Annotated in this window: 52 protein-coding genes, 3 pseudogenes, 1 riboswitch and 2 other annotated features (1 of these 58 only partly in view); of the genes and pseudogenes, 49 read left to right on the plus strand and 6 right to left on the minus strand. The window is 38.1% G+C overall.

All coding sequences use genetic code 11. From position 1 onward, the window contains the following. The 3 genes from lonB to yihA form a co-directional block, all read left to right on the plus strand. Window positions 1–719: the 3' portion of an ATP-dependent protease LonB gene (gene lonB / locus FCI53_RS02370; protein ID WP_138415469.1), read on the plus strand. The gene continues 955 nt to the left of window position 1, outside the view; the window shows 719 of its 1,674 coding nt (coding positions 956–1,674); its start codon lies beyond the left edge, outside the window; it ends in the stop codon at window positions 717–719. Between the two features lie 119 nt (window positions 720–838). Next, window positions 839–3,172, plus strand: coding sequence for an endopeptidase La (gene lon / locus FCI53_RS02375; RefSeq protein WP_138415471.1), 2,334 nt, complete (start codon window positions 839–841; stop codon window positions 3,170–3,172). Continuing rightward, window positions 3,159–3,743 (plus strand): ribosome biogenesis GTP-binding protein YihA/YsxC, encoded by a 585-nt coding sequence (yihA, locus tag FCI53_RS02380; RefSeq protein WP_138415473.1) that lies wholly within the window; start codon window positions 3,159–3,161, stop codon window positions 3,741–3,743. Before lon ends, yihA begins: the two co-directional genes overlap by 14 nt. A 538-nt stretch (window positions 3,744–4,281) precedes the next feature. On the opposite strand, the gene FCI53_RS02385 is transcribed toward yihA, so the two are convergent. After that, window positions 4,282–4,764: a LiaI-LiaF-like domain-containing protein gene (locus FCI53_RS02385; RefSeq protein ID WP_138415475.1), complete on the minus strand. Its 483-nt coding sequence runs from the start codon at window positions 4,762–4,764 to the stop codon at window positions 4,282–4,284. A gap of 252 nt (window positions 4,765–5,016) precedes the next feature. On the opposite strand from FCI53_RS02385, the gene hemA reads away from it, so the two are divergent. The 8 genes from hemA (at window position 5,017) to FCI53_RS02425 (ending at window position 14,153) form a co-directional block, all read left to right on the plus strand. After that, window positions 5,017–6,384, plus strand: a complete 1,368-nt coding sequence (gene hemA, locus FCI53_RS02390) for a glutamyl-tRNA reductase (protein ID WP_138415477.1) — start codon at window positions 5,017–5,019, stop codon at window positions 6,382–6,384. Window positions 6,385–6,402: 18 nt separating this feature from the next. Then, window positions 6,403–7,224: a cytochrome C assembly family protein gene (locus FCI53_RS02395; RefSeq protein ID WP_138415479.1), complete on the plus strand. Its 822-nt coding sequence runs from the start codon at window positions 6,403–6,405 to the stop codon at window positions 7,222–7,224. Window positions 7,225–7,247: 23 nt separating this feature from the next. Further along, window positions 7,248–8,177: a hydroxymethylbilane synthase gene (gene hemC, locus FCI53_RS02400; protein ID WP_138415481.1), complete on the plus strand. Its 930-nt coding sequence runs from the start codon at window positions 7,248–7,250 to the stop codon at window positions 8,175–8,177. Next, window positions 8,177–8,977, plus strand: coding sequence for a uroporphyrinogen-III synthase (locus FCI53_RS02405; protein ID WP_138415483.1), 801 nt, complete (start codon window positions 8,177–8,179; stop codon window positions 8,975–8,977). The genes hemC and FCI53_RS02405 overlap by 1 nt, the downstream gene beginning before the upstream one ends. Beyond that, the gene (gene hemB, locus FCI53_RS02410) at window positions 8,974–9,951 is read left to right on the plus strand and encodes a porphobilinogen synthase (RefSeq protein ID WP_138415485.1); all 978 of its coding nucleotides are present in this window, start codon (window positions 8,974–8,976) and stop codon (window positions 9,949–9,951) included. The genes FCI53_RS02405 and hemB overlap by 4 nt, the downstream gene beginning before the upstream one ends. A 17-nt stretch (window positions 9,952–9,968) precedes the next feature. After that, window positions 9,969–11,255: a glutamate-1-semialdehyde 2,1-aminomutase gene (gene hemL / locus FCI53_RS02415; RefSeq protein ID WP_138415923.1), complete on the plus strand. Its 1,287-nt coding sequence runs from the start codon at window positions 9,969–9,971 to the stop codon at window positions 11,253–11,255. A gap of 638 nt (window positions 11,256–11,893) precedes the next feature. After that, window positions 11,894–13,048 (plus strand): stage VI sporulation protein D, encoded by a 1,155-nt coding sequence (spoVID, locus tag FCI53_RS02420; protein ID WP_138415487.1) that lies wholly within the window; start codon window positions 11,894–11,896, stop codon window positions 13,046–13,048. A gap of 73 nt (window positions 13,049–13,121) precedes the next feature. After that, window positions 13,122–14,153 (plus strand): phosphotransferase, encoded by a 1,032-nt coding sequence (locus FCI53_RS02425; protein WP_138415489.1) that lies wholly within the window; start codon window positions 13,122–13,124, stop codon window positions 14,151–14,153. On the opposite strand, the gene FCI53_RS02430 is transcribed toward FCI53_RS02425, so the two are convergent. Next, window positions 14,150–14,338, minus strand: a complete 189-nt coding sequence (locus tag FCI53_RS02430; protein WP_138415491.1) for a hypothetical protein — start codon at window positions 14,336–14,338, stop codon at window positions 14,150–14,152. The genes FCI53_RS02425 and FCI53_RS02430 overlap by 4 nt on opposite strands. Before the next feature lie 518 nt (window positions 14,339–14,856). Next, window positions 14,857–15,089, plus strand: a binding site (T-box leader). 103 nt (window positions 15,090–15,192) lie between these two features. Here FCI53_RS02430 and FCI53_RS02435 point away from each other — a divergent pair. Beyond that, window positions 15,193–17,844, plus strand: coding sequence for a valine--tRNA ligase (locus FCI53_RS02435; RefSeq protein WP_138415493.1), 2,652 nt, complete (start codon window positions 15,193–15,195; stop codon window positions 17,842–17,844). 343 nt (window positions 17,845–18,187) lie between these two features. Here the strand turns inward: FCI53_RS02435 and FCI53_RS02440 are convergent, their stop codons facing one another. Together FCI53_RS02440 and FCI53_RS02445 are read right to left on the minus strand one after the other, a co-directional pair. Further along, complete coding sequence (locus FCI53_RS02440) at window positions 18,188–19,048, minus strand: ATP-grasp domain-containing protein (protein ID WP_138415495.1); 861 nt, start codon at window positions 19,046–19,048, stop codon at window positions 18,188–18,190. Then, the gene (locus tag FCI53_RS02445) at window positions 19,045–19,938 is read right to left on the minus strand and encodes an ATP-grasp domain-containing protein (protein ID WP_138415497.1); all 894 of its coding nucleotides are present in this window, start codon (window positions 19,936–19,938) and stop codon (window positions 19,045–19,047) included. The genes FCI53_RS02440 and FCI53_RS02445 overlap by 4 nt, the downstream gene beginning before the upstream one ends. Window positions 19,939–20,046: 108 nt before the next feature. On the opposite strand from FCI53_RS02445, the gene FCI53_RS02450 reads away from it, so the two are divergent. Both FCI53_RS02450 and FCI53_RS02455 read left to right on the plus strand, forming a co-directional pair. Next, entirely contained in the window at window positions 20,047–21,345 is a 1,299-nt protein-coding gene (locus tag FCI53_RS02450) for a bifunctional folylpolyglutamate synthase/dihydrofolate synthase (RefSeq protein ID WP_138415499.1), read from the plus strand. 68 nt (window positions 21,346–21,413) lie between these two features. After that, window positions 21,414–23,144: a sensor domain-containing diguanylate cyclase gene (locus FCI53_RS02455; protein WP_138415501.1), complete on the plus strand. Its 1,731-nt coding sequence runs from the start codon at window positions 21,414–21,416 to the stop codon at window positions 23,142–23,144. 129 nt (window positions 23,145–23,273) lie between these two features. On the opposite strand, the gene FCI53_RS02460 is transcribed toward FCI53_RS02455, so the two are convergent. Then, window positions 23,274–24,437 carry a prepilin-type N-terminal cleavage/methylation domain-containing protein gene (locus FCI53_RS02460; RefSeq protein ID WP_138415503.1) on the minus strand — a complete coding sequence of 388 codons (1,164 nt, stop codon included), beginning with the start codon at window positions 24,435–24,437 and terminating at the stop codon, window positions 23,274–23,276. Window positions 24,438–24,502: 65 nt separating this feature from the next. Here FCI53_RS02460 and FCI53_RS02465 point away from each other — a divergent pair, with 65 nt between their 5' ends. The 31 genes and pseudogenes from FCI53_RS02465 to pheA all read left to right on the plus strand — a co-directional run bounded on the left by FCI53_RS02465 (window position 24,503) and on the right by pheA (window position 52,707). Continuing rightward, entirely contained in the window at window positions 24,503–24,931 is a 429-nt protein-coding gene (locus tag FCI53_RS02465; protein ID WP_138415505.1) for a type II secretion system protein, read from the plus strand. Then, on the plus strand, window positions 24,931–25,437 hold the full coding sequence (locus FCI53_RS02470) for a hypothetical protein (protein ID WP_138415507.1): 507 nt from the start codon (window positions 24,931–24,933) through the stop codon (window positions 25,435–25,437). Before FCI53_RS02465 ends, FCI53_RS02470 begins: the two co-directional genes overlap by 1 nt. Before the next feature lie 73 nt (window positions 25,438–25,510). Next, complete coding sequence (locus FCI53_RS02475; protein WP_138415509.1) at window positions 25,511–27,136, plus strand: GspE/PulE family protein; 1,626 nt, start codon at window positions 25,511–25,513, stop codon at window positions 27,134–27,136. A 10-nt stretch (window positions 27,137–27,146) separates the two neighbouring features. Next, entirely contained in the window at window positions 27,147–28,181 is a 1,035-nt protein-coding gene (locus FCI53_RS02480) for a type IV pilus twitching motility protein PilT (protein WP_138415511.1), read from the plus strand. Between the two features lie 429 nt (window positions 28,182–28,610). Further along, window positions 28,611–29,813 (plus strand): type II secretion system F family protein, encoded by a 1,203-nt coding sequence (locus tag FCI53_RS02485; RefSeq protein ID WP_138415513.1) that lies wholly within the window; start codon window positions 28,611–28,613, stop codon window positions 29,811–29,813. Between the two features lie 70 nt (window positions 29,814–29,883). Beyond that, a riboswitch (cyclic di-GMP riboswitch) is annotated at window positions 29,884–29,968 on the plus strand. Window positions 29,969–30,062: 94 nt separating this feature from the next. Then, window positions 30,063–30,488, plus strand: a complete 426-nt coding sequence (locus FCI53_RS02490; protein ID WP_138415515.1) for a prepilin-type N-terminal cleavage/methylation domain-containing protein — start codon at window positions 30,063–30,065, stop codon at window positions 30,486–30,488. A 32-nt stretch (window positions 30,489–30,520) separates the two neighbouring features. After that, window positions 30,521–30,961: a competence type IV pilus major pilin ComGC gene (locus tag FCI53_RS02495; protein ID WP_138415517.1), complete on the plus strand. Its 441-nt coding sequence runs from the start codon at window positions 30,521–30,523 to the stop codon at window positions 30,959–30,961. A gap of 62 nt (window positions 30,962–31,023) precedes the next feature. Then, a complete protein-coding gene (locus FCI53_RS02500) occupies window positions 31,024–31,779 on the plus strand; it encodes a prepilin peptidase (RefSeq protein ID WP_138415519.1) in 756 nt (251 codons plus the stop codon). A gap of 15 nt (window positions 31,780–31,794) precedes the next feature. Beyond that, on the plus strand, window positions 31,795–32,766 hold the full coding sequence (gene pilM, locus FCI53_RS02505; RefSeq protein ID WP_138415521.1) for a type IV pilus biogenesis protein PilM: 972 nt from the start codon (window positions 31,795–31,797) through the stop codon (window positions 32,764–32,766). Between the two features lie 12 nt (window positions 32,767–32,778). Then, the gene (locus tag FCI53_RS02510) at window positions 32,779–33,330 is read left to right on the plus strand and encodes a PilN domain-containing protein (protein ID WP_138415523.1); all 552 of its coding nucleotides are present in this window, start codon (window positions 32,779–32,781) and stop codon (window positions 33,328–33,330) included. Beyond that, the gene (gene pilO / locus FCI53_RS02515; RefSeq protein WP_138415525.1) at window positions 33,327–33,944 is read left to right on the plus strand and encodes a type 4a pilus biogenesis protein PilO; all 618 of its coding nucleotides are present in this window, start codon (window positions 33,327–33,329) and stop codon (window positions 33,942–33,944) included. The genes FCI53_RS02510 and pilO overlap by 4 nt, the downstream gene beginning before the upstream one ends. Window positions 33,945–34,158: 214 nt before the next feature. Beyond that, a complete protein-coding gene (locus tag FCI53_RS02520; protein WP_138415527.1) occupies window positions 34,159–35,121 on the plus strand; it encodes an SPOR domain-containing protein in 963 nt (320 codons plus the stop codon). 419 nt (window positions 35,122–35,540) lie between these two features. Further along, on the plus strand, window positions 35,541–36,110 hold the full coding sequence (locus FCI53_RS02525; RefSeq protein WP_138415529.1) for a Maf family protein: 570 nt from the start codon (window positions 35,541–35,543) through the stop codon (window positions 36,108–36,110). Between the two features lie 66 nt (window positions 36,111–36,176). Then, window positions 36,177–36,647: pseudogene (radC, locus tag FCI53_RS02530) on the plus strand (RadC family protein); the annotation flags it as partial. A gap of 561 nt (window positions 36,648–37,208) precedes the next feature. Beyond that, window positions 37,209–39,021, plus strand: a pseudogene (locus tag FCI53_RS02535) (reverse transcriptase/maturase family protein). 103 nt (window positions 39,022–39,124) lie between these two features. Beyond that, window positions 39,125–39,328: pseudogene (locus tag FCI53_RS02540) on the plus strand (JAB domain-containing protein); the annotation flags it as partial. Between the two features lie 244 nt (window positions 39,329–39,572). Beyond that, a complete protein-coding gene (locus tag FCI53_RS02545) occupies window positions 39,573–40,613 on the plus strand; it encodes a rod shape-determining protein (RefSeq protein WP_138415531.1) in 1,041 nt (346 codons plus the stop codon). Window positions 40,614–40,626: 13 nt separating this feature from the next. After that, window positions 40,627–41,511 carry a rod shape-determining protein MreC gene (gene mreC / locus FCI53_RS02550; protein WP_138415533.1) on the plus strand — a complete coding sequence of 295 codons (885 nt, stop codon included), beginning with the start codon at window positions 40,627–40,629 and terminating at the stop codon, window positions 41,509–41,511. Beyond that, a complete protein-coding gene (mreD, locus tag FCI53_RS02555) occupies window positions 41,511–42,047 on the plus strand; it encodes a rod shape-determining protein MreD (RefSeq protein WP_171038030.1) in 537 nt (178 codons plus the stop codon). Before mreC ends, mreD begins: the two co-directional genes overlap by 1 nt. Before the next feature lie 31 nt (window positions 42,048–42,078). Further along, window positions 42,079–42,765 carry a septum site-determining protein MinC gene (gene minC, locus FCI53_RS02560; protein ID WP_281279496.1) on the plus strand — a complete coding sequence of 229 codons (687 nt, stop codon included), beginning with the start codon at window positions 42,079–42,081 and terminating at the stop codon, window positions 42,763–42,765. After that, window positions 42,758–43,555 (plus strand): septum site-determining protein MinD, encoded by a 798-nt coding sequence (gene minD, locus FCI53_RS02565; protein ID WP_138415538.1) that lies wholly within the window; start codon window positions 42,758–42,760, stop codon window positions 43,553–43,555. Before minC ends, minD begins: the two co-directional genes overlap by 8 nt. A gap of 279 nt (window positions 43,556–43,834) precedes the next feature. Further along, complete coding sequence (locus FCI53_RS02570) at window positions 43,835–44,614, plus strand: peptidoglycan DD-metalloendopeptidase family protein (protein ID WP_171038031.1); 780 nt, start codon at window positions 43,835–43,837, stop codon at window positions 44,612–44,614. Beyond that, a complete protein-coding gene (locus FCI53_RS02575; protein WP_138415542.1) occupies window positions 44,601–45,473 on the plus strand; it encodes a M50 family metallopeptidase in 873 nt (290 codons plus the stop codon). The genes FCI53_RS02570 and FCI53_RS02575 overlap by 14 nt, the downstream gene beginning before the upstream one ends. Before the next feature lie 624 nt (window positions 45,474–46,097). Then, window positions 46,098–47,558, plus strand: a complete 1,461-nt coding sequence (locus FCI53_RS02580; RefSeq protein ID WP_138415544.1) for a ribonuclease E/G — start codon at window positions 46,098–46,100, stop codon at window positions 47,556–47,558. A gap of 36 nt (window positions 47,559–47,594) precedes the next feature. Further along, window positions 47,595–47,667, plus strand: a sequence feature (ribosomal protein L21 leader region). Between the two features lie 13 nt (window positions 47,668–47,680). Next, a complete protein-coding gene (gene rplU / locus FCI53_RS02585) occupies window positions 47,681–47,989 on the plus strand; it encodes a 50S ribosomal protein L21 (protein ID WP_138415546.1) in 309 nt (102 codons plus the stop codon). Between the two features lie 11 nt (window positions 47,990–48,000). Beyond that, window positions 48,001–48,330: a ribosomal-processing cysteine protease Prp gene (locus tag FCI53_RS02590; RefSeq protein ID WP_138415548.1), complete on the plus strand. Its 330-nt coding sequence runs from the start codon at window positions 48,001–48,003 to the stop codon at window positions 48,328–48,330. Between the two features lie 14 nt (window positions 48,331–48,344). Further along, window positions 48,345–48,635, plus strand: coding sequence for a 50S ribosomal protein L27 (rpmA, locus tag FCI53_RS02595; protein ID WP_077621370.1), 291 nt, complete (start codon window positions 48,345–48,347; stop codon window positions 48,633–48,635). Window positions 48,636–49,498: 863 nt separating this feature from the next. Beyond that, entirely contained in the window at window positions 49,499–50,032 is a 534-nt protein-coding gene (locus FCI53_RS02600) for a Spo0B domain-containing protein (protein ID WP_138415550.1), read from the plus strand. 16 nt (window positions 50,033–50,048) lie between these two features. After that, window positions 50,049–51,329, plus strand: coding sequence for a GTPase ObgE (obgE, locus tag FCI53_RS02605; RefSeq protein WP_138415552.1), 1,281 nt, complete (start codon window positions 50,049–50,051; stop codon window positions 51,327–51,329). Window positions 51,330–51,365: 36 nt separating this feature from the next. Further along, the gene (locus FCI53_RS02610) at window positions 51,366–51,815 is read left to right on the plus strand and encodes an ACT domain-containing protein (RefSeq protein ID WP_138415554.1); all 450 of its coding nucleotides are present in this window, start codon (window positions 51,366–51,368) and stop codon (window positions 51,813–51,815) included. Window positions 51,816–51,831: 16 nt separating this feature from the next. Continuing rightward, window positions 51,832–52,707: a prephenate dehydratase gene (gene pheA / locus FCI53_RS02615; RefSeq protein WP_138415556.1), complete on the plus strand. Its 876-nt coding sequence runs from the start codon at window positions 51,832–51,834 to the stop codon at window positions 52,705–52,707. A gap of 338 nt (window positions 52,708–53,045) precedes the next feature. Here the strand turns inward: pheA and FCI53_RS02620 are convergent, their stop codons facing one another. After that, a complete protein-coding gene (locus tag FCI53_RS02620) occupies window positions 53,046–53,585 on the minus strand; it encodes a transcription repressor NadR (protein WP_138415558.1) in 540 nt (179 codons plus the stop codon). 255 nt (window positions 53,586–53,840) lie between these two features. Here FCI53_RS02620 and safA point away from each other — a divergent pair, with 255 nt between their 5' ends. The 4 genes from safA (at window position 53,841) to FCI53_RS02640 (ending at window position 57,619) form a co-directional block, all read left to right on the plus strand. After that, window positions 53,841–55,241 carry a SafA/ExsA family spore coat assembly protein gene (gene safA / locus FCI53_RS22005; RefSeq protein WP_138415560.1) on the plus strand — a complete coding sequence of 467 codons (1,401 nt, stop codon included), beginning with the start codon at window positions 53,841–53,843 and terminating at the stop codon, window positions 55,239–55,241. After that, the gene (locus FCI53_RS02630) at window positions 55,228–56,199 is read left to right on the plus strand and encodes a phosphotransferase (protein ID WP_171038032.1); all 972 of its coding nucleotides are present in this window, start codon (window positions 55,228–55,230) and stop codon (window positions 56,197–56,199) included. The genes safA and FCI53_RS02630 overlap by 14 nt, the downstream gene beginning before the upstream one ends. A gap of 29 nt (window positions 56,200–56,228) precedes the next feature. Then, window positions 56,229–56,969: an NAD(+) synthase gene (nadE, locus tag FCI53_RS02635; protein ID WP_138415564.1), complete on the plus strand. Its 741-nt coding sequence runs from the start codon at window positions 56,229–56,231 to the stop codon at window positions 56,967–56,969. A 71-nt stretch (window positions 56,970–57,040) separates the two neighbouring features. Continuing rightward, a complete protein-coding gene (locus FCI53_RS02640) occupies window positions 57,041–57,619 on the plus strand; it encodes a YhcN/YlaJ family sporulation lipoprotein (protein ID WP_171038033.1) in 579 nt (192 codons plus the stop codon). Window positions 57,620–57,671 lie beyond the last annotated feature (52 nt).

Here is a 57,671-nt window from a genome sequence, read left to right on the forward strand (position 1 = left end):
AAAACCGACAGCAAATTACGCAAGCGGATATAGAGTGGGTGGTGGAATCAAGTCGTTTGACACCAAGAATGAAACCGTCCATTACCCCAATAAGTAAAGTCGGAAAGGTTAATGGACTTGCTGTGCAAGGTCCAAGTACTGGATTTTTATTAGAAATAGAGTTTATGATATTACCAAGCATCCATAATGGTGCTATTACGATTACAGGGATCGCAGAAGAAGAAACGATTGGTAGTCAATCAAAATCGATTAAGCGGAAAAGTATGGCGAAAGGATCGATTGAAAATGTAATTACTTTTCTTCGTTCCTACGGTGTTCCAGCACATGAATATGATATTCATGTTAACTTTCCTGGTGGTATTCCCGTTGATGGTCCGTCCGCTGGATTAGCAATGGCAGTTGGGATCTATTCAAGTATTCAAAAAATACCAATTCATTATGATGTCGCCATGACCGGGGAAATATCTTTGCATGGGGAAGTGAAGCCTGTAGGAGGAATCCTTACTAAAATAAAGGCTGCAAAACAAGCTGGAGCGAAACGAGTTATTATTCCAAAACAGAATTATCAAGCAACATGTGATAAAATTGAAGGAATTGAAATTATTGCCGTAACAACATTCAAAGAAGTATTGGGATATGTATTGGAAGAAAGGGAATCCACTTCTCGCACTGAAAGACGAACAGAATCACAACCAAATCCTTCTTCTAATACACTGTGATTGCGGGTAAGTTTACAAAGAAATAACTTTTCTTTAAACTTTATTACAAAGGACACATACCCTGATACGAATTTAAAAAGGTATGTGAATGTTTTACGTTTTAAATGGAGGTCTAAAAGATGGCAGAAACAAACAAAGTACAAGTCCCCCTTCTTCCATTAAGAGGATTACTTGTGTTCCCAACAATGGTATTGCACCTTGATGTAGGACGCGACAAATCTGTTAATGCTTTAGAAAAGGCGATGATGGATGATAACTATATCTTCTTATCTGCACAGAAAGAAAGTGCAGTAGATGAACCGGAAGTCACAGATATATACCGTGTAGGTACAATGGCAAAAGTAAAACAAATGTTGAAACTACCGAATGGTACAATACGTGTCCTTGTAGAAGGATTATATCGTGGACAAATTATTGAGTTCATTGAAGAAGAGGAACAATTTGAAGTTGAAATTGAAGAACTAAAAGAGGTCCATGGTAATAAAAATGAAGAAATTGCATTAATGCGGTCGTTACTGGATCAGTTTGAGCAATACATAAAAATGTCGAAAAAAATTAGTAAGGAAACGTTAGCAACTGTTTCTGATATTGATGAACCAGGCCGATTAGCTGATATTGTTACTTCACACTTATCTTTAAACATTAAAGATAAGCAAGAAATATTAGAAATTGAAGATGTGAAAAAACGGCTGCATCGACTAATAGCATTGATCAATAATGAAAGAGAAGTGCTAAACTTAGAAAAGAAAATCGGTAAACGTGTTAAAAAGTCAATGGAGCAAACTCAAAAAGAGTACTATTTACGTGAACAAATGAAAGCCATTCAAAAAGAATTAGGAGACAAGGACGGGAAGGCAGGCGAAGTTGCAAATCTCAGAGAAAAAGTTGAGAACTCAGATATGCCTGAACGAATTGTCAAAGTAGCGGTAAAAGAATTAGATCGTTATGAAAAGGTTCCACAAAGCTCTGCGGAAAGTAATGTGATTCGTAATTACATTGATTGGTTACTATCTTTGCCATGGACGAACGAAACAGAAGATAATTTGGATATTAATCATGCAGAAGATACATTAAATGAAGACCATTATGGGTTAGAAAAAGTAAAAGAACGTGTCTTAGAATATTTAGCTGTTCAACAATTAACCCAATCGATTAAAGGACCGATACTTTGTCTAGTCGGACCTCCTGGTGTAGGGAAAACTTCATTAGCGAAATCGATTGCTCGTTCATTGGATCGAAATTTCGTACGTATTTCCCTAGGTGGTGTTCGTGACGAAGCAGAAATCCGAGGACATCGAAGAACCTATGTCGGGGCAATGCCAGGAAGAATCATTCAAGGAATGAAAAAAGCAGAAACAATTAACCCTGTCTTCTTACTAGATGAAATCGATAAAATGGCCAGTGACTTCCGTGGGGATCCTTCTTCAGCAATGTTAGAAGTATTAGACCCTGAACAAAATAGTACATTTAGCGATCACTATATTGAAGAAATTTATGACTTATCAAAAGTGATGTTCGTTGCGACAGCGAACAACTTAGGCTCGATTCCAGGTCCACTACTTGACCGTATGGAAGTAATCTCGATTGCTGGTTACACGGAAGTGGAAAAGCTGCATATTGCAAAAGAGCATTTGTTAACCAAGCAAATAGAGGAAAATGGGCTATCAAAAGGTCAAATTCAAGTACGTGACGAGGCATTAATAAAATTAATTCGTAGATACACACGCGAAGCTGGTGTACGTGGGTTAGAAAGACAATTAGCTTCTATTTGCCGAAAAGCAGCCAAAATCATCGTTTCTGAAAATAAAAAACGCGTTGTCATAACGGAGAAACAGTTAGAGAACCTACTTGGAAAGCCATTATTCCGTTATGGCATGATGGAAGAGGAAGATCAAGTAGGTGCTGCAACAGGTTTAGCCTATACTGCTGCAGGTGGGGATACATTGTCGATTGAAGTTTCCTTGGCGCCAGGAAAAGGTAAATTAACTCTAACTGGTAAACTAGGTGATGTAATGAAAGAGTCTGCCCAAGCAGCCTTCAGTTACATTCGTTCAAGAGCTGAAGCCCTAAATATCGATCCTGATTTTCATGAAAACAATGATATTCATATTCACGTGCCAGAAGGGGCTACACCAAAAGATGGTCCATCCGCAGGGATCACGATGGCAACGGCACTTGTTTCCGCATTAACTGGTCGTCCAGTTAAAAAAGAAGTTGGGATGACAGGTGAAATTACTTTAAGAGGACGCGTATTACCAATCGGTGGTTTGAAAGAAAAGTCATTGAGTGCACATCGAGCAGGGCTAACCACAATTCTGATTCCTGCTGACAATGAAAAGGATTTAGAAGATATTCCTGACAGTGTCAAGGAAGATTTAACCTATATTAAAGTCAACCATTTAGATGAAGTATTAAAGCATGCATTAGCGGGGGAGAATCATGAAAGTAACTAACGCCGAAATCGTAATCAGTGCTGTATCACAAAAGCAATATCCGAATGATTTGTTACCTGAAATTGCTTTAGCAGGACGGTCAAATGTTGGGAAGTCATCATTTATTAATAAAATGATTAATAGAAAAAGCCTGGCTCGGACATCATCAAAACCGGGGAAAACGCAGACATTGAATTTTTATAAGATTAACGATGTTTTCTACTTTGTTGATGTACCAGGTTATGGTTATGCAAAAGTTTCCAAAAAAGAAAGAGAAAAATGGGGCAAAATGATGGAAGAATATTTTATAGAGCGCGAAAATCTTCGGGCTGCAGCATTAATTGTTGATATTCGCCATCAACCAACCGCAGATGATGTTACCATGTATGATTTTCTGAAACATTATGAGCTTCCTGTGATGGTGATTGCTACGAAATTGGATAAGATTCCTAAAGGAAAACGTGCAAAACATTTAAAACAAACAGCTCAAACATTAGAGCTTGAAGCAGAAGACATCATTATTCCATTTTCATCTGAAACAGGTGAGGGGAAAGAAGAAGCGTGGAGAGCAATGACTAAATTTATCAATTAGAAACAAAAACGCTCAGATTTTCTGAGCGTTTTTTAATGGGCTGTTTTCTAAGAGGTTGTTGTTTTGGCGCAATTACTATAAACTCCGACGTAATAGGTAAGGTGAAGGAAGACCTGGTGGTACCTCAAAATGGGTATTTTGCTAAATAACGGAATGAGGGCCCGCATTGGATGAACCAGTTTGTGTGAAGCTATTTCATGAAAAAAAGCTTAAATACAGGGGGAAGCGGTTCGTGATTCCGCTATCAGGCTCAAAAGTGGTGATAATCGTTATGGTAACGGCATATAGCGGAATGAGTGAAGCACCACAAAATGAGGAAATTTAACGAAATAGCGGAATGAGGATCCGCTAACATCCCATCGAGAAGAGTTACGTTGGATTTTCTATCAACTACGACACAAAAAGTAACAAACTTTATCAAAAGAGCCTTTTAATTAAATCTTAAGTATTTCCGTTCCGTGAACCCATTTTCTCCCCTCTCACAATACATAGCTGAGATAATCGCAATCCCTATTTTGTAGTGAAAAGAGGGGGCGCCTTATTTTTTCCGCACTAATAAATAAATCCCAACCAAAATTAAAACCGCCGGCCAGAAGTCTCCAATCCAGTAGGCCATTTGATCAATCCAACGAAACCAACCAGGTTTATTAGAAGAAAAAATAGCAAACAAAGATATAATGAGTAGAATCAATCCAGGCAACAAATCAGATTTTGTTTTTTGAAACCGAACAAAAAACGCGATCGAGATAATGAGGGGATACATTGCCCAGTGATCAATCCAAAAGGCGTAATGATTTAAGCCATGAAAATGAATACCTAAACCAAATAATAGGCTCCCAGGGAATAATTGTTTATAATCTTTGGAAATATAACTATAGAATAGGAATGAAATACCGAGAATAATTAATAAAGTTGGCCAGGAATAAAAGTCGGTTAAAATGGGAAAACGTAATTGTCTTAAAAGAAAATAGCCACCGATTCCAATTAAAATAATACCAACAAACAGGTTCTGTTTTTTCATTGTTTACCTCCGCGTGTACACTTTTTAGATTATAATAATTATTTTTTAATATTAGTTACTTGATTGAATTTTAGGAGTGTGATAAAGTACAAACATATTATAGGTAGTAAAATAATAATAAATGCTTTATGGAATATCATATCATATTGTAAGAATTCTGTTTAAATTTTTGGAGAAAAGAACGTAACTCGTGTTATAATAAATAAAGATTGTGGACAGGTTAGGTTTCAAAGAACTTTGGGGGTAGATATTGTGCACATATTAGTGGTGGGGATCAATTATAGGACCGCGCCTGTAGAGATAAGAGAAAAGCTTACTTTTGATGAAGAGCGGTTAGCAGAAGCGATGCAACAATTAAATGATCAAAAAAGTGTGCTAGAAAATGTGATAATATCCACTTGTAATCGAACAGAAATCTATGCAGTGGTAGATCAACTTCATACAGGACGGTATTATATTAAGCAATTTTTAGCAAGTTGGTTTGATATAGATAAAGAAGCCTTTTCCTCTCATTTAGCTATATATGAGAATGATGGTGCTGTAGAACATTTATTTAGAGTTACAACTGGTCTGGATTCAATGGTTGTTGGCGAGACACAAATCTTAGGGCAAATGAAACAGGCCTTCTTATTAGCGCAACAATCAGGAACAACAGGAACAATATATAATGAATTGTTTAAGCAAACTGTTACATTAGCCAAACGAGCACATAAAGAGACAGCTATTGGAGAAAACGCTGTTTCTGTTAGTTATGCAGCAGTTGAACTGGCAAAGAAAATTTTTGGTGACTTATCCAATAAACATGTTGTGATTTATGGAGCAGGTAAAATGGGTGAGCTAGCTGTCAAAAATCTGCAAGGTTCAGGCGTTAAAAAAATATCTGTTGTGAACCGAACGTTTACCAAGGCTCAGGCACTGGCTGCTAAATTTTCAGGTTCAGCTAAAACAACAGATGAATTGATGGATGCATTAAAGGATGCTGACATCTTAATCAGTTCAACTGGTGCAAGTGAGCATGTCTTGTCTAAACAAGCATTAGCTCCAATTGAAAAAAAACGCAGAGGAAAACCACTTTTCCTTGTCGATATCGCTGTGCCTAGGGATTTAGATCCAGCTATCGGTGAATTGGACAGTGTATTTTTATATGATATTGACGATCTGCAAGGGGTTGTGGATGCCAATCTTGCTGCAAGAAATGAAGCGGCAGAAACGATTGAATTAATGATTGAAGAAGAAATAGTGCTATTTAAAGAATGGCTAAAAACCTTAGGTGTTGTGCCAGTGATCTCTGCGTTAAGAGAACATGCCTTGTCGATTCAAGCAGAGACAATGAAAAGTATTGAACGAAAGATGCCTAATTTAACTGATCGTGAACGAAAGGTGCTAAGTAAACACACCAAAAGCATTATTAACCAATTATTAAAACAACCAATCTTACAAGCAAAAGAATTGGCTGTAGAACAAGATGCAGATGAGTCATTACAATTATTCATGAGAATTTTTGGGATTGAGGATATCGTTCGTCATGAGTTAGATAAACAGGAGACGAATAAAGTTATCGCACTTGAAAAGAGTGGCCAAGTATCCTTGTCGTCATTAAAAAATGCTACAACCAATTAATTGGAAAGGAATTCCCTTATGCTAGATGTGAAATGGTTAAATGAACTCATTTTATTAATTTATGGTGCTAGTGTGATGGGATATTTTATTGATTTTGTTCAACACAACCGGAAGGCTAACAAAATCGCCTTCTGGTTACTTATGTTGGTTTGGGTTTTACAAACCTTTTTTTTATTTTATCAAATCATTTCAGAACGAGATTTGTTGATGATTACCATTTATGACGGGTTCTATCTTTACACCTGGATTATCGTATCCTTTTCGTTATTAGTCAATCGCTTTTTAAAAGTAGATTTTCTAGTGTTTTTCATTAATTTACTAGGTTTTTTTATGATGTTATTACATATTACGGCGAAAGCACAAGAAAGTGGGAGTGACCAAGGGGTTCAACTTGTTAGTGAAATATTAGTATCTCACATTACTTTAGCACTTGTCTCTTATGGCTTTTTCACTCTATCTGTGGTCTTTTCGCTCATGTATTTAATGCAATATTACTTGCTAAAAGAAAAACGAGGTTATAAATGGTTGAGACGATTAGGGGATTTAACCAGGTTAGATTTTATGTCACTAAGTACGGTAACGATTGGATTCCCGTTATTACTCCTATCAATCACACTAGGAATTGTTTGGGCGTACACATCAAATGCTGAGTTTTATTGGTATGATGTGAAGACGATAGGATCATTTGTCGTATTAATCGTGTATTTTATTTACTTATTTTTAAGAGTCGCAAAAGGCTATCAAGGTAGATCGATTGCACTGTTTAACGCGGGAGCATTTTTATTTTTACTTATTAACTTTTTTCTATTTAGTACGATGTCAAATTTTCATTTGAACTAACCACATAAACCAGGAGGCAAACAATGCGAAAATTAGTGATAGGTTCAAGAAAAAGTAATCTAGCTCTGACACAGACAGAGTGGATTATCGATAAGCTTAAGAAACTCGATGTACCATATGAATTTGAAGTGAAGAAGATTGTTACCAAAGGGGACAAGATTTTAGACGTTACGTTGTCCAAAGTAGGCGGTAAAGGCTTGTTCGTCAAAGAAATTGAAAAAGCAATGTATGACGGTGAAATTGATATGGCTGTTCATAGTATGAAGGATATGCCTGCCCAAGTAGCTGATGGCCTTACGATTGGTACAATTCCAGAGCGAGAAGACCATCGTGATGCACTTGTTTCCAACAATAATGTGTTATTAGAGGATTTACCAAAAGGTGCGGTTGTGGGTACAAGTAGCCTGCGCCGTGGTTCACAAGTGTTAGCAGCTAGACCTGACCTTGAGATCAAATGGATTCGTGGAAATATTGAAACGCGCTTAAGAAAACTACGTGAAGAAGAGTATGACGCAATTGTATTAGCTGCCGCTGGTTTAAAACGGATGGGCTGGGGCGATGAGATTGTGACAGAATACTTAGAGCCAGATGTATGTGTGCCTGCTGTTGGACAAGGGGCATTAGCTATTGAATGTCGTGAAGATGATCAAGAATTACTTGATCTATTGGCAAAATTAAATGATGATTATACAACCAAAACCGTTACGGCTGAGCGTACCTATTTACATCTATTAAATGGAGGCTGCCAAGTTCCAATCGGGGGCTATGCGTATTTAGAAAAAGATGAAGTAGTACTTACAGCATTAGTCGGGACACCAGATGGAAAAACAGTACTTAAAGAAGTTGTTCGTGGAACAGATCCTGTTGCTGTCGGTACAGAGGCGGCTAATCGCATGAAAGCACAAGGGGGACAAAAAATTGTCGATGATGCGAAAGAGGAGTACGATCAATAATGAAACAACCTCTTTCAGGAAAACAGATCCTTATTACTCGGAGTGAGGAGCAAGCAAAACCTTTTTCTGAAAAATTAACCAAAGCAGGTGCTATTCCCCTAGTAGCACCTTTGCTTACATTTCAATCAAGACTATCACAACAGAATCAAGAGATTTTTCAACAACTTCACGAGTATACATGGGTGTTTTTTACAAGTGCCAATGGCGTGAAGTTTTTTTTCGAGCAGCTGAATTATTGGCAAGTTCCTCTGACAGTTGTGGATCAGTTGCAAGTTGCCGTTATTGGAACAAAAACAGAAAAAATGTTGAATCGATATGGAATTTCAGCAGATTTCTGTCCAAGAACATTTCAAGGAAATCATATGGTGGAAGAGTTCCTTCATAAATATTCAGCCGATCAGCGGATTCTTTTAGTTTGTGGGAATTTAGCTAGAAAAGAAATTGCTAATGGGCTTAAACAACAGCAAGTTTTTTTCCGTAGAGTGATTGTTTATGATACGCTAATAAATGAACAGGCAAAGCAATCATTGCAAACATATCTAGTAAATGAAAATATTGATGCATGTACGTTCACGAGCCCATCAACTGTGCAAGCGTTCGAAGAGTTGGCAGGGGAGCATAGTAGAGAGATAAATCAATTGAAACAGGAAGCTCTATGTGTCTGTATTGGCACAACTACCCAGAAAAAGGCCAAGCAACAAGGTTTTAAACATATTCGAACACCGGATCAGTTTACAATTGATGGCATGCTCGAAGAATTAGTAAACTACTTTAATAAGGAAGGCAAGGTGCAACAATGAAAGATTTAACATTTAAACGACATCGAAGACTACGTTCATCTACTACAATGCGATCATTAGTACGAGAAACGAAGCTAACGACAGATGACCTTATTTACCCACTGTTTGTCGTGGAAGGGGAAAATATTCGCAATGAAGTATCATCAATGCCTGGTGTGTTTCAAGTCTCATTAGATTATTTGGACGAGGAAATGAAAGATTTGACAACCTTGGGTATCAAGTCTGTCTTATTATTTGGGATTCCACAGGAAAAAGATGGTGTTGGTAGTCAAGCGTATTGCGAGACAGGTATAATCCAGGAAGCATTGCGTCAAATTGGTAAAAATTTCCCGGATGTGCTCACGGTTGCGGACACTTGTCTTTGTGAGTATACCGACCACGGTCACTGTGGTGTGATCCATGATGGCGATGTACATAATGATGAAAGTCTCGAACTACATGTCAAAACAGCAATATCTCAAGCGCAAGCTGGGGCAGATATTATCGCTCCATCCAATATGATGGATGGGTTTGTTGCGGCTATACGCCAAGGATTAGATGAAGCTGGTTTTGAACATATTCCAGTGATGTCGTATGCAGTCAAATACGCTTCCTCTCACTACGGTCCGTTTCGTGATGCAGCGGATGGTGCACCACAATTTGGTGATCGCAAAACATATCAAATGGATCCTGCCAATCGAATCGAAGCATTTCGTGAAGCAGAATCTGATGTACAAGAAGGTGCAGATTTCTTAATCATAAAACCAGCACTATCCTATATGGATATCATCCGTGATATGAAAAATCGGTTTGACTTACCATTAGTTGCCTATAATGTTAGTGGAGAGTATTCCATGGTGAAAGCTGGAGCACTTAATGGATGGATAGATGAAAAAGAAATTGTTCTTGAACAATTAACATCAATGAAACGTGCTGGTGCAGACTTAATTATTACCTATTTTGCGAAAGATGTCGCAAAATGGTTGAAACAATAAATGTCGGAGGTATGAATATGGTAAACTTTGATCAGTCAATTGATGCGTATAAAGAAGCGGTTGATTTAATGCCTGGTGGGGTAAATTCACCTGTTCGGGCGTTTAAATCGGTTGGTCTCAATCCAATTTTTATGGAAACTGGTAAAGGCTCTAAAATCTATGATATTGATGGTAATGATTATATTGATTATGTATTAAGCTGGGGACCACTGATCCTAGGTCATGCAGATGAACGTGTCGTTGGCAAATTACAAGATGTTGTCGCCAATGGTACAAGCTTTGGTGCACCAACGATCCTAGAAAACAAACTAGCAAGCCTAGTAATTGAGCGTGTCCCATCAATTGAGATGGTCCGTATGGTGAACTCAGGAACAGAAGCAACAATGAGTGCTTTACGTTTAGCGAGAGGATACACAGGACGCGACAAAATTTTGAAATTTGAAGGAAACTATCATGGTCATGGGGATTCCTTGTTAATTAAAGCTGGTTCTGGTGTGGCTACATTAGGATTACCTGATAGCCCAGGGGTTCCAACGTCAATTGCTCAAAATACGATTACAGTGCCGTACAACGATTTTGAAAGTGTGCAATATGCATTTGAACAATATGGTGATGATATTGCAGCTGTAATTGTGGAACCTGTATCAGGAAATATGGGAGTTGTCCCACCAAAGGATGACTTCTTACAAAAACTACGCACGATTACCGAAGACAAAGGCTCATTACTTATTTTTGATGAGGTGATGACAGGTTTCCGTGTAGGATATAACTGTGCCCAAGGTCATTTTGGTGTAACACCTGATTTAACTTGTCTAGGAAAAGTGATTGGTGGCGGTCTTCCAGTCGGTGCTTATGGTGGTAAACGTGAGATTATGGAACGTATCGCACCAACAGGAGATATCTACCAAGCAGGTACATTGTCAGGCAACCCACTTGCAATGACAGCTGGTTATGAAACACTGAAAGCAATGGATCAAGATGCATACAAGCAAATTAATCGCAAAGTAGATCGTTTAATCGAAGGCTATCAGCAAGCATCTGAAGAATATGGGGTTTCCATTCAAATTAATCGAGCTGGTTCGATGGTTGGGGTATTCTTTACCGATCAAGAAGTGGTTAACTTTGACACAGCAAATAGTTCAAACCTTGAGCATTTTGCTAGTTACTACCGCACCATGATTGAAGAAGGGATCTTTTTACCGCCTTCTCAATTTGAAGGAATCTTCCTATCCACAGCCCACACGGATGAGGATATTGAACATACTATTCAAGCAGCTAGAAAAGCATTTGCTAAATTAAAATAGTTTATCTAAGGTAGGAGCTGATTCAAGGCTCCTGCCTTTTTGTTTGGATTTTAAAAAGGTTGAGTGATTCATAATGTCGTATAAGCTGTATTATACGACATTTCTGCACATAACTTTCGTCCATTCTTAATAAGATTAGTGCTGAACGGTGCTGCGGCAATACACTACGCTTTCCACGGGCGGCTGATGAGCCTCCTTGAAAATACAAACCAATTTTCTGCGTGCGATGTAATGCTGCCGAAGCGTTCCTTGTCCTGCAGGAACAGCACGAGTCCGAAGACCCCATGAGTTAAGGAACGTAGGCTAAGATCGCCACGTCCTGTGGTAATGCCTGCGTGATCAACATCCTGTTGGCCCGAGGCCGTGTCCATGGAAAGCGTAGTATTCTGCCGCAGCGATTGGATATCACTTATTTCAATCAGAATAGTAGAGAGCACAATTACGGAGGTTATGTCGAGTATTACAGTATATCTGACATGTCCATTATCTTTTACTCATATCCTTGTGATGGTGGGCGTATACATTTGGTATAAGGGAAACATTTACTATCATCATGCATATTTTTAGTATTCTTTCATATATCTGAAGTGAGGGAAATGTACGACTTGTGTCTTTGAATTTGAGGGGAGGAATTAGTTTTGACCAATCGTGATCAATCCGTATTCACGTTTGATTTAAATGAGTCATTATGGTTTAAAAGAGGACAGGAAGTGGATGAAATTATGGGGATTTCGCTGGAACCGGAAATTTCCATTCAAGAAGGAGAGGAATTTGTTTCAATTCGAGGTGTAATCGAATTAAAGGGAGAGTACTTCCAAGTACATGATACCGAGGCGACGGAGGAGCAAGAGGAACAAGATGTTTCATTACGTGACCAACCTTCTCAACGTTTTGTTGATCGTGTCGACAGTAATGAAGATGGTGTAAACGAATTTTTTCACAACTTTCCAGTAGAAGTATCGATTCCAAAATATCGAATTGAATCAATTGATGATGTGTTGGTAGGGATCGAATCTTTTGACTATGAAATTCCAGAAAATAGCCAATTAAAATTAAATGCAACAGTAGCTATTCACGGTGTAAGTGAAGGACAAGAACGTTCAGACAATGATGCAGCAGCAGAACCGGAAGCTGAAGCTATTGATTTACCAGAACCACCAGTGGATGAAACATTCGAATTTGATGTGAAGGAAAAAGACGAGTCGGTTTCAGAATTGGAATCTCCACCAGAACAAACAGAATCTCCTGAGAGAGAACCTGAAGCTGAAACGGAGTTACAAGATACTACACCACAATTAGAAGACGAGGATACAGTCGAAGTAAATAGTGAATTAGAAGAAGTAGAATCGTCTGAAACTAAATCAGAGAAAGAGCGTTGGAAAAATAAAAAGTCGCAGTCGTTCGCAGAATTTTTTAGCCAGTTTGATAAGACTGAAAAGGAATCCGGTGATGATTATATCGAGGATAAGCAGGAGTCTTCTTCAATAGAGTCTAGTTTGGTCTCGTTTTCTGCACATGGAAAAGAGGAATCAAGTGAGGAACGGGAATCTTCTCGTGAAGACGAAACGGCAAATGACTCGTCTTATTTGCTAAATATTTTTGCTGATGAAGACGAAGAACGTGTCGCAAGTATGAAAATGTGCATTGTTCAGGAATCAGACACACTCGATTCGCTTGCAGAAAAATATAAAGTAACACCAATGCAGTTATCCAATACGAATCGTTTGGAAAGTGATGAATTGTATGAAGGCCAAATTTTATATATTCCATCAAAGGTAACAAAAATCCAATAAACTCAATTATAAAATCCCTTGCACATATTGGTGTCAAGGGATTTTGTTTAGACTAGCTGGAGGGGAATTTTGTATGAAAGACATTCAGCGAATTCTGGAAGCGTACCAAATTAACGCTACGGAAATTGTTCCGATTACGAATCGTGTTTATAAGATTCACAGTCACAATTATACGTATGCGCTTAAACGTTCTAGGTTAACAAAAAGCGATATAGACAAATGGAGTTATGTGTATCAATTGGCAAATCAACAACAGATTTCCTCAATTTTACCTGTCTATATGACAAGAAACGGTCAAGTCTTTTATCATGACAACCAATCGGTCTATTATGTGACACCATGGATAGAGAAAAAAGAAATAGATGAACCAGAACATGAAATTGATTCTTTTTATCAAGAATTAGCGAAGTTGCATCAACAAACAAGACAAGCGAACGATTTGCGTTCCGATCAACTAGATCAAGTTATTTATCAAGAAAAAGAAAAGATGAACCATGCCCGCAATCGTTTGTTAACATTTGTTGAAACATTTGAACAACGCCATTATATGTCACCGTTTGAATTACATGTTTGCATGCAATATCGAGATATTGACTACGTGTTTCAACAACTAGCAGATTGGTATGATTTCTATTTAGAGGATATTGAATCATACGGACACGGTGCATATGTGTTATGTCATGGGAATTTACGGGCTTCTCATAAAATTTTTCAACATAATAAAACGTATTTTATAAATTGGGAGCGTGCTTTTTATGGAAGCCCGGTAAATGATTTAGCAAGATATTTTTACAATGAATTGAAATATCATGATAGTTACCTTGATCAATTCATTCAATCTTTTTCGATTTACGAACGATACAATCCTCTTAAACAAAGTGAACGAAGCCTCTTGGCTATTTATTTACTAACGCCAAGTAATTATCTTCGAGTCGTCGAAAATTATCACAGTGCAAACAACACTAAGGCACAAGCCTTTCAAATTAGAGAATTAGAATATCAATATCGTCGGTTAATGAATGGGCTAAATGTACAGCAACATTTCCATCAAATTAGAGAGGAGCTAAAAGAACAAGAGTTAGATCAGGAATTGGAGGATGACTAAATCCATTCCAAATAAAAGGCGACAAATAGTCCAATAAAAATACCTAATAATAATACATCAAAGGTAGTTGGGAAAAAGATTGTTCGAATACCTTGAAAGATCATGATCGGTAATGTACAACGTTCGATGACTAATAACCAGTATCTTGCCCATGGTGGAAGTCGATAGCGATAAAAACGTGCCATGCTGTCACTCCTTCTATGGCTTTTGGTGTATTATATGCAATGGCCCATAGGCTGGTGCATGTTTCATGGGGAGAATTGTATTTTTATTTGCGCGTAAGTGTACCCAACTTGCGCGTGAATTTTTGCATACATAATCGTATACTGGTTCCACGTTTTTGAGCAGATCCAGGGCACGATTAGCTCATAATCGTATACTGGTTCCATGCTTTTGAGCAGATCCAGGGCACGATTAGCTCATAATCGTATACTGGTTTCACGTTTTTGAGCAGATCCAGGGCACGATTAGCTCATAATCGTATACTGGTTTGATGCTTTTGAGTAGATCCAGGGCACGATTAGCTCATAATCGTATACTGGTTTGATGTTTTTGAGCAGATCAGTTTTTTCAATCAGGGCAAACAAAGCTACAACAAGCACACACTAAGCTGTACGACTCATGAAAGAAGCCATTTGTAAAAAAAACAATAATTTTGTTGACTTATTTGTGCTAGTTTGGATAAAATAGCTAGTATATAAGGACAAATGCAAGGATAAGGAAGAGTACAAAGTAATGGCCTGAAGAGAGGGAAATCAGTAGCTGCAAGATTTCCTAGGAATCATGCTTTGGAAGGTCGCCTTGGATGCAGCTTCTTTGAAACAATAGTAGAAGGAGCCGGTGAACAGCCGTTAATTGATGAGTGTGTAAACGGGAGAAGTATGCCTGTTTACAAATGAAGGTGGTACCACGGAAATAATCCTTTTCGTCCTTTTGGGATGGAAGGATTTTTTTAATGGGAAAAAATAATGCCAATGCCGTGGAAACAATCAACAAGTTAACAACTAGGTTCACTGGATAGATTAAAGGAGGAAGAGTAATGGATGAACATAAAGAAGTAGCATTACCACCGAAATATGATCCAACTGCGGTGGAAAAAGGACGCTACCAGTATTGGGTAGATGGGAAATTTTTTGAAGCGGAAAGGGATACGAATAAACAACCTTATACCATTGTGATTCCGCCACCAAACGTAACAGGGAAATTACATATTGGACATGCGTGGGATACAACCTTACAAGATATTATTACGCGAATGAAACGGATGCAAGGCTATGATGTGTTGTATTTACCTGGAATGGACCATGCTGGGATTGCGACTCAAGCGAAAGTAGAAGCAAAACTAAAGGAACAAGGACAAAGTAGATATGACCTTGGTAGAGAGAAGTTCTTGCAACAAGCATGGGACTGGAAAGAGGAATATGCTTCATTTATCCGAGAACAGTGGGCAAAATTAGGTTTAGGTCTAGATTACTCACGTGAACGTTTCACCTTAGATGAAGGCCTATCAGAAGCAGTCCGTGAAGTATTCGTTAAATTATACGAAAAAGGTTTGATCTACCGTGGCCAATATATTATCAATTGGGATCCAGCAACCAAGACAGCATTATCGGATATTGAAGTTATCTATGATGATGTGCAAGGCCATTTCTATCATATGCGTTATCCATTAAAAGATGGTTCTGGTCAAATTGAAGTGGCAACAACTCGTCCAGAAACGATGCTAGGGGATACAGCTGTTGCCGTCCACCCTGAAGATGATCGTTATAAACACTTAATTGGTAAAAAAGTCGTTCTACCAATTGTCGGTCGCGAAATTGAAATTATTGGCGATGATTATGTTGATATGGAATTTGGTTCTGGTGCCGTTAAGATCACACCAGCTCATGATCCAAATGATTTTGAAATTGGAAACCGTCATGACCTAGAGCGCGTGCTTGTGATGAACGAAGACGGCACAATGAATGAAAATGCAGATAAATATCAAGGGATGGACCGTTTTGAATGTCGAAAACAAATCGTGAAAGATTTACAGGAAGAGGGCGTATTGTTTGAGATTGAAGAACATATGCACTCTGTTGGCCATTCAGAGCGTAGTGGTGCGGTTGTCGAGCCATACCTATCTACTCAATGGTTTGTGAACATGCAACCACTTGCAGACTCAGCCGTTGAATTACAGAAGCAATCAGAAGATGAGAAAGTAAACTTTGTTCCAAAGCGTTTTGAAGGTACTTATTTACATTGGATGGAAAATATCCGTGATTGGTGTATCTCACGCCAACTATGGTGGGGGCACCGTATTCCTGCATGGTACCATAAAGAAACTGGTGAGATGTATGTTGGAAAAGAGGCGCCAGCTGATGAAGAAAACTGGGAACAAGATGAAGATGTGTTGGATACATGGTTCTCTTCTGCACTATGGCCATTCTCTACTTTAAACTGGCCTGATACAGAAGATGAAGATTTCAAACACTTCTTCCCAACGAGTACGCTTGTTACAGGGTATGATATCATCTTCTTCTGGGTAGCACGAATGATTTTCCAATCACTCGAGTTCAATGATCAGCGTCCATTTAAAGATGTGTTAATCCATGGTTTGGTTCGTGATGCACAAGGACGTAAGATGAGTAAGTCATTAGGAAATGGTGTCGATCCAATGGAAGTAATCGAGAAGTACGGTGCAGATTCCCTAAGATATTTCTTAGCGACAGGCTCGACACCTGGACAAGATTTACGTTTCCAATGGGAGAAAGTAGAATCAACTTGGAATTTCATCAATAAAATTTGGAATGCTTCTCGTTTCGTGTTAATGAATCTAGATAATCTTAACTATCAAGACATTGACTTAACAGGTGAAAAGTCTGTTGCTGACAAGTGGATTTTAACTCGACTTAATGAAACGATTGATCATGTAAATAAAAACGTTGATAAATATGAATTTGGCGAAGCAGGAAGACATCTTTATAACTTTATTTGGGATGATTTCTGTGATTGGTATATTGAAATGGCGAAACTTCCTTTATACGGGGAAGATGAAGCGGCTAAACATACAACAAGATCCGTGCTTGCTTATACATTAGATCAAATCATGCGTATGCTACATCCGTTCATGCCATTTGTTACTGAAGAGATTTGGCAACAATTGCCACATGAAGGGGAATCGATCACCCAAGCATCATGGCCAGTCGTTCGAGATGAACTGCATGATGCGCAGGCAAGTGAACAAATGAAACGATTAGTAGATATCATTCGTTCGGTTCGTAACATCCGAGCTGAAGTAGATACACCAATGTCCAAACAAATTCAACTATTAATCCAAGCAAATAATGAGGATATAGTAGCTCAACTTGATACCAATCGTCATTACTTGGAGCGTTTCTGTAACCCAAGTGAGCTAACAATTGCAACAGAGGTGCAAGCTCCAGAAAAAGCCATGTCAGCGGTTGTGACTGGTGCAGATATCTTCTTACCATTAGAAGGGTTAATCGATGTCGATAAAGAAATCGCTCGACTAGAAAAAGAACTCGAGAAATGGAACAAAGAAGTAGAACGTGTAGAGAAAAAATTAGCAAATGAAGGATTTGTTAAAAAGGCACCAGAAAAAGTAGTCGAAGAAGAAAAACAAAAACAACAAGACTATTTAGATAAACGAGCAAAAGTAGAAGCACGTATAAACGAGCTGCGTTCGTAAGAGAAACTGTTGTTAAATAGAAATAGGCTGGACAAACAAAAATAGTTTAGTCACAGAAAAATCCGAACTAATTTGAATTAGTTCGGATTTTTTGTTCTGGTTGCTTTTGGGTAAATCTAATACACGTTGCTTTTAAGTCATTTACAACTTGGAATTTCTGGTTGCGTTAAATTCGAGTCGCTTCTAAGTCGTTCACGACACGAAAAGCATCACCTGCGTTAATTTCATGTCGCTTTTAAGGCATTCACGACACGAAAAACATCCCACGCGTTAAATTCGTGTCGCTTATACATCTTTAGAGTGGAATATATTATTTCCTAGCTACCTTTCTACTATCATCCCGTTAATCTGATAGCCTCTGTCTAATATGCGCTACATACTGTTCCACAATATTAACATCACTAACCATACTCAAGGTTCTACTGCCAACCACATCTTCTATTTCATTAAAAAGTAAATCCCCGTCGTGATCAAATAAAAAGTCGACACCAACCATACCAAAGTCAAACCGTGCAATAATTGTTTCTACAGTGTCTCTTTCTTTTTGGGAAAGGTTATACCAGGTAGCACTTCCACCTAGGGAATAATTTGCGCGAAAGTCTTGGTCGCTTTGTCTTAGAACGGAACCAACAATTTTGTTCCCAACGACAAATACACGTAGATCCTTTCCTAGTTGCACATCACACGATTGAATCACAATATCATCTGTCACTAGCTGTTGTCGATAAGCCCCCCAATCCTCTGGTGAAGAAATCATCTGCACTTGGTTTCCGCTGCGGCCACCAACTGCCTTTGTGACGTAGGGGAGTGGCATTGGCAGGTTTTCAGTTAGTAAATCTTTACTCACAAATAAACTATCTACCATTGGTATTTTTAACTCTGAAATCATTTGATGGGTATAGGTTTTGTTATTACAAACCGTTGCGACCTCAGACGAATTAAACACAGAAACACCTAACTGTTCTAATTGTCGGCTTAATGAAAAATCAATTGTTCGCATCACAGCGAAATCTGGTATTGTTGATGGTTGATGATCGATCTTAACCGAGAGCTCTCCGTTTTCAATTCCTATTTGTATCGACTCTCGAAGGAGGAAGGTTAGCTGTAAATCTTGCTTTTGACATTCCTCTTGAAACCAACGAATAAAAGCTTGATTTTTTACGGCATCTGCTTCTCGATATATGATCCATCCTTGTTTTTTCATTTATAAAGTCCTTTCTTGACGATATAATCGATGATGTGTTGGGTGACATCAACACCTGTACAATGATAGGTTTTATGTACCAAGGCATTTGAGTTTACTTCACAAACAATCGGTCCCTTCTCCCCAAGTAACAAGTCAATTCCAGCAAAGTCAGCCCCAACAGCTTTAGTTGCAGCAATGGCAAGTTGTTTTTCTTGTTCTGTTGGTTGATAGGCTCTACTTTTTCCAGAGGCAAGATTGGAACGAAAATCATTCTCTTCATAACGAAGCATGGCAGCGACCACTCGATCGCCTACAACATTGAGTCGAATATCTTTCCCATAACTTGATTCAATAAATTCTTGAATGACAAAAGGTCGATCTTTTAGCAAGCTGATTTTTTCTAGTAAATCTGCTTGCGTTTTAACAAGATATACTTGTTCCCCATAAGAACCATATGCCTCTTTAATCACAACAGGAAAATCTAAATAGTCATTAACGTTTTGAAAGCTGGCTAAATCTATTTCGTCAACCCCCGGAAAAATTTTAGGACTTATAATACTTTTAGGGATTGGTAACTGTTGCTTTGCTAGTTGTTGATATGTAGAGATTTTGTTGTCACAGATGTCGATCGTTTGTGATGAGTTAAAAACAGGAATACCCATTGCCTCTATTTGGCGAGCCAATTGAATATCCTTATCAGCGAACACAACAAAATCTGGTCTTTCACCGTTCAGTTGTGTTAGAACTGTATTTTGCTCAGCGCTTAAATAGCTCAATAGGTTGTTGTTTTTAATAATCCTTGTATCGATTTCATGTCGGCTTGCTGCATGCTTAATCCATTCCGCAAACTCTAGAAATTTATTACTAAGGAGGTGACCGTTATAGATCACCCAAGCTTTTTTTACCATTGTTTGATTTCCTTTCTGTTGGCCTATATTTCTAAGGTTAGTTAGTTTCATTTACCTAGTATTATTGATATACTATTTTCATTATGGGACGAAAAGGAAGTTACCACTATGTACGCAACTATAAATGAAGTATATCAATTTTTACAAAATAGAAAAGCATTTGGAATTCGCTTAGGTCTAGGACGAATGGAGAAAATGCTTGCAATGCTCGATCACCCAGAACAACACTTGAAGGCAGTACATGTTGCTGGAACCAATGGTAAAGGGTCAACGATCACATTCATCAAACAAGCTTTGATAGCAAACGGCTACAAAGTAGGAACATTCACATCACCAGCCCTTCACGAATTTAATGAACATATCTGTATGGATCATGAGCCCATCCCTGATACTTCGTTAATGGCTTGTGTCAACCAGTTATTACCAATTGTAGAACAGCTTGATCTAGAAAATGATCCCCCAACAGAATACGAGATTGTGGTGATGATCGCAATCCTGTATTTTACCCACAACGTTGATATCGCCTTGTTTGAAACCAATATGGGAGGAAGAGACGATTCAACCAACTGTATTCAACCAATTCTAACAATTATTACAAACATCGGATTAGACCATACAAGAATGTTAGGAGAAACGTATCAAGAAATTGCAGCACATAAAGCAGGAATCATAAAACAGGGAATACCATTAATTCTTGGAAATATTGGTGGAGAGGCTTTAGTAGTGATTCATAGAGAAGCAATCGATAAAAATGCGATCATCTATCAATATGGACAAGATTTTACAGTGCGTGATTCCCAACAAAATAACGCTGGAATGGAATGCTTTACCTTTGTAGGTAATAGGATAGAGTTAGAAGCTATTACAATAAGCATGCGAGGTAAGCATCAAATGGTTAATGCTGCGGTAGCTTGCCAGGCATTGATGGAATTAGACAGGCAGGGATTTTCACTTCGAACCAGTGTAACTAGAAAAGGGATAAAGCAAGCGGTGATGCCAGGAAGATTCGAACAAATGTCGTCATGCCCTAGAGTGATCGTAGATGCCGCGCATAACCAGGAAGGGCTACGAGCATTTGTACAAGCGGTGGAAAGATATTTTCCATCTAAGCAGAAAACACTGATCTTCGCAGCTTTTCAAGATAAACCATTAACAAAGATGGTGCCGCAACTAGATAGTAAGCTATTTGATCAAGTAACCTTTACTAGCTTCACACATCAACGGGCTAGTACTGCCGAAACGTTAGCTCAATTATCTTCGCATGAGAATAAGCAAGTGATGCCAGATTGGAAACTAGCAATCTTAGCTGTTTTGCATAAAGACGAGCAAAGTCTAGTGTTTGTCACAGGTTCCTTACATTTTATCGGACTAGTGAAGCAATATTTTGAGAATTCTTTTGAATTGTGATATCTTTAGTTTTTGGGACTATTGTCACATTTTGTGTTGAGCTAGATGGAGTAAAGGGAGATGGGAATGTGATAACGAAGAAGAAACAAGTAGTACTTTGGTTGGTGTGGTTACTCATCTGGCCTCTATCTTTTTGGGTGATTGGTCAACTGTGGCCTGTTTCCATTCAAGGTAAAGGGTTAGATCTTGTAGCTTTTGCTTTGTTAATGAGTATTGTTGCATTTTTTCCATTGATCATAAATAATACACCGGTTTTCTTCGTCCAAGGTGTTAGTTTTGCCGTTTTTTTGTACTATGGGGTATTGATTGAAGCGATGTTAACCCAGATCGCTATTTTAGTGTTAATGGCAAAAATTCGTGTTGGTAAGCGTGATGTTTATCGAATTCCGTTAAACATGTTAATGTTCCTATTTATATCCGTCTTTTCTGCTTCCGTATATAAAGCGCTTGGTGGAATTAATGGAGAAATTGACTTCGATAATACTCAACTATTCATTCCTGTATTGGCCTATGTGACAACTGTTTTTTTAACGAATCATGTGATGTTGTATTTAATCAAACGTTTTTTATATGGGGATAAAACAGCCTCATTTAAAAGAGGAATTGTGCTCGTTTGGGAATTTCTAACGACCTTATTGATTGCTCCAGTTGGATTCACATTGTATATGATGTATGTAGAATTTGGCTTGATCGCCATTTTATTTGTAGGAATTCCATTTGTTAGTATTTCCTTTGTACTGAAGTTATACCACACAAGTGAAAAAATTAATCATTATCTACAACGGACAACAGAACTTGGACACGAACTAACAGGGCAATTAAAAGTAAATGAAGTGGTCGATGTATTTATTAAACAAGTGACTGATTTATTTCCTGTTGACTATGTGTTTATTTACGATATTGTCGAAAACAAAAAAATCCGTTTAGTTCGATTTTATGATCAAGCTCAACAGATTAACCGTCCTCCTAGCTATTATGTCTATAAGTTGGAAGCAATTAGTGGAATGGTTTGGTCGAAAAAACAAGGGGTGAAGTATAATTCCAATAAAGAGTGGGACCAATCAGTAGAAACAAGTGGTAGCGGTTTTGGGGAAAGTGTCGTGTCATTACCGGTGGAACGAGATAATGAAGTGGTCGCTGTCATTACACTGGTATCGAAAAAGAAACGAGCGTTTGAAAACTACCAATATATGATTCTGAATATCGTGATTAATCACTTTGCGGTAGCCTTGAAAAATGCTAAAAACTATGAACAAACGAAAAGTAAAAGTGAAAGAGATCCGTTAACAAAGCTTTACAATTTTCGCTATTTAGAAGCATATTTAGAAGATTATATGAAACAGATGGAAAAACTTGAAGGAGAAACTGTACCACCGGTTTCCATCATTCTGTTAGATATTGATCATTTTAAAGTGGTGAATGATACGTATGGGCATGAGGCAGGGAATGAAATATTAATTGATTTAGCCGATCGTTTGCGGAGGCAAATAGGTAATAAAGGTGTTGTTGCGCGTTATGGTGGAGAAGAATTTGTGATCTTTTTACCTGGTATCGCTCAATCGGAGTGTATGCAAGTAGCAGAAGCCATTCGACGAGAAATTGCTGATACACCGTTTTCAATTCAACAGCACATATTAGAACAGGACACTTCCATTGATCTTCCTATAACAGCAAGTATTGGAGTAGCTACATATCCTGATAATTGTGAAGATTGTGTCGAGTTAGTACGCCATGCCGATCGTGCGATGTATGTGGGGGCTAAACAAAAGGGAAGGAATAAAGTAGCGCAGTATAAGTAATACAACATATGCTAAAAAAACCTTAGCCAATGGCTGAGGTTTTTTTGGTGTGAATATTGTTTTTTATGCCGTAGTGAATAAAAGACGTACTTTTTGTTCGGAGCGACGGATGTAACCGATGGGCGAGATTTATTCTAAAACATATTCACTACATGCATTCTCAGCATCAGAGGATTCATAAACTCGGCTATCATTGTCTGCATCATAACCATATATATTACCAAATACGCAAACCTTAGAATCTTCGTGAATGGAATTTATACTAGATAGGTAAGCGTCTTGGTATACAACTATATTAGACCCTTGTTGCAAGCCATTAATGTGCAACATATTATTCTGATTATTTAAATTTCCGCCAATCATTAGAACTGTTTGCTCTTTAAGGTTATTTATATTTCCGCTACTATTAAAATCTCCGCCAACTTTAATAGTACTACCCTGAATATTATTTAAATCATTTAACGTAAAATCACCACCGACAATAATATCACTGTTATCTCTTATATTATTGATATTATTATTTACAGTGAAATCTCCTTTCACTTCAACTATAGAAGAGTTTTCAATATTATTTATTTCATCTAGGGTAAGATCTCCGCCTGTGAAAATTTTTCCATTATCTTTCAAATAAGTTATATTCCCGGAAATGTTGGTCGAATCTGTCACATATAAAGTTGAGTTCTTAAAATCGTTAAAACCATTTTGAAATGTAGCTTCTCCATTTACTTTTACTAAGGAGTTTATCATTTTAATGTGGTTATAAAATGGACGATCTCCTTCATAGAGACAGTTCATATCTCTGAATTCGGAGATTTGACCACAATTTGCTAAATCCCCATCATCTGGAGGGGGGATTTCATGATTGTTATCTTTGCTTTGTTCAATTTTTACAACATAGGTTTGGCGATCCCTAACAATTGTAGAAAGAGAAAATTGACGATTGTTATTTTCGGTATTTGTTAATGTGAGTTCCACATTGGGTGGCCCCTCTAATAAATCGACTGTAATAGATGGTGGTAACTTGATGGTTTGACCATTTACATTGACGAGGTTCTCTTCTTCCATATATGCGACATTAAAATCATCTTGTCCTTTATATTGGTTTCGTATGGTGGTTGCGATTAAGTTGGCTTGTTGTCGAAGGGACACATCTGCCTCAGCATTGTTATTGTATTGAATAGTTTGTACAAGGGTGGTTACTGCCAGTGTAGTAACGACACCAAGTAAAGCTAATGCCCCAAGTAACTCAACTAGTGTGAGCCCTTTTGAGTTTAAAAACTTTTTATTGACCATGATATATTTCCTTTCGAAATGCTATAATTAACTACATAATACTGAAAGAGATTAGGTGATTCAATATGTCGATTAGATTTCACAAACAAGATGGTTTTACGTTAGTTGAACTTTTAGCTGCCATGACTATATTAGGAATTGTCCTAATAGCTTTCATTCCGTTTTTTTCTCAACATGCAAATTTTGTGCGCATTACGGAAGATGAGTTAACAGCGATCAATCTAGCTGATAAGGTTGCACAAGAGATGAAAGAGAATGCAGACTCAAGTTTTTTTGTACAGGCATCCTGTGACAACCCGTCTGAAATAGAATCGAATCATACGGAAATGATAAATAATAAAAATTATTATGTAAAAATAGAAGTATGCCAGCAAGACGATGTAACAAGTCTTTATCAAGCAAAAATAGAAATTTACACAGACAGTTCCAATCAGAAGTGGAGATTATTAACACACGTCTATACATATTTTACTGATGACAAGGGGGCTGCTTAATGAAACTAGTTAGCAATCAAAAAGGTGTAGCACTCCCTATCGTTCTAACCATCATTACGGTGATGGTGATTTTAATTCCAATTCTATTATACCAAGTCAATACGCAATCGGTACAGTTTGATCAAACAGAAGCAAAAATTCAAGCAGAAAATTTAGCTGCAATGGGGATAGAATACTTCGGTCAACATGTTACAGATGAGTTAGAAGGTGTTGTTCTTGAACCAGATGAGAATTTGGATTTGGATGCTATCATGTACGCGATCCCATTAACCGTTTTTGTTGATTGTACTGTACCTGGCTGTGATGATGGAAAAGAAAGCTTTAAGATAACGGTGGAAGAGGTAATAGAGAACGAAACCAGAAGTGAGAAAATGATAGACGTGACGTATAAAAGTACGGGGTATGTAAAAAATCGAGCTTCTGTGGAGATGGAAGGGTCGATCGATATAAAGATTGAGATCATGGAAGAGGAAACAGAAGAAACAGAAACAAATGACAGTGTATAATGTAAGAACGTTATAGGTTTACAACGATGAAACTAACACAGAATAAAATTGTCTGTGTATAGGAGGGGTTATTTTGGCGGAACGAAAAAAATTAGGGGATTTATTAAAAGAATCAGGTTTATTAACGGAAGAACAAATACAGGAAACGTTAGATAACAAAAAAGAAGGACAAAAATTAGGGGATGCGTTACTCGACCGTGGGTTAATTACAGAACAACAGCTAATTGAAGTACTGGAGTTTCAATTGGGCATTCCTAGTGTTTCGTTATATCGTTATCCAGTTGATAGTCAACTTACCCAATTTGTGTCGAAAGATTTTGCTAGGGAAAATTTATTGATTCCGATACAACAAAAGGAAGGTATGATGACGGTAGCGATGGCCGATCCAATGGACTATTATGCGATTGATGATTTGGAAATTTCCACAGGGTTTCAAATCAGTCCAGTCATTGCTACCAAGGATGATATTCGCCAAGCAATTAATAAATATTACAATCTGAGTGAAATGGAAGCGGAAATTGGTGCTAGAGATGATTCGGAAGATGCTCCAGCAATTCGAATTATGGATCAACTACTGCAAACAGGGGTGAATTTAGGGGCAAGTGATATTCATATCGACCCTTCTGAATCCAACCTTGTTGTTCGCTATCGTGTTGATGGTGTGTTACGGACAGACAGAAATTTACCAAAAGATATCCAAAACTCGCTAATTGCTCGAATAAAAATTCTTGCGCAATTAAATATAACCAAAACACGCTTACCACAAGATGGTCGGATTCGTACGGTAGTTGACAATGTGCCAGTTGATTTGCGTATTTCCACATTACCGACTGTTTTTGGTGAAAAAGTAGTTATTCGTATTCTTGATCTAAAAAATGTCATGAAAAATTTATTGCAATTAGATTTCAGTGAAGACAATTACCATCGTTTCTTAAAGTTAATCGAACAACCATCAGGGTTAGTATTGCTAACAGGGCCTACTGGTTCTGGTAAAACATCAACGCTGTATGCAGCAATCAATCATTTGAATAAGGAAAGTGTCAACATAATCACTGTCGAAGACCCAGTCGAGTATCAAATTGACGGGATTAACCAAGTTCAAGTAAATAGCTCAATTGGCTTAGATTTTGCTGAAGGACTGCGTTCGATCCTAAGACAAGACCCTAATATTATCATGGTTGGGGAGATTCGTGATACAGAAACAGCGGAAATTGCGATCCGATCGTCTTTAACAGGTCACTTGGTGTTTAGTACCTTACACACCAATAGTGCTGTTGCAGCAATTCCTCGACTAATCGATATGGATGTTGAACCTTATTTAGTTGTCTCTTCCTTATCTGGTATAATGGCACAACGCCTTGTCAAGCAAATTTGCCGGGATTGTAAAACAACGCGTGCGGTTACGGAAATGGAAAAAGAATTACTCCGGCGGCATGGGATGAGTTTACAAGAAGTAAGTTTCGGAAAAGGATGTAATAGTTGTCAACATACAGGCTACAAAGGTAGAATGGCAATTCACGAATTAATCGTTATTGATGACACAGTTCGTACGATGATGATGAATAATAACTCAACTAATGACATTCAAGATTATTTGAAACAAGAAGGTATGAAATTTTTGATCGATGATGGTTTATTGAAAGTAGAGTTAGGTTTGACAACAATTGAAGAGGTACTACGTGTGGCATCAGAAGTGTAGGAGGAAGGCAATGAATCAACTAGAGGAATTACTAAACGCAGCTTATCACATGGAGGCATCCGATATCCATTTAACGGTAGGAACGCCACCTGTTTTACGGATTCATGGTGATTTGCGCGTATATGGTCAAAATAAATTACACCCAGAAGATACGGAGGCCATGGCAAAATCTGTGTTACCTGAAGATATGTGGGAAAAATTCCAAATTGAGCGCGAAATCGATTTTTCTTATGGGATTGCAGGGGTCTCGCGTTTTCGGATGAATGTGTATTATCAACGAAATTGTATTTCGCTTGCGATTCGCTTGGTGCCGTCAGAAATTCCAAGCTTGCATGAATTGCACATGCCGCAAGTGCTTCAAACCATTGCCGAAAGCAACCAAGGGTTAGTGTTAGTGACGGGTCCAACCGGTAGCGGGAAGAGCACCACGCTTGCGGCAATGATTGATTACATGAACAAAACGATGAAAAAGCACATTATTACATTAGAAGATCCGATTGAATATTTACATTCCCATCAAAATTGTATTATTGATCAACGGGAGGTAGGGTTTGATACGAATAATTTTGCCAATGGCTTGCGTGCGTGTTTACGCCAAGACCCTGATGTGATTTTAGTTGGGGAAATGCGTGATCTTGAAACCATTTCAACGGCAATTACAGCAGCAGAGACAGGTCATCTAGTGCTAGGTACGTTACATACAACAGGAGCATCTTCAACAATGGATCGAATCATTGATGTGTATCCAGCGCATCAAAAGAGTCAAATCCGGATCCAACTTGCCAACGTGTTACAAGCGATTGTGTCACAGCGGTTGTTTCCAACACCAGATCGTCAAGGAAGACGAGCAGCAACGGAAATTCTGCGAAATACGACCGCCATTAAAAATTTAATTCGTAACGACAAAATGTTTCAAATACCAAACTTCATGCAAACATCCAAAGAACAAGGTATGCACACGATGACAATGGATATCAAACAACTACTACGCGAGCGAGCCATCGCAGAAGAAGCAGCTCAACCATATTTGCAGGAGCAGATGTAGTTTTAAATTATAAACAAATTGGCGAAGTAGGTTGGTGTTATTACCCGCTGCGGAAATACACTACGCTTTCCGCGGGTGGCTGATGAGCCTCCTCGTTCGTACCTCACTGCGGGGTCTCATCTAGGCCATTCCTCCCACAGGAGGCTCCGTGTATTTCCTTCGCTGATTGGCGTGCTATGAATTTTATAGTGTTTATAATTTGCGTTTATAATTTTTTATTTTTATCAACAATACTTCTTAAGTTTTTGTTTAGATGATTTTAAGTGATTTTTCACATCCTGTCTAAGGGGTTAGTAAAGCACTTAATTGAATCTTAATTAAGAATGATCGGTGAAAGAAAACACATAAAAATAATATAAGTAATGAACAAATACATAGCTTATGCTAATTAGTTGAAAAAAAGTTTTGGAAGAGAAAAGAGGTGAGCGGATGGCTTATTTTCGTTATAAGGGTAGGGATCGTTTAGGAAAAGCGAAACAAGGGAAAATAAGTGCTGAGAGCAAACAAGAAGCAGTTGCGAACCTAAAGCTAAACGGCGTCATTGTCTTCCAAATCGATGAGCTTAACAGCATATTATATAAAGAAATTCATTTCGGGAAAAAGGTGAAACATAAAGATTTTGTCATCTTCTTGCGGCAATTTTCCACCTTAATTGATGCGGGTGTAACTCTCGTAGAAGCAACAACGATCTTGCAAGAACAAACAGACAGCAAGCATATTAAAAGCTCTCTAGCAAAAATTACCGAACACCTAGAATCGGGCGAAACCTTATCACAGGCAATGGAACGATACGATGACATTTATCCAAGCCTATTAACAAACATGATCCATGCTGGTGAAGTGAGTGGTAATTTAGATGAAATCCTTGATAATATGGCAACCTATTATGAAAAGCAAAACCAATTACGCCAAAAAATTGTCACGGCTTTAACGTATCCCTTAACGGTTGGTGTATTTGCGTTGTTGATTTCCATCTTTCTATTAACCTTTATTGTGCCAACCTTTGCCAACATGTTTACCTCGATGGGAGAAGATTTACCAGCCTATACGGCTTTTATTTTAGGTTTGAGTGATTTTACGAGAAGCTATTGGTGGGTATTACTGTTACTCGTCATTTTAGCATTTATTTTAATACGATATTTGCTTTCTAAACCAAATCTAGCTTATCGACTAGATGTACTTAAGTTAAAAACACCAATCTTTGGAGATCTCTTGCAAAAGGCAGTATTAGCTCGAATGACGCGAACGCTTAGCTCGTTACTCAATAGCTCTGTACCGATTTTGCAAGCCGTACAAATTGCCGACCGCGTGATTACTAACCGTGTGGTGAAAAAAGTGTTGCAAGATAGTCAAACATCATTGGAACAAGGGGAATCATTAGCAACACCAATGAAAGACCATTGGGTGTTTACCAAAATGGTGACACAAATGATTGCAGTTGGCGAACGATCCGGTTCCTTGGATGAAATGTTAAGTAAAGTTGCAGATTTTTATGAAGAAGAATTAGATCATGCAACAGATAAAATCAAGTCTTTAATCGAACCAATCATGATTGTGATCCTTACCGTTATTGTTGGTGCCATCGTCCTAGCAATTATAATTCCAATGTTCTCTCTATTTGAGAATATTTAACAGCATAATTTAGTAAAAAAGTTATAGACTAAATAGTACAACATAGTATAATATAGGTGAGGGAAATAGAATCAACAACAGAATGCGATGAATGGTTATCTTGATATGGGCACTTGGATAATCGGGAGCAAGTAGTGCAACCGACTGACATCATAGAATTATGTTGTTGGTCTTTTTTTAAGCGCAAAAACAAACAACAGTTGTTCAGTCATCGGATCCATTAAATATGTATCATGGAGGTTATAATTCATGTTGAGAAAATGGACAAGAATGTTAAAGAGTCAAAAAGGTTTTACGTTAGTTGAGCTATTAGCAGTTATTGTGATTTTGGGGATTATTGCTGCGATTGCTATACCAAGTATTGGTGGGATTATTAACAACACAAAAGATGATGCGCACGATTCAAATGCAATTATGATGATAGAGGCTGCAAGATTAGCTGTTGCAAGTGGAGATCTTTCAAGTGGAGATACAATTACGCTTCAAGAGTTAGTTAATGAAGGCTATCTAGAGCAGGTTCCAAGTAACCCTGAAGATGGGGGTTATTCGGGTGAGGTTGAACTTGATGATGATGGTAATGGAAATATTACTTATACTGTAACTTTAACAGATGAAGATGGAAGTACACCTTACGTTACTGCACAAACATTAGAGGAAATACAAGCTAATGATTAATTGAGAGTTCATAAGGGAGAGGAGAAAAAGTAATGAAGAGATTTTTAAACAGGATTAAAAGTGAAAAAGGTTTTACATTAGTGGAATTGTTAGCAGTAATTGTAATTTTGGGGATAATTGCAGCGATTGCTGTTCCAAGTATTGGTGGAATAATTAGTAATACTAAACAAGATGCACACGAGTCTAATGAAATTATGTTTGAAGAAGCAGCTCGTTTAGCTTTTGCGAGTGGTGAGAATTTCGATGAAAATAGTAATGATGGCGATGAAAATGACAGTTACACACTAAAGTTTCTAAAGGATAAAGGTTATCTAGAAACTATCCCTCCATATCCACAAGATGATACTGAAGAATATAATCCGGATTCTAGTTATGTTACTGTAGATTATTCTAAAGATGGATCAGATAATCATACTGCTAGCTATACAGTTGAAACCGATACTCGAGATATCTCAGCAGACCCAGAGGGGTAATATTTGGTTTAATAAAACCCTACTAAGGGGTTCTTTCATCTATAAAACAGGGAGACCAAACCATGCACCTATTCCTAACAATATACATGTTTCTCATCGGCACAATCTTCGGTTCGTTTTTTAATGTGGTTGGGCTTCGGGTTCCGAAGCGCAGCCTTTTTGCGTCTCAACGTTCGTATTGCCCTAATTGTCACCACACCTTAGCCTGGTTTGAATTAATTCCAGTCCTCTCTTATTTGTTGCAAGGTGGGAAATGCCGCAATTGCAAACAAACGATTTCACCGATGTATCCCATAATTGAACTTGCCACAGGGATACTGTTCGCCTACAGTTATATCCATTTTGGATTGCAACTTGAACTCATTATTTCATTGCTACTTATGTCGGTATTGGCTATTATTGTAGTAACAGACCTTACATATATGCTCATTCCTGATCGAATTTTACTTTTTTTTCTTCCATTATTCATTGTTGGTCGTCTAATGGTGCCACTTGATCCGTGGTGGTCCTCAGTTACCGGTGCCCTATTTGGTCTTGGGATTGTGGCCGTTGTGATTTTTGCTAGTAATGGTGGCATGGGTGGCGGTGATATGAAATTATTAGGTTTAATTGGCCTTGTTTTAGGTTATAAGCTAACAATCGTTGCCTTTTTTCTGTCGACCTTATATGGCTCAGTGATCTGTGGCATATTATTAGCACTGAAAGTAATTGATCGAAAAAATCCAGTTCCGTTCGGTCCATTTATTGTATTAGGAACGATTACGAGTTATTTCTTTGGACAGGCATTAATCGATTGGTATCTAGCTATTCTCTTTTAAAAAGTAGGTGAAGTAGTGTTAAATCGAGCAAAGAAACACGTTAATTTAATTATAAAAGATCAAGTCATTCGTTATACCGTTTCCAAACAGTCAACAGTGGACGGAATTATCGATTATGGGGAAAAGTTTTTTACAAATGGTGTGGTAGAAAATGGTAAAATTGTCAATGAGAAGGCTTTTACCTCTGTGTTAGAAAGTCTTGTGCGTGAGAAAAAATGGCGTCATAAAAACGTCTTTTTCTGCGTACCTGATGCATCGGTTTCGATCCGTGAACAACTTGTTCCGAAAGAGTTGGCCAAAGAAGAAATAAAAGATTATATTCATATGGAATTAGAAGATAGTATTCGTTTGCCATTTTCCAATCCTGCGATTGATTTCGAAATTTTAGGAGAAGAAAACGAACAAACGAAAATTCTGTTATTTGCCTATCCAAAGGAACGATTGCAACAATATTTACAAGTGTTCAATGCAGTTCGTTTAAAACCAGTTGTTGCGGATATTTCCTCGTTGTCATTATACCGTCTCTATTATCAATTAGATCGAGCGGCCACAAAAGAACACCTTTTGTCGGTTCAATGGGACAAAGATTCGTTAGTGCTAACAGCTTTTAATCATCATAAGCCAATGTTCACGCGTTTCCTAAAAGCATCCTTAGATACGAATTCCTGGCAATGGAGTGTGGCTGACAATGAATTGTTATGGTCGGACGAAGCAATGCCATTGGAGGGCTATGAACAAGATCAGTTTGTAACAATTGAACGATTTATGGATTTTTATCGTTATTCCGTCATGCAGGGAGAGCAACAGATTACGAAAATATTATTATCTGGGGATTATCCTTATTTAGACCGTGTGGAAAAATCATTGCGCGAACGGTTAGACATTAAGATTGAACCAATCGCTATGCATGAACAACAGCTACGTATTCCAGCCAAGTTTGCTGATGTCGTCGGACTTTCGATAAAAAATACTGCGATCAGATCGTGAGGGTAACGATAAATGATTGTTGAAATTAATTTTTTAGATCCAAAAAAGAAAAGAAATATGGTACCGTATTTGCTTGGATTGATGACGGTTGCCTTTTTGACAGCATCTGGTTACTGGATGTTTCAAGAATATCAAAACTTACAAGAGCAACAAGCACAATTGCAACAAGAGATAAATGAAAATCGACAAATACAACAAGAATATGAAAGTAGAACAAATTTAGCAGCAAAACGGTCACAATTAAATGAACAGATTACACAATTGGAGCAGGAAATTTTTCCAACTGTACCACTATTAAAACAGATGGTATCCATGTTACCGGAAACAGGCTATTTTGATAATTACTCCTTTAGTTTAAACAGTGATATTAGTTTAGTTTTACGTGTTGATCGTTTAGAAGATGTGGCAGCCTATATGCATTCATTGGAAAGTCAAGCCTATGTGGAAAGTGCTGATGTTTCCAATATAAGTGTGAACACCGCCAATGAATCCCGTACGTATATCGCCTCTTTTCAAGTTAGTATCGATCAGTCCGTATGGATGGGGGAGGTAGATGAGCGATGAAATTTACTTGGAACAGACGCTACACCTATCTTTCGTTAATCTTATTGGCGTTCGTTATACTAGTTCCTGTTCTAATCTATATATATGTTCTCTCTCCAGTCGAATCAGAGGTTCGGCAATTAGAGGAACAGCTACAAGTACAAAAACAAATACTTGCTGAAGGGGAACAAACGGAGGAAGAAGACGATTTAGAGAATTCTTCAGCCTTACAAGTTAAATTGCCTGTCACTAAAGCTAATGATCAACTGTTAATGTTACTTAATCAATTGGAGCAAGACACTAATAGCACCGTCACTAGTTTTTCAATCAATTCAAATGACTCGACAAATACTATGATAAGTAGTGATTTATCGGTAATTTCCTATCAACTTCAACTAACATCACCAAGCTACGAAAGTATGGAGTTGTTTTTAGAAAAATTAAGTAATTTAGAGCGAATTGTTACGGTTACAAGTATTAGCTTCTCTTCCACATCTGCTGCTGATATGAGCTATTCTGTTGCCTTTTCGGCATACTATGATCCTGCATTATCAGAACTAGAATCAGAAACACCGTCCTATGATTACACGCCACCATCTCAAAAAAATAGTCCCTTTCCGGTCGAAACGGAATGAATATTTAAGCGGAAGATTGCAACATTTTGTTGTAATCTTCCGTTTTGCATTTGACAAAGGTCGCCTTACTTTTCGTTTCTAGTGTGATAGAGTTATAAAAACAAAGCGAAACAAGCCATCCAAACGTGCTTTTTTAATAGGCTATTGGTAGAGGATAAACGCAATTGTGGTTATAGTTCAATCGACAAAATTAAGGAAAAGGAGTGGGTGTAACATGAGCAAACAACCAACCGTTTCAGTACGAATGAATGGTGAAAAAACGGATATGTTTTCCAATCAAGAAGACGAATCCTTTACAGCTTATCAAGAACAGGCAGCGACTGTGGAACAACGGTTTCGTCCCGAAGACCTAGTCGAGTATGAAAAAAATGATGATATCGATGATGATTGGTATGTAGAGAAGTATCGAAAACGTAAATTGCCACCAGGTTTTAAAGTGTTTGCTTTTGCAGCATTAGCTGCCATCATAGTTGGTGTTATATTAGGTTTTGTTAGTTTGCGAATGTTTGCTGGTATTGATGACAATCAAATGCAATTAGCGCAATCTGTGCAAACTTTACCGACAGATGGAAATGGGTCAGCTACAACAGATGGACAAGCATCTGATGCAGCTAATAGTGGTAATAATTCGAATGCGGTTCAAGTTCCATTAGAGCCATTATCAGCGGTTGTCATTCAAGGTGGTGTGTTTTCCTCACATGCAAAAGCAGAAGAATGGCAACGGCAATTCAATGATGCGGGTTATCCAACTATGATATGGGAAACAGCTGACGGCCAATATCGTTTATTTGCAGGACTTTTTTCTAGCGAACAAGCAGCAGATTTAACTGTCGCTGATATGGGGGCAGATGGTTTGGAAGCGTATGTTCGTCCATGGCAACCAGAAGTATCAACAGCTGAAATAGCGCCATCGGAACAAGAATGGCTTGAAACATTTACAGCACAGTGGCAACAAGCGATGGAAGTGCTCCAAAGTGAAGGAACTTTATCTAATGAACAAGGCGGGTGGGAAGATTGGTTGTCTAGCTATCCTGAAACAGCCTCGACTCAAACCGAATCCTTACAACTTTCGGGCCAACAACTTGTCGAGAATATCGGTAGCGAACAGTCAAGTGCAACATTGCAAATGGATTTGCTTCAGCTATGGCAACATTATGTTGCACTTGGGCATAATTAAATGTCTAATGAAAAGTCTGGTGATCTCCGGGAGGATCACCGGGCTTTTTTATTGCTTTTGGTTGAGTGTTCGTTCTCACGGTAGACTCGCAGCCGAAAGAAGTCTGAATCGATCGAGAGAAGTCGTCGTACGATAAATTCACGAGCTAAAGTATAGTCAGAAACAGCCGTCACAGGTCTTTTCATGGTACGAAAGCTAAAATTTCGTGACATAAGTAAAAATATGCCAAATTAATCAAAGAAACAATAATTACTCTTTTCTCTAGTAGAAGGTTCATTTGTTTCTCCAAAACACTAGTAGAAACCTTAAAAACTGGGCATGATGGGATGGAGAAAACCGTTAATTAGACATTTGTTAATAGCGGCAAAAATCGGTATGATAAGAATACCTGATACGATGTTTGAAAGGTGGAACACACAATGCCTACGTTATTATTAGCTTCTGGATCACCACGCAGGAAGGAGTTATTACATCAAGTTGGATTGCCTTTTCAAGTAGTAAAACCAGATGTTGATGAAACAATGGTGGACAGCACGGATCCGGCACAACTAGTTAGCGAACTAGCAAGACGTAAGGGGGAAGCAGTTACGATTGAGGATGACCAAGTTGTGATCAGTGCGGATACGATTGTAAGTTTTCAAGACCAAATCCTAACAAAACCTGACAATCGAGCAGATGCTTTTGCCAAGTTGGCGCAACTACGTGGAAAGTGGCATAAAGTCTATACAGGGGTGATGATTCGTTCCTTAACGAAACAACGGACTTTCATGAATGAAACTTCTGTACAGTTTTGGGATGTATCGGATAAGGTCCTAAACGATTACCTTGCTACAGGGGAGTGGAAGGATAAAGCGGGAGGGTATGGGATTCAATCAAGTGGAGCCGTATTCGTCAAACAACTAATCGGTGATTACTATAATGTTGTTGGATTACCACTGTCAGTCGTTGTTCGTGAATTGCAAACCTTTGGGATTTCTCCCTTTCAATAGTCGGTTGGGAACTCACATTCAAGCCAAGGAATAGGAGGTCATCTATTGTCCAAAGCCAGTGTAACCATGAAAGATATGCCCAAGCAAGATCGTCCCCGTGAACGCTTATTGAAATACGGCCCATCGCACCTCTCGAATCAAGAGCTACTTGCAATCCTACTAGGTACTGGAACAAAAGAAGAATCGGTAGCCATTCTAGCCCAACGTGTATTAATGCATTTTGAAGGATTAAATTTATTAAGAGAGTCGACAATTGAAGAATTAACAGCGATTAAAGGAATTGGCTCGGTTAAAGGTGTTTTATTGCTTGCTGCCATCGAATTTGGCAAACGGATGCACCAATTTAAACCACATGAAAGGTATGTAATTCGAAGTCCAGAAGATGGAGCCGATTTTGTGATGGAAGAGATGTGTAGTCTGAATCAAGAACATTTCGTTTGTCTTTTTCTTAATACCAAGAATCAAATTATTCATCGTCAAACCATATTCATTGGTAGCTTGAACGCCTCCATTGTACATCCCAGAGAAGTTGTGCGCCCATAAGGGCATTTAGAAAATCTGCTTTAGCAAAGCAGTAGGGAAATATCACAATGAACACCCTATCATCAGTCAACTTATCCTGAAAGGAAACTGAACGGGGAGTGTAGCATGTTGACAAAGCCATAAGTTGTCTAGTTATCAAGACACGACTGAATGGCAAGATGAAAATTCATAGACAAGGATGAAAGCTGAATTGCTTAAATGATAGCTCAAGGGGGACCACGGGGACCTTCAGCGGGAGATAACGATATACGCTGTACGATATATGCATGTTTCTTATAAACTTCGAGAAACATGAAGTGATACTATTTCGACCAACTTCCATATAGAAGAAACGAGCGAAAGTCACATCCGAAACTATGAAAAAGCTATGTTTCTAAATGTCTAAATGGGGATTGCCTAAGTTGGAATGCCGAGTATGGCTATGACAATCGTGTCTGAATATCCAATATGGCAACGGAGCTCTCGTAGTAGTCTGAGATAGGGAAAGCCTATTACATGGCGAAGGAGAGCAGTTTATCTAGTTTAATACCAAATTGGAAAGGAGCGCGAGGCTCTATGAGAAATCCAAAAGTAGTATTAAACAGTCTAACTTCCAAAGCACAAGATGATACGTATATATTCGAACGACTGTATCGAAATCTGTATAATATCGAGTTTTATCTAGAAGCCTATGCCAAGCTTTATCCTAATAAAGGAAGTAATACAAAAGGTATTAATAATGGCACAATCGATGGAATGAGTTTAGAAAGAATCGGGCGTCTAATTGAAAAAGTAAGAGAACAAACATATCAACCAAACCCAGCACGAAGAACATATATCCCAAAGAAAAATGATAAAACACGACCTTTGGGTATTCCGACTTTTGAGGATAAACTCTTGCAAGAGGTTGTTCGGCGAATTTTAGAAAGTATCTACGAACCTCAATTCTCAAATCATTCACATGGTTTTCGACCAAATCGTAGCTGTCATACTGCCTTAAAGGAAATACGCAATACTTTTACGGGTACGAGATGGTTTATTGAAGGTGATATAAAAGGTTTCTTTGATAATATCGACCATCATGTATTAGTTGAACTTTTACGGAAACGCATTAAGGATGAAAAATTAATAAATTTAATTTGGAAATTCCTAAGAGCGGGTTATGTAGAAGATTGGACATTTCACAAAACGTACAGTGGGACACCTCAAGGTGGAATCATCAGTCCATTACTCTCGAATGTTTATCTGCATGAACTAGATAAATATGTAGAACAGTATGCATCGGACTATAACATAGGTGAAAAGCGTACGCATAATATTGTCTATCACAATATAGCCTCAAAAATAGCAAAACGTAAAAGCAATAACAAACGTGATTGGGAACGAATAACCAAAGAAGAAAAGGCTGAAAGGCTTGGAGAATTAAAAGCTCTATACAAAGAACTTCAAAGCCATGATAGCAAAGACCTTTTCGACCCAAACTATCGTCGAATGAAATATACGAGATATGCAGATGATTTTATCATCGGTATCATCGGTAGTAAAAAAGAAGCTGAACAAATCAAGATAGACTTAACAAACTACCTTGCAGATAAACTCAAACTAGAACTAAGTGTGGAAAAAACGTTGATAACACACAGCCAGAAAGATGCAAGATTCCTAGGATATGACATTCGAGTAGCAAGGGATTGGCATAGAATGAAAATGCCGAATGGTACAAAGAAACGCAAGTTTAATTATCAGACCAAGCTATTCGTTCCTCATGAAAAATACATTAAAAAACTCATCGATTTTGGAGCATTAAAGATTGGCAGCAACAATGGATGGAAACCTGTTCATCGTCCGTATCTAGTGCATAATGATGATTTAGAAATCCTTCGAACATACAATGCGGAAATTGAAGGTCTATATAATTACTATCGATTAGCAAGTAATGTACATGTACTTCAATCATTCCGGCAAACAATGAAATACAGCATGATTAAGACGTATGCTAATAAATACAGAAGTACCGTTAGTAAAATTATTGCCAAATATAAAATAAACGGGAAATTCGGTATACGTTACGAAACGAAGGATGGTCTCAAAATAGCCTATTTTATGGAACAACGAATGGAGAAAAACTCGGAAATAAAAAACAGTCAGTAGATACAATCGAAAATACAATCGTTTACGGTGGTAGAACAAGTCTCATAGAACGCCTTTTAGCTAAAAAATGCGATTGGTGTGGCGTAGGAAATGTTCCAATGGAAATGCACCATGTCAATAAGCTTAAAAACCTGAAAGGAAAGAAACGATGGGAACAATATTTATGATTGCCAGAAACCGTAAAACAATTGCGATGTGCGTGAAATGCCACCACGACTTACACAATGGAAAGTTAGACTGATAAATGGAAAGCCGTATACTCTGAGAGGAGTACGTACGGTTTGGAGGGGAGTTCTCGGAAACCTAACGCAGTAATGAGTAAAGGCGCTGGGTACTTACCCTACTACCGCGAAGCAGTGAAACGTTCTGCAGCCTCAATCATTTGTGCCCATAATCACCCTTCTGGCGACCCAGCACCATCCCAAGAAGATATTCATGTTACGAGACGTTTGTCTGAGTGTGGTAAAATGATTGGGATTGAGTTATTAGATCATTTGGTGATTGGGGATCATAAATTTATATCACTTAAAGAAAAAGGGTACTTATAGTACTATTCATTTTTGTATTTTTCTCGTATAATAAAATAGACAATTTTTTCTAATCAGCGCCAATTTACAAGAATTGCTTGTAATTGGCGCTTCTTGTCCTTATTATTACAGGTTGTTACATCATTCTTTTCTTCATAGTTCGAGAAGTGTTTTTGGGATTAATTGCATGTAATGAATGGTATAGATGTAGTAAAACGTACATATAACGGTAAATAAAAGAGTTTTTTTAGAGAGGGAGATTAAGTTGGGACGATTTAGCTTTTCGCAAGATTTAGGGATTGATTTGGGTACGGCAAATACCCTTGTATATATAAAAGGAAAAGGGATCGTTGTACGCGAACCATCTGTTGTTGCTAAAAATATGTCAACAGGGGATATTGAAGCGGTGGGTAGTGATGCAAGAAATATGATTGGACGCACACCTGGAAATATTTCTGTGATTCGACCAATGAAAGACGGTGTCATTGCAGATTATGATACAACTGCAGTAATGATGAAATACTATATTAAGCAAGCGCAAATGAAACGTTCCGCTTTTGCGAGAAAACCAAATGTGATGGTTTGTGTTCCATCAGGGATCACCATGGTTGAAGAACGAGCGGTCATTGATGCAACCAAACAAGCTGGCGCCAAAGATGCTTTTCCAATCGCTGAGCCATTTGCAGCAGCCATTGGAGCGGGACTGCCTGTATGGGAACCAACAGGTAGTATGATTGTTGATATTGGTGGAGGTACAACCGAAGTGGCTGTTATTTCGCTTGGAGGGATTGTTACAAGTCGCTCGATCCGTATAGCTGGAGATGACATGGATGAAGCGATTATTCAGTATGTAAGAAAGAACTATAATCTTATGATTGGCGAAAGATCTGCAGAATCGATTAAAATGGATATAGGTTCGGCGACGACGCCAACAGAAAATGAAGAAATGGATATACGAGGGAGAGATTTAATCACTGGTCTTCCGCAAACAATTACAATTACTGCTAAAGAAATTACCAACTCGTTACAGGATACGGTTGAAGCAATTGTAGAAGCAGTGAAAACAACGTTAGAAAAAACGCCACCAGAATTATCAGCGGATATTATGGATCGTGGAATTGTGTTGTCAGGTGGAGGAGCATTATTAAAGAATTTAGATACAGTATTAAGTGATGAAACGAAAATGCCTGTATTTGTTGCAGAAGAACCGCTTGATAGTGTTGCGATTGGAACAGGAAAGTCGATTGAATATATTCAGCATTTTCGTTCCCATCCAAATGTATCCACTCGTTCCAGATCGGAATAAGTAGGTGTAAGTTATGTCTTTTTTTCGCAGAAAACGTCTTTTTATTATTCTAGTCGGATTTATTATACTTGTTGGACTAATTGGTTTTTCATTACGTGATCGCGATGAATTATCCACTTTTGAGCAATTTTTACATGATACAGTTGGTTGGGTGCAAAATACCATTCAAGTACCTGTGCAGTTTACAACAAGTTTAATTGCAAATATCGAAGAGATGAGAAATGTATATGACGAAAACCAAATTTTAAAAGCAAGACTTTCTCAGTATAAAAATGTCCTTTATGAGGTACAGGAGTTAAGACAAGAAAATGAAGAATTACAAACAACATTAAATAAAACAGAATCGATTACCGATTTCGAGCCGATTCAAGCATCGGTTATTGCACGTAGTCCTGAACAATGGTTTAAAATGGTTAAAATTAATAAGGGAAAACAACATGGAGTGGAACCTAACATGGCAGTAATTACAGGCGATGGAATGATAGGAAAGATTCAATCGCGTTCACAGTTCACCTCAACTGTTTTACTGTTAAATGGATTTGATCGTTCGAATCGTATCTCTGTTAATATTGACTTGACTGATGATGAGGAAGATATGACAGGCTTTATTGTGGGATATGATGAGGATGAAGAGGCACTATTATTAGAGTTGAATCAATCCCAAACAGATGTGTCTGAGGGTGAGTTAGTTTTTTCATCAGGAATGGGTGGGGTGTTTCCAAAAGGCCTAAAAATAGGTACAATAAAAGAAGTAACCCCAGGAAAGTATGGGTTAACGCAAGTAGCATATGTAGAACCATCTGCTGATCTTTATAATATGAATCACGTCATCGTTGTTGATCGATCAGCCGCTATGCCAGAAGACAATGGAAATACCCAAGCAGGGGAGGAAGAATAATGGCACGTATATACCTTCCTCTTTTCTTGTTACTTTTATTAGTGATTGAAGGTGTAGCGCTTGATTTTTTACCACAACGTATCTTTTCAGAACAATGGATTATTATTCCACATTGGTTATTAGTATTTTTACTCATGATTGCTGTTTTTTATGATTTTGAAAATACTTATTTTTCCGTTTTATATGCGATTATTTTCGGGATGTTAATTGATATTGTTTACACGAATGTATTAGGTGTTTATATGTTTTCTTATGCTTTGGTTGTTTATATTATTCATGGGATGAAAAAATTATTGCATCTTAACTTGTTCGTTGTCTTGTTATATACCGTTATAGGAATTAGTTTAGCTGACTTTTTCATATTTACCGTATATTTATTTATCGGAGCAGATTCGATTTCATGGGAAGCATATGCATCTACTCGTTTACTCCCAACCTTAATTGCAAACGGATTGTTTCTGTTCCTTATTTATCCGATAAATAGGAAATTAATCCAATGGTCGATAGAGCGCGATGAAAAGGCCAAATCTAGTTAGTACAGAAAATAAATATTGGGGTGAACCTATCGTGATAGGCAACAAGCAACTCGTAACGATTAAAGGCACTCGTGAGGGTCTCACGTTATATATGGATGACACATGTTCATTCCAAGAGCTCCTTCACGAATTGGATCATGTTTTATCGACCAATAGTGTTGATAAAGATGAACCAATGATTACGGTTACGATTCAACTTGGTAACCGCTATTTACATAAAGAACAAGAAGAACAACTTCGTGAAGTCATCCGAAGTAAAAATAAACTAGTCGTCGATTCAATTGAGTCGAATGTCATCTCCAAAAACGAAGCACTTGAATGGAAAGAAGAAACCGACATAAAAACGATTACAAGGATTATTCGATCGGGACAAGTAGTGGAAGTGAAAGGTGATTTATTGTTAATTGGTGATGTGAATCCAGGAGGCAAAATCGCTGCCAGTGGCAATATTTTTGTGCTAGGTAGTTTAAGAGGTGTTGCCCATGCTGGAGTGAACGGTAATCGTGAAGCAGTGATTGCAGCATCTTATATGAGTCCAAGCCAATTAAGAATTGCGGACTTCATTAGTAGGTCACCTGATTATGAATCAGAAGGCATTTACATGGAATGTGGTCTGGTAGATGAAGAAAAATCCAAAATAGTCATCGATCGTCTTCAAGTTCTTTCGCAAAAACGACCGGATTTAAACGGGTTTGAAAGGAGAATTTTAAATGGGTGAAGCAATAGTTATTACATCAGGTAAAGGTGGTGTGGGTAAAACAACCACCACCGCAAATTTAGGTACTGCATTAGCATTGCTAGATAAAAAAGTATGTTTGGTCGATACTGATATTGGTTTACGAAATCTTGATGTGATCATGGGACTTGAAAACCGGATCATTTACGATATCGTTGATGTTGTGAACGAAAGATGCGGTTTGAAGCAAGCGTTAATAAAAGATAAACGTTTTGATTGTTTATACTTACTTCCGGCAGCCCAAACAAGTGATAAATCTGAAGTATCTCCAGAAGGTATTGAAAAAATTGTTAACGAGCTAAAACAAGATTATGATTATATATTAATCGATTGCCCTGCTGGTATCGAACAAGGGTATAAAAATGCTGTTGCAGGAGCTAGCAAAGCTATTGTGGTAACAACTCCTGAAAAATCTAGTGTGCGTGATGCAGATAGAATCATAGGTTTGTTAGAAAAGGAAGACATCGAACCACCACATTTAGTTGTCAATCGGATTCGCAATCATATGGTGAAAAATGGAGATATGCTAGATGTGGATGAAATTGTACAAGTCCTTTCGATTGATTTATTAGGGATTGTTGCCGATGATGATGAAGTGATAAAAGCATCGAATCACGGTGAACCTGTCGCCTTTCAACCAAATACACGAGCGTCGATTGCTTATCGTAATATAGCACGAAGAATTTTAGGAGAGACCGTCCCACTATTATCACTTGAAAATGAGAAAGGTATGTTTTCCAAAGTGAAAAAATTCTTTGGTATGCGCTCCTAATCGTTCCTCGATCTATTAATCTTTCAAAACCGCTTAGCTTAATGCTGAGCGGTTTTTTTATGGTGTTTTTTTGCCGATGGGGCAAAGTTGCTTGCTCAACAAAGAATTGGCTGAAATGCTAGCTTATTAGTGGAATAAATGTCCACCAAATTTTTTGTGGCCTTTACTGCTTATACTAATGCTAGACCAGATGCTCATAAACCGTTGCGAAACTATATCGCATATATTCTCTCTCTCCTTCATAGACTTGTACAAATCCCATTACGAAGGAAAGTGAGTATGATGAAAAGAGATGTAAAACAAGTACGCAAAAATATTGCAAAGCGCAAGCGCGAAAAATCACTTAGTAGTAGTCAAATGAAAGTACCATGGAAATTCTCACCTGCTGCTTTCCCTCAAGATGAAGAGAAACATGGTTATGTTCCATTTGCCACCGAAGACAGCAATCCTAATCCAGATATGAAGGATACTTTCATTACGTCGTTAATGATGAAGAGTATTTTGGCTGGAATTTTATTTTTTAGTGTGGCAATTTTTGTTCGAATGGACATTCCGTTGTTGGAGCAACCAAAACAATGGACAAGTCATGCATTAACGGAAGAATTTCCGTTTGCAACAGTTAATCACTGGTATCAACAACAATTCGGGATGCCGTTAGCTATAACACCTGACCAGTCCCCACAAATCACATCAGAAGGTTTAGTGCTACCTGTTAATGGAACAGTTAGTCAAAGCTTTCAAGCAAATGGACAAGGGATTATGATTAATACAACGGAAACATCTAAAGTCTTGTCCATCGACAAAGGGACCGTTATTTTTGCAGGGAATCTCCCTGAAACAAACAAAACCGTAATCGTGCAACATAAAGATCGGAGTAACACAGTTTATGGAAATCTAACGTCTATTAATGTGCATCAGTATCAATTTATTTCAAGTAATGAAGTGATAGGGGAATTTGATCCCGCTGAAACCGATGTGAAAGAAGTATTTTTTGCAATTGAGAAGGACAACCAATACATTGATCCAGTACAGGTGATGCAAGTTGATGAACGCCCTTAGAAGACACTTACCACCATTGCATATACATCCAATTCTTTGGGTATTCATCATCATATCTATGATGACGGGTACTTTTATGGAAATTTCGGTCATTTTTTTGATTGTCATTATTCACGAGTTGGGTCATTATACGGTTGCCAAATGGTATAATTGGAGGATTCGAAAAATTAGTTTATGGGTTTTCGGTGGTGTTATGGAAACCGATGAACATGGTAGCAAGCCGATTAAACAAGAACTGCTGATTGCTATTGCTGGTCCACTTCAGCATATTTGGATTTACGGCTTGTTATTTTTTTGCTCAACTTACGGAATATTACCAGAATCCGTTATTGCAGTTGCCTTAAAATATAACACAACCATTCTTATATTTAATTTGTTACCTGTTTGGCCGTTAGATGGGGGGAAAATGCTCATGTTACTATATTCTTCCCTTTTACCTTATCGACAAGCGCATTCGCTTACGATTATCAGTTCCTCAATGTTCGCTTTTATTTCTCTAGTTATTTTTTTATTGTTTTATCCATTTACGTTAAGTACGATTTTACTTGTTGGTTTTATCTTATGGGAAAATCGACTAGAATGGAAACGAAGGTATTATACTTTTATACGATTTTTATTAAAAAGACACCGAGATCCTTTACTTACAAAAAAAGTCCGGCCAATTGTTGTTGATCATCATACACCATTGCCACACATCTTTGGTCGTTTTCGGAGAAATTGTCAGCATACCATCTATGTGAAAGATAATCGTTTTTCTAATCTTGTAGAAGAGAAGCATTGTTTGCATGCTTATTTTAATTTGAAACAATATTACGCAACCGCTGGGGAAGTATCAAGTGCAAGAGATTGGCGAAATTAAAGGTATATGGTTTGTCGTATAAGCTGAATTATGCGACATAACCTTCGAATTTTGCTCTGTACTATTCTGATTGAAACAAGTGATATACCATCGCTGCGGCAGAATACTCCGCTTTCCATGGGCACGGCCTCAGCTAACTTGGTAAAGAAAGCCACTTTACCAAGTGGATCTTCGACTCGTGCTGTTCCCATAGGAGTCTACGTATTCTGCCTTCGCTGGTGTGAGTTTTCTGATTAATGATAAGTGCGTATACATAATCATTCAGAGGGAAATCTATTGTAATTATTAATTACATATGAAACAACCACTCTTCAAAGTTAAATGCACTCGAACAGCGGAGGAAATACACGGAGACTCCCGAGGCCCGGCAAGGGTTATACAGGCGTTGTCCGACAAGGACGGTTTTAGCCTGTAATCCTTAAAAACCATCGGTGGGACCCCGCAGTGAGGTACGGACGAGGAGGCTCACCAGCCCCCCCACAGGAAAGCGTAGTGTATTTCCGCAGCGCCGTACAGCAACTAACCTTATTAAGAATGGATATGTGCAGTTATGTCGGATAATACAGCAAATGCGACATTGGATGAGCAAAATGAACAAAGTTTTATGAAAAGAGGATAAAGACAATGCGAACGATCTATATCCAATCACTTCCAACTGAGAAGTTGGGAGTAGTGGTAGAAGAAAACAAAGTAAAAGAAGTGGTAATCGACCGACCTGGTCTTATAAGTCAGGTCGGTAATATTTATGTCGCAAAAGTAGTGAATATTGAAAAAGGCTTGCAGGCTGCGTTCGTTGATTTTGGAGAAAGTAAGTTAGGCTTTCTACCAGGTAATGAATTGCCTGAAGCACGTAAAGAAGGGCATAAGCCAATTGAATCTATTATTACCGAAGGACAGAAGTTACTTGTCCAAGTACAAAAAGATGCTTACGGGGAAAAGGGAGCACGTTTAACAGCCAATCTTACCATACCAGGTATTGCCATGGTGTACCTTCCTTATGGGAGACAGGTAGCTGTATCAAGAAAACTTCCTGAAGAAAGGCGCGTGCAATTAAAGCAAAAAATTGAACCACTCCTGCAAGAAGAGGAAGGGGCAGTCATACGCACTGCAGCCCAAAATTATAATGTTGATACGATTTATCAAGAGTGTGTTTATTTACGAGAAAAGTGGCAGCAGTTGGAACAGAAGAGCAAGTCGCTTCCAGGACCAATCGTTATTTTTGAAGATCGAGCTGTACCAGATCAATTAGTACGAAAATTTCCACCAAGTAGTATACAAGGGATTCATGTGGATCGCTCCCAACTTGCTAATCAAATAAGACAGGCGTATCCATATGTGAAAGAGGTAGTCGAGTGGGACAAGCATTTGGAACAACATTTGCCAACAACATTCAATCAGTTAATAGTTGATGTGGTTGACAGTTCTGTCTTAATGCAAGGTGGAATTGAATTACAAATTGAACAAACAGAGGCATTGACAGTTATAGATGTTGATACAGGTGGTTACACTGGCAAAGCAAATAAAAACCAAACCGTTGTACACGCCAATCGCCAAGCAGCTACTGAAATTGCTCAACAAATTCGATTACGAAATATTTCCGGTATTATTGTAATCGATTTTGTCGATATGAAGTATGAGTCAGACCAAAATCAGGTTATCCAATCACTAAAAAAAGAATTAGCAAAAGATCCCGTCCGTTCGGAAGTTGTCGGTTTTACAAAGCTAGGTTTATTAGAAATGACTAGAAAGCGAGAGTCCTATACATCAGCCTATGTTTTGCTTGATCAAACTGTCAAAAAGACTCACTTTTCTTATGCGACGTATGCCTTTATGTTAGAAAGAGAACTGTTAAGCTATCAGGGAAGTCAAGCAGAGGCGATATATATTGAAATGCATCCGAGTGTTTATCAAGCATTTGTTAAATGGGTAAATATGGAACAAGTTAGTCAATTGATCCATCAAGAAGTGTTTGTGAAAAAATCAAAAGGGATGGCTTCCTATCAAATTAGGTTAGCTGGTAGTGATGCCTTAATTCAAGAACATCTAGCAGATAAAAATAGACAGGGCGTTGACAAACTTTTTTAACCTATGGTAATATTAGTCTGTTAAACATCGTAGCACCCGTTGCTACAACCGCGCAGAACAGGTTTTTAAGCTATTACATAGCACCTGTATGGCGAGTCTGAGTCCTAAGGAGGTGCAGAAGTATGTACGCTATTATTGAAACTGGTGGAAAACAAGTCAAAGTAGAAGAAGGCCAAGAAATCTTCGTAGAAAAAGTAGAAGGTGAAAATGGTGAGTCTGTAACTTTTGACAAAGTTGTTCTTGTTGGTGGTGACGATGTAAAAGTCGGCGCTCCATATGTTGATGGTGCATCCGTAACGGCTAAAGTTGAAAAACAAGGTCGCGGGAAGAAAATTGACGTCGTCAAATTCAAAGCAAAGAAAAATTACCATCGTAAACAAGGTCACCGTCAGCCATATACAAAACTTACCATTGAAAAAATCAACGCGTAAGGGTAGTATTTATGATAAAGGTGAGTATTTACCGCAATAATGAAAGTATCGATGCTTTTGAACTGAGTGGCCATGCAGAGAGTGGCCCGCACGGACATGATTTAGTTTGTGCCGGTGTATCAGCGGTTTCCTTTGGAGCCGTTAATGCAGTGATAAAGTTATGTGAGATTGAACCTATGATTGATCAAGGTGGCGAAGGTGGATATTTACGTGTAGAACTTCCAAGTAATTTGGAACAAGCTATACGAGATAAAGCCGAATTGCTTCTAGAAGGGATGCTTGTATCTCTTGAGACAATTGAACGCGATTATGGTCAATATATATCCATCTCTGAAAAATAAGGAGGTGCAACACAATGCTACGTCTAGATTTACAGTTTTTCTCTCAGAAAAAAGGTCAAGGTAGTACAAAGAACGGCCGTGACTCTGAATCGAAACGCCTAGGAGCCAAACGTGCTGATGGTCAATTCGTTACTGGTGGATCTATTCTTTACCGTCAACGCGGTACGAAAATCTATCCAGGAGCAAACGTAGGCCGTGGTGGAGACGACACACTATTTGCTAAAGCTGATGGTGTTGTTAAATTTGAACGTTACGGACGCGATCGCAAAAAAGTGAGCGTGTATCCAGTAGCTCAAGAAGCGTAAATCACAAAAAGAACTCTAACCTCGAGTTAGAGTTCTTTTTTTATGCACTAAATACTTATTTGGTTGTTCCTTTAATAGAAAAAGTTATTAAAGGCTGTTTTTGTGGAATATTAGCTGTATTATACGACATAACCTTTGTAATTTTGCTCTCCGACCATTCTGATTGAAATAAGTGATATACCATCGCTACGGCAGAATACTACGCTTTCCATGGGCACGGCCTCAGCTAACTTGGTAAAGAAACCACTTTACCAAGTGGATCTTCAGCTCGTGCTCTTCCCATAGGACAAGGAACGCTACGGCAGCGATACACCGCACGCAGAAAATTGGTCTTTATTTTCAAGGAGTCTCCGTATTCTGCCTTCGCTGTTATAAGTTTTCTGGTTATTGATCGATAAAATATTTTATAAATTAAAAAATAAATAAATTACTGTAATGGTGTTTTATAACGTGCCATGTAACGTATTATATGGTTTTATCAGGCTTAGCACTAAAAAACTTCAGAGTACTAGAATAAGCGAAGGAAATACACGGAGACTCCCGAGGCCCGGCAAGGGTTATACAGGCGTTGTCCGACAAGGACGGTTTTAGCCTGTAATCCTTAAAAACCATCGGTGAGACCCCGCAATGAGGTACGAATGAGGAGGCTCACCAGCCCCCCACAGGAAAGCGGAGTGTATTTCCACAGCGACTTTTAGCACTCTTTTTTTAGAGGAAGTTGCAAGTATTATGTCGTAAAATACAGCTTATGTGCAGTAAGTCAATCTATTCTGTTCCACCGATGCCGATGCAATCAAGTAAACGCTATATTTTTCTATCTCGGAAATTTTTGCTATAATTTTCTTATTGCTTAGGGGGAGAAAATGATGATAACTGAAGAAGAAGCGATTGAGTTGTTGCGTCACTATCGACATGATTGGATGAATCAAGTTCAATTATTACTTGGATATGCTTCAATGGGTAAAATGGATAAAGTTCAAGAAAAGTTGAAAGAAAATGTCGCGCTTATGGATCAGGAGCGAAAGATTACAAACTTACGTATACCCAAAACAGCACTTTGGGTAATAAACTTTAATACGCAGTATGAAAATTTTAGATTAACCTACCGAGTGGAAGAAGAATCGGTTGATCTTTCCGACCATGATGATCGTTTACATAATCAACTGCAACAAGCAATGAATGTGTTTCACTCGTTTGGAGATCCATATGAACTTTATCATGGACAACTGTTCATTAAAGGAAACAATCAAACAAATGCATTAATAGAACTTGCATTTTCTGGCGCATTTCGTCAAATAAATAACATAGAACAACAATTACTAGCAATCGACGGATTAGAAGTAACGTTTTCGTCTATTGCAGAGGACCAATGTACAATAAGATGGGTATGTAAATAAAAGAGGTGAACAATCGATGTTTGTCGATCAGGTTAAAGTATATGTGAAAGCAGGTGATGGTGGGAATGGACTTGTTGCCTACCGTCGCGAGAAATATGTACCAAAAGGAGGCCCTGCTGGTGGTGACGGCGGAAACGGTGCCGATATCATATTTGAAGTTGACGAGGGCCTAAATACGTTAGTAGATTTCCGTTATCAAAAACATTTTAAAGCGCCACGTGGTGAGAACGGGATGAGTCAAGGAAAACATGGAAAAAATTCAGATCCACTTGTTTTACCAGTTCCACCAGGTACAACCGTAAAGGATGATGATACTGGTGAAGTAATAGCGGACTTAACCGAGCATAAACAACAAGCAATCATTGCTAGAGGAGGCCGTGGTGGTCGAGGTAATATTCGCTTTGTCAGTCCAAGAAATCCAGCACCAGATATTGCCGAAAATGGCGAACCTGGACGTGAGCGCTACATCCGAATTGAATTGAAATTGATTGCCGATGTTGGTTTAGTTGGTTTCCCAAGTGTTGGTAAATCAACCTTATTATCGGTTGTTAGTGCAGCGAAGCCAAAAATTGCGGATTACCATTTTACAACACTTGCCCCTAACCTAGGTGTTGTCGAAACAGAAGATCAACGTGGATTTGTGATGGCTGACCTACCAGGCTTGATTGAAGGGGCACATGAAGGGGTTGGACTCGGCCATCAATTTTTACGACATGTGGAACGAACGCGTCTGATCGTTCATGTGCTTGACATGGCAACAACTGAGGGTCGTGATCCGTATGAAGATTATGTGACGATCAATAACGAGTTAAAAGAGTATGATATTGCGTTAGAAGATCGACCACAGATTATTGTTGCTAACAAGATGGATATGCCTGGAGCCGAGGAACAACTCGAACAATTTAAACAACAACTGACAGATGACTATCCAATTTATCCAATATCAACAGTAGCACGTACCGGTGTGAAAGAACTGCTGTTTGCAATCGCAGATAAATTGGACGAGATTCCAAAAGAAGCGAAACCACTTGAAGAGAAAGATGAACGAGTGATTTACCGTCACTATCAAGAGCAAGAACCATTTACAATCAGTCGAGATGACGACGGGGCATTTGTGTTGTCTGGTGAACGGATTGAGACATTATTTAAAATGACGGACTTTACACGGGACGAAGCAATTCAACGCTTTTCCCGACAAATGCGTGGTATGGGTGTAGATGAAGCATTGAGAGAACGAGGAGCAAAAGATGGAGACACCGTTCGATTAATGGATTATGAGTTTGAATTCATGGATTAATGGACACGAGTGCAATAGCGACAAAGGGGTATGTAGATGGCAGATAAAGAGGAGAAATTTTATCTAGTTCGAAGCGATATGTTACCAGAATCGATGAAAAAAACAATTGAGGCCAAAGAATTATTAGAGAGCGGTAAGGCAGAGTCGATTCACGATGCCGCCAATCAAGTAGATCTCTCTCGAAGTGCTTTTTATAAATATCGAGATGCTGTTTTTCCTTTTCAAGCAATGGTAAAAGAGAGAATGATCACCCTGTTCTTCCATTTAGAAGATCGAACAGGAACATTATCAAATCTGTTAAATACCGTTGCACAAGCAGGGGGTAATATTTTAACGATCCATCAAACAATCCCATTACAAGGAAAAGCAAATGTAACCATTTCCTTAAATACGTCAGCAATGCATGTTAATATAGGAACATTACTACAAGATTTAAAACGGTTAGACTTCATCGATAAAGTAGAAATTTTAAGTTCAGGTGCTTAGACAGGGGGAAAAGACTGTGAGTAAGAAAATAGGTTATCTAGGACCTAGGGGGACGTTTACGAAGATTGCAGTAGATGCATTGTTTAATGGAGATGAAAAAGAAAGCTATCAGAACATTCCAGAGTGCATGGATGCTGTTGAGAATGGTGAAATAGAATATGGAGTCGTCCCTTTAGAAAATGCTCTAGAGGGATCAGTAAATTTAACAATTGATTATTTGTTTAAAAAAAGATCACTCCAAATTATTAGTGAAATTGTCGTACCGATTCGTCAGCATTTAATGGTACATCCAGCCAATCTTGATAAATGGCGTGACTTGGATATCATTTATTCACATTCTCACGCCATCGCTCAATGTCATCGATTTTTACATTCGGATATGAAACATGTTCAAGCTTCTTACATGTCTTCCACTGGTGCTGCTGCGAAATATGTGAGTGACAATCCAAATTTAAAGGTTGGTGCGATTGCAAATCATCTGGCAGCACAAGAGTATGGATTAGAAATTGTACAGGAAGACATTCATGATTTTGATAACAACCATACTCGTTTTGTTGTGTTGCACAAACAGGAAACGCCTCTTTATTCAAGGAAAATGGACAAAAGAGGAGATAAAACTACATTAATGGTAACACTTGGGGAAGATCAAGCCGGTGCTTTGCATCAAGTACTATCTGTTTTTGCATGGCGTAAATTAAACTTATCTAAGATTGAGTCGCGTCCAATGAAAACTGGTTTGGGTCAATATTTCTTTTTAATTGACGTGGAAGAAAAAATGGATGGTGTCCTCATTCCAAATGCGATTACGGAATTGGAGTCATTAGGGTGTGGTGTTTATGTGTTAGGAAGTTATCCATATTACGCCTATGACGCAATTAAAATTCATTCATAGAAAAAAGCTGCCCGGCGCTGGGCAGCTTTTATTTATGAGGAATAAACTGCACTCCAAACTGCAAAGAAAAGCTAAGCCTATGAGTATTGCTTTTTTTAAAGAGATTGTTCTTGCTGCACATAAGCTGTATTATTTGTAACAAGTAAACAATTGCTAACCTTACTAGTATAGAGATGCATGGAAAATACGAAATCGTGAGAAAAAAGAGCATAACCGCGTAAGAAAAGCCTCTAAATATACGCGGTTAAGCATAAAAGGGTCTCACTTGCGTAAGAAAAAGACGATACCGACAAGAACTTTGGCATTGTAGTTGCCTAAAATGTTTCTATATGAATATCTTACCCTTCAATCAAATAACCAGCCTCATCCAACGCTTGACACGCTAGTTGTAATTTTTCCTCTGAATCAGCCTCTAAAGTATGAAGGTGTGCGCCATCATCTTTTAATTGCAATAAATAGGGAGCTGCTGTCTCTTCTACTTTTTTAATAAACTGATCTACTTCCCTTCGATTGCTTACCATGATCGATGCTTTTAAATCTCCATAGATAGGATGCTCAATGAACACATTTTTCACTGTTACTCCTTGGTCGACAATAAGCTGTAACTCGTAACGCGTTTGTTCAGGCTTATGGGAACATACAATAATGCGCTCATATTTGGTTGTTTCATTATTATTATGTAAATAGATATACCCTTGGCTTGTTGCGATAATTGGCTCATTTTTTGCTTTTAGTAATGAAATATCTTGGACAATTACTTGTCGGCTTACATTCATTTGTTCCGCTAGTTTCGTTCCAGTAATTGGCTCATCTGTTTCTTTAAGAGCATTTAGAATTAAATTTCTTCTTTCTTTTCCTAATATCTTATTATTTTTCATCTATTCGTACCCTTTCTTTCATAGTAATGGACTTATTCTTATCGTTACATATTTTAATGATTTTTTCCATCACTTCCTTCTGTCCTTAAAGAAAGACACCTAATCAATCGAAATTCACTTTATAAACCGTCAAAAATATAGCTTATCCAACAAAAAATCAATCAACATTTTGGGTAATTCGCATATGTTGTTATTGAATTGTTCTATAAGGTTTTTAGATAAAGAGTTATTTTATTATAGAAGGGAGTTTCAGCGGTGAAAATTCATGTCGTGCAAAGTGGTGAAACATTATGGAAAATTGCTCAAAAATACGGCGTAGATTTTGAAGAATTGCAACAAATGAATAGCCAATTATCAAATCCAGATATGATTATGCCAGGAATGAAAATAAAAGTACCTACGTCAACTAAACAAGTGAAGAAAGAACAGATGTCAGATAAAAAGAAAAAAGATACTAGTAAGAAAGAAAAAATGGAATCACTAGACAAGAAAAATAAAAAGGATAAGAAAGAAAAAATGGAATCACTAGACAAGAAAGATAAAAAGGATAAGAAAGAAAAAGAAGGAAGCAAAGACAAAAAAGACAAAAAGGATATAAAAGATAAATTGGAGTCCCAAGATAAAAAGGATCTGACTGATTTAAAAGGTAAAGCAACTAAGCAGCCATTTAAAGATACGTCTGAAAAACCAAAACCTGTGATGAAAGAGGACGATCATAAAAAGATAGACACAGGTAAATTTCCGATGCAGCCGATTGATTTACCTAAAATGCCAATGATGGATAAGGATTATGGCAAACCGTCTGTGAATATTCCAAAAGCGCCAACGTTTGAAAAAGAGAAGGTCAATCAAGAAGTTGAACAACATGTTGAAGTTGAACAAGTGGCCGATAAGGAACAACCGCCACAAATGCCAGAACCAACACAACAACAACCAATCCAACAGCAGCCGCAGCCAACTGCACCATCTTACCAACAACCACCAATGGTTATGCCAAGTCAACCGATGATGCAAATGCCAATTCAACCTCAGCCACAAGTGATGCCAGTTCATTACTATTCAAAAAAATCTCCATGTTGTGGGAAGAAAGTGATGAGTCATGTACCTTATGCAATCAAACCACACCATCATGTTGCTAAGCATGGAGTAGTAAGCTCGGACCATGTACAGCACCAACCATACTATGCACAACCTTATGAAGGACCAACAAATACAAATGTACCATTCCATCACCAAGATTTAATGGAATCATCTAGTAGTATGGATATGCCAGAGATGCCGGAACATTTAGCAGGTGTTTATCAAGGTTCTCCGTATGATTGTGCACCGCAGTCACCTAGTTATGGCCCAAGTAACATGCAGGTACATGGTGGTTACCCAACAATGCCACAAGGGTATACGCCAACGCCTTATCCAGGATACGGGGCAGTGCAACCAGGCTATACATCTAATTATCCAGGGGGACAGCAAGGGTTTATGGGACCTAATGATCAACCAATGCCATATCCAATTCAACCAATGGGACAGCAAGGAATCCCACCTTATATGGGACATCAGCTACCAAGTGGATTCCAAGCTGGTCAAGGAACTCCACCATTTCCACACGGTCAAGTACCTTATAATCGGGCGGAAGATGATGAGGATGACAGCCAATAAATCATTAGGTAGAGGCGATTCTAACATGGATCGTCTCTCTTCATTTTTACGGTCAGAGGGGACATTAAGCGTCAGGTCGATGAAAAGGCTAAAACCGTTCGTGTTTTATATTGAAACAGAAGAACAAGAATCTTATATTGTAAAAGGAAATCAATCTTTTTCGTTTGTTCGTCAACAACAACAATTTTTTGAAAAACTCGACATTCCATTTGTATATAATTATGTTCCATTTACTAACAATCAAATAATCTTACAAGGGTTTGGCTTATACTGGACGTTGATTCCTTATATTGATGGGGATTTATTGCATTTTGAACAGGAACAGGACCGTGAAGATGCACTTGGAGTAGTTCGAGAATTTCATCAGCTAACGACAGGCTGTCAAATAGAACAACCTTTATTAAAACTCCCGCTTTATATAAAATGGGGTCATCGCTTGCAGAAATTACAGCAAACAAAAGGCATTATGAAAAAGTATGGTTTTAAACAATTATATGATGACGTCTTTTCTGTTAGTCAAGAACGACTTGCCTCTTTTGCCAGCTATGATTGGGGAGAAATCGAAAAGGTCAGTGTGCAAAATTGGCAATGGATTCATGGTGATGTTGCTGCCCATAATTTTATTCGTGATCGAAATGGTGATGTGCATCTGATTGATTTTGATTTAGTTTCTTTGGCGCCGCACCTATATGATTATATTCAATTAGGTCAACGTTTTTTACCTTATTTAGATTGGGATCTAGAGCATCTACTACGTTCATTTTCTTGGTTAGATCAGTCAGTTCAACCTATATGGTTGACAGGGTTGACGATCCCATCCGATTTCATTCGGGAGTGGTGGAATTTTACTTTGCGACAACCAACAGAAGCCCAATATGTTGCCTACTTGCAACAATTGGAAAAGGAATGGGAGAAACGGCTTCAATTTGTAGAACAAGTAAAAGATATGCTAACATAATGGTAATTTATTGGAAGGGGATTTGGAAAATGCAGGAAAAAGTAGAAAGACTTGTAGCTTGGTTACAAGCAAAAGTTAAAGAAACAGGTGTAAAAGGTTTAATTGTTGGTGTAAGTGGTGGGATTGATTCTGCTGTTGTCGTGAATTTAATTAAACGAGCAGTTCCGGATCATTCACTTGGTGTTATTCTTCCATGTAAAAGTAATCCAGAAGACATGGAGCATGCGCAAATAGTCATAGATCAAGCTGGCATCGATTCAATGACGGTTGATTTAACCGAAACACATCAAACCTTGTTTTCAACGATACAAACGCAATTAAATAATAAAGATGAACTTCATCAAGACCAACAGCAATTAGCAGATGCAAATTTACGTGCACGATTACGTATGAGCACACTTTATACTCTAGCAGCTAATTATCAATATTTAGTGGTTGGTACCGATAATGCTGCCGAATGGTATACGGGATATTTCACAAAATATGGAGATGGTGGTGTCGATATTGTGCCATTAGTTCATCAAACCAAAGGTGAAGTAAAAGAAATGGCGAAATACCTCGGAGTACCTGATGAGATCATTTATAAACAACCAAGTGCAGGTTTATGGGAAGGGCAGACCGATGAAAATGAAATGGGAACAAGTTATGAAATGATTGATCGCTACTTAAAAGGTGAATCCATTCCCGATCAAGATAAAGAAATTATTGAAAGGATGCATCGAACTTCTCAACACAAGCGAGAAATTGCCAGTTCCCCAGACAAATTTTAACTTATTTACCTATATTTTATTGATTAAAAAAACTTTCCTTAACCACGCTAATGGGTAAGGGAGGTTTTTTTATGAAAAAATTCGTCATGTACTGTATGGTAATGCTTGTCTGTGCTGTACAATTTGGTTGCAACACAGAAGAAAATCAAACTCAACCTGAAAATATAGAGGAAACTAGAAATATGTCTTATCACAAGGGTAGTGAGCAATCAGATCAGCCGAACGATGACCAAGAATATAGTCATGCCAAAAGTCGTGACCAGGCATTAGATGGTTATTTAACAGGTATGGGGGACCCTGATAAGGAAAGTTCAAGATATACGGAAGGATTTTATAATGAAGACACTATAAAAGTAATGGAAGAAGTGAATAAATTTGACGAAGTAGATGTCACACAAGCACTTGTTTCAGACGACACCGTTTATATTTCGCCAATGTTAAATCAAAAAGAATATTCCGTCGATACGGAGAGCATTCTTAGTGATATTCACACTAGAATTAAGCAGATGTATCCAGATAAAAAAGTGATTGTTGAATCGGATGGTATCTTCTGGAACAAGATGAGAGACTTAGATGCACGACTGCAAGACGCAGAAGATCCTAAACATGCGCGTGATATTATTAATGAATTTAGTAATAACAACCGATAATTTTTTGTATGTAATCCTTTGTTCTTGTAACAAAGGATTTTTATCGTTCAGC

The organism is Aquibacillus sediminis (assembly GCF_005870085.1).
GTDB classification, from domain to species: domain Bacteria; phylum Bacillota; class Bacilli; order Bacillales; family Amphibacillaceae; genus Aquibacillus_E; species Aquibacillus_E sediminis.

What these genes read in the sequence shown, in the direction of transcription:
- FCI53_RS02490 (WP_138415515.1), top strand. Translation starts at nt 30,063, where the DNA reads ATGTTGAGAAAATGGACAAGAATGTTAAAGAGTCAAAAAGGTTTTACG.
- nadE (WP_138415564.1), top strand. Translation starts at nt 56,229, where the DNA reads ATGCAGGAAAAAGTAGAAAGACTTGTAGCTTGGTTACAAGCAAAAGTT.
- rpmA (WP_077621370.1), top strand. Translation starts at nt 48,345, where the DNA reads ATGCTACGTCTAGATTTACAGTTTTTCTCTCAGAAAAAAGGTCAAGGT.
- FCI53_RS02630 (WP_171038032.1), top strand. Translation starts at nt 55,228, where the DNA reads ATGACAGCCAATAAATCATTAGGTAGAGGCGATTCTAACATGGATCGT.
- lon (WP_138415471.1), top strand. Translation starts at nt 839, where the DNA reads ATGGCAGAAACAAACAAAGTACAAGTCCCCCTTCTTCCATTAAGAGGA.
- rplU (WP_138415546.1), top strand. Translation starts at nt 47,681, where the DNA reads ATGTACGCTATTATTGAAACTGGTGGAAAACAAGTCAAAGTAGAAGAA.
- FCI53_RS02385 (WP_138415475.1), bottom strand. Translation starts at nt 4,764, where the DNA reads ATGAAAAAACAGAACCTGTTTGTTGGTATTATTTTAATTGGAATCGGT.
- obgE (WP_138415552.1), top strand. Translation starts at nt 50,049, where the DNA reads ATGTTTGTCGATCAGGTTAAAGTATATGTGAAAGCAGGTGATGGTGGG.
- FCI53_RS02485 (WP_138415513.1), top strand. Translation starts at nt 28,611, where the DNA reads ATGGCTTATTTTCGTTATAAGGGTAGGGATCGTTTAGGAAAAGCGAAA.
- FCI53_RS02440 (WP_138415495.1), bottom strand. Translation starts at nt 19,048, where the DNA reads ATGAAAAAACAAGGATGGATCATATATCGAGAAGCAGATGCCGTAAAA.
- pilO (WP_138415525.1), top strand. Translation starts at nt 33,327, where the DNA reads ATGAAATTTACTTGGAACAGACGCTACACCTATCTTTCGTTAATCTTA.
- FCI53_RS02495 (WP_138415517.1), top strand. Translation starts at nt 30,521, where the DNA reads ATGAAGAGATTTTTAAACAGGATTAAAAGTGAAAAAGGTTTTACATTA.
- mreC (WP_138415533.1), top strand. Translation starts at nt 40,627, where the DNA reads ATGTCTTTTTTTCGCAGAAAACGTCTTTTTATTATTCTAGTCGGATTT.
- FCI53_RS02610 (WP_138415554.1), top strand. Translation starts at nt 51,366, where the DNA reads ATGGCAGATAAAGAGGAGAAATTTTATCTAGTTCGAAGCGATATGTTA.
- FCI53_RS02600 (WP_138415550.1), top strand. Translation starts at nt 49,499, where the DNA reads ATGATGATAACTGAAGAAGAAGCGATTGAGTTGTTGCGTCACTATCGA.
- FCI53_RS02525 (WP_138415529.1), top strand. Translation starts at nt 35,541, where the DNA reads ATGCCTACGTTATTATTAGCTTCTGGATCACCACGCAGGAAGGAGTTA.
- FCI53_RS02430 (WP_138415491.1), bottom strand. Translation starts at nt 14,338, where the DNA reads ATGGCACGTTTTTATCGCTATCGACTTCCACCATGGGCAAGATACTGG.
- FCI53_RS02640 (WP_171038033.1), top strand. Translation starts at nt 57,041, where the DNA reads ATGAAAAAATTCGTCATGTACTGTATGGTAATGCTTGTCTGTGCTGTA.
- FCI53_RS02510 (WP_138415523.1), top strand. Translation starts at nt 32,779, where the DNA reads ATGATTGTTGAAATTAATTTTTTAGATCCAAAAAAGAAAAGAAATATG.
- FCI53_RS02425 (WP_138415489.1), top strand. Translation starts at nt 13,122, where the DNA reads ATGAAAGACATTCAGCGAATTCTGGAAGCGTACCAAATTAACGCTACG.
- FCI53_RS02450 (WP_138415499.1), top strand. Translation starts at nt 20,047, where the DNA reads ATGTACGCAACTATAAATGAAGTATATCAATTTTTACAAAATAGAAAA.
- FCI53_RS02480 (WP_138415511.1), top strand. Translation starts at nt 27,147, where the DNA reads ATGAATCAACTAGAGGAATTACTAAACGCAGCTTATCACATGGAGGCA.
- FCI53_RS02500 (WP_138415519.1), top strand. Translation starts at nt 31,024, where the DNA reads ATGCACCTATTCCTAACAATATACATGTTTCTCATCGGCACAATCTTC.
- minD (WP_138415538.1), top strand. Translation starts at nt 42,758, where the DNA reads ATGGGTGAAGCAATAGTTATTACATCAGGTAAAGGTGGTGTGGGTAAA.
- hemL (WP_138415923.1), top strand. Translation starts at nt 9,969, where the DNA reads ATGGTAAACTTTGATCAGTCAATTGATGCGTATAAAGAAGCGGTTGAT.
- FCI53_RS02395 (WP_138415479.1), top strand. Translation starts at nt 6,403, where the DNA reads ATGCTAGATGTGAAATGGTTAAATGAACTCATTTTATTAATTTATGGT.
- FCI53_RS02520 (WP_138415527.1), top strand. Translation starts at nt 34,159, where the DNA reads ATGAGCAAACAACCAACCGTTTCAGTACGAATGAATGGTGAAAAAACG.
- FCI53_RS02470 (WP_138415507.1), top strand. Translation starts at nt 24,931, where the DNA reads ATGAAACTAGTTAGCAATCAAAAAGGTGTAGCACTCCCTATCGTTCTA.
- FCI53_RS02405 (WP_138415483.1), top strand. Translation starts at nt 8,177, where the DNA reads ATGAAACAACCTCTTTCAGGAAAACAGATCCTTATTACTCGGAGTGAG.
- FCI53_RS02460 (WP_138415503.1), bottom strand. Translation starts at nt 24,437, where the DNA reads ATGGTCAATAAAAAGTTTTTAAACTCAAAAGGGCTCACACTAGTTGAG.
- FCI53_RS02580 (WP_138415544.1), top strand. Translation starts at nt 46,098, where the DNA reads ATGCGAACGATCTATATCCAATCACTTCCAACTGAGAAGTTGGGAGTA.
- hemC (WP_138415481.1), top strand. Translation starts at nt 7,248, where the DNA reads ATGCGAAAATTAGTGATAGGTTCAAGAAAAAGTAATCTAGCTCTGACA.
- FCI53_RS02620 (WP_138415558.1), bottom strand. Translation starts at nt 53,585, where the DNA reads ATGAAAAATAATAAGATATTAGGAAAAGAAAGAAGAAATTTAATTCTA.
- FCI53_RS02590 (WP_138415548.1), top strand. Translation starts at nt 48,001, where the DNA reads ATGATAAAGGTGAGTATTTACCGCAATAATGAAAGTATCGATGCTTTT.
- FCI53_RS02465 (WP_138415505.1), top strand. Translation starts at nt 24,503, where the DNA reads ATGTCGATTAGATTTCACAAACAAGATGGTTTTACGTTAGTTGAACTT.
- mreD (WP_171038030.1), top strand. Translation starts at nt 41,511, where the DNA reads ATGGCACGTATATACCTTCCTCTTTTCTTGTTACTTTTATTAGTGATT.
- FCI53_RS02570 (WP_171038031.1), top strand. Translation starts at nt 43,835, where the DNA reads ATGATGAAAAGAGATGTAAAACAAGTACGCAAAAATATTGCAAAGCGC.
- yihA (WP_138415473.1), top strand. Translation starts at nt 3,159, where the DNA reads ATGAAAGTAACTAACGCCGAAATCGTAATCAGTGCTGTATCACAAAAG.
- FCI53_RS02445 (WP_138415497.1), bottom strand. Translation starts at nt 19,938, where the DNA reads ATGGTAAAAAAAGCTTGGGTGATCTATAACGGTCACCTCCTTAGTAAT.
- hemB (WP_138415485.1), top strand. Translation starts at nt 8,974, where the DNA reads ATGAAAGATTTAACATTTAAACGACATCGAAGACTACGTTCATCTACT.
- FCI53_RS02575 (WP_138415542.1), top strand. Translation starts at nt 44,601, where the DNA reads ATGAACGCCCTTAGAAGACACTTACCACCATTGCATATACATCCAATT.
- FCI53_RS02435 (WP_138415493.1), top strand. Translation starts at nt 15,193, where the DNA reads ATGGATGAACATAAAGAAGTAGCATTACCACCGAAATATGATCCAACT.